This is a genomic window from Pseudomonas sp. COW5, assembly GCF_026240005.1.
GTDB classification, from domain to species: domain Bacteria; phylum Pseudomonadota; class Gammaproteobacteria; order Pseudomonadales; family Pseudomonadaceae; genus Aquipseudomonas; species Aquipseudomonas kribbensis.
Map to the genome: position 1 here is coordinate 1 of NZ_JAPHVP010000001.1, position 57,671 is coordinate 57,671.

General features: G+C 60.2%; 48 protein-coding genes and 2 pseudogenes. 31 read left to right on the plus strand and 19 right to left on the minus strand.

Going from position 1 to position 57,671, the window contains the following annotated elements; all coding sequences use genetic code 11:
- From OQ248_RS00005 to OQ248_RS00025, 5 genes and pseudogenes are all read left to right on the plus strand, one after another.
- Window positions 1-208 (plus strand): annotated as a pseudogene (locus OQ248_RS00005) (type VI secretion system tip protein VgrG); the annotation flags it as partial.
- The gene (locus OQ248_RS00010) at window positions 198-941 is read left to right on the plus strand and encodes a DUF4123 domain-containing protein (protein ID WP_265811690.1); all 744 of its coding nucleotides are present in this window, start codon (window positions 198-200) and stop codon (window positions 939-941) included. The pseudogene OQ248_RS00005 and the gene OQ248_RS00010, both read left to right, overlap by 11 nt.
- Window positions 938-5,734: an RHS repeat-associated core domain-containing protein gene (locus OQ248_RS00015; protein WP_265811691.1), complete on the plus strand. Its 4,797-nt coding sequence runs from the start codon at window positions 938-940 to the stop codon at window positions 5,732-5,734. The genes OQ248_RS00010 and OQ248_RS00015 overlap by 4 nt, the downstream gene beginning before the upstream one ends.
- On the plus strand, window positions 5,735-6,127 hold the full coding sequence (locus OQ248_RS00020; protein WP_265811692.1) for a hypothetical protein: 393 nt from the start codon (window positions 5,735-5,737) through the stop codon (window positions 6,125-6,127). It begins immediately after the preceding gene.
- Window positions 6,128-6,236: 109 nt separating this feature from the next.
- Window positions 6,237-7,484, plus strand: coding sequence for a hypothetical protein (locus OQ248_RS00025; protein ID WP_265811693.1), 1,248 nt, complete (start codon window positions 6,237-6,239; stop codon window positions 7,482-7,484).
- A gap of 45 nt (window positions 7,485-7,529) precedes the next feature.
- On the opposite strand, the gene OQ248_RS00030 is transcribed toward OQ248_RS00025, so the two are convergent.
- Both OQ248_RS00030 and OQ248_RS00035 read right to left on the minus strand, forming a co-directional pair.
- On the minus strand, window positions 7,530-8,504 hold the full coding sequence (locus tag OQ248_RS00030; protein ID WP_265811694.1) for a tetratricopeptide repeat protein: 975 nt from the start codon (window positions 8,502-8,504) through the stop codon (window positions 7,530-7,532).
- Window positions 8,505-8,559: 55 nt separating this feature from the next.
- Window positions 8,560-9,378 (minus strand): VanW family protein, encoded by an 819-nt coding sequence (locus OQ248_RS00035; protein ID WP_265815042.1) that lies wholly within the window; start codon window positions 9,376-9,378, stop codon window positions 8,560-8,562.
- A 243-nt stretch (window positions 9,379-9,621) separates the two neighbouring features.
- Between OQ248_RS00035 and OQ248_RS00040 the strand changes: the two genes are divergently transcribed.
- Window positions 9,622-10,443 (plus strand): glycosyltransferase, encoded by an 822-nt coding sequence (locus tag OQ248_RS00040; RefSeq protein ID WP_265811695.1) that lies wholly within the window; start codon window positions 9,622-9,624, stop codon window positions 10,441-10,443.
- 328 nt (window positions 10,444-10,771) lie between these two features.
- Here the strand turns inward: OQ248_RS00040 and OQ248_RS00045 are convergent, their stop codons facing one another.
- From OQ248_RS00045 to OQ248_RS00065, 5 genes are all read right to left on the minus strand, one after another.
- Complete coding sequence (locus OQ248_RS00045; RefSeq protein ID WP_119429866.1) at window positions 10,772-11,350, minus strand: hypothetical protein; 579 nt, start codon at window positions 11,348-11,350, stop codon at window positions 10,772-10,774.
- A 105-nt stretch (window positions 11,351-11,455) separates the two neighbouring features.
- Entirely contained in the window at window positions 11,456-12,523 is a 1,068-nt protein-coding gene (locus OQ248_RS00050; RefSeq protein WP_265811696.1) for a lipocalin-like domain-containing protein, read from the minus strand.
- Complete coding sequence (locus OQ248_RS00055; protein WP_265811697.1) at window positions 12,513-14,984, minus strand: ABC transporter permease; 2,472 nt, start codon at window positions 14,982-14,984, stop codon at window positions 12,513-12,515. Before OQ248_RS00055 ends, OQ248_RS00050 begins: the two co-directional genes overlap by 11 nt.
- On the minus strand, window positions 14,981-15,634 hold the full coding sequence (locus OQ248_RS00060) for an ABC transporter ATP-binding protein (protein ID WP_265811698.1): 654 nt from the start codon (window positions 15,632-15,634) through the stop codon (window positions 14,981-14,983). The genes OQ248_RS00055 and OQ248_RS00060 overlap by 4 nt, the downstream gene beginning before the upstream one ends.
- A 50-nt stretch (window positions 15,635-15,684) precedes the next feature.
- A complete protein-coding gene (locus tag OQ248_RS00065) occupies window positions 15,685-17,382 on the minus strand; it encodes a sulfatase-like hydrolase/transferase (protein ID WP_265811699.1) in 1,698 nt (565 codons plus the stop codon).
- Between the two features lie 391 nt (window positions 17,383-17,773).
- Here OQ248_RS00065 and OQ248_RS00070 point away from each other — a divergent pair, with 391 nt between their 5' ends.
- The 19 genes and pseudogenes from OQ248_RS00070 to OQ248_RS00160 all read left to right on the plus strand — a co-directional run.
- Window positions 17,774-19,126 (plus strand): UDP-glucose/GDP-mannose dehydrogenase family protein, encoded by a 1,353-nt coding sequence (locus OQ248_RS00070; protein WP_265811700.1) that lies wholly within the window; start codon window positions 17,774-17,776, stop codon window positions 19,124-19,126.
- Window positions 19,123-20,160 carry an NAD-dependent epimerase/dehydratase family protein gene (locus tag OQ248_RS00075; protein ID WP_265811701.1) on the plus strand — a complete coding sequence of 346 codons (1,038 nt, stop codon included), beginning with the start codon at window positions 19,123-19,125 and terminating at the stop codon, window positions 20,158-20,160. The genes OQ248_RS00070 and OQ248_RS00075 overlap by 4 nt, the downstream gene beginning before the upstream one ends.
- Before the next feature lie 18 nt (window positions 20,161-20,178).
- Window positions 20,179-20,925 (plus strand): sugar transferase, encoded by a 747-nt coding sequence (locus OQ248_RS00080; RefSeq protein WP_085712111.1) that lies wholly within the window; start codon window positions 20,179-20,181, stop codon window positions 20,923-20,925.
- A complete protein-coding gene (locus OQ248_RS00085) occupies window positions 20,925-21,572 on the plus strand; it encodes a CpsD/CapB family tyrosine-protein kinase (RefSeq protein ID WP_085712110.1) in 648 nt (215 codons plus the stop codon). The genes OQ248_RS00080 and OQ248_RS00085 overlap by 1 nt, the downstream gene beginning before the upstream one ends.
- A gap of 20 nt (window positions 21,573-21,592) precedes the next feature.
- A complete protein-coding gene (locus OQ248_RS00090) occupies window positions 21,593-22,624 on the plus strand; it encodes a polysaccharide biosynthesis/export family protein (protein ID WP_265811702.1) in 1,032 nt (343 codons plus the stop codon).
- A 17-nt stretch (window positions 22,625-22,641) separates the two neighbouring features.
- Window positions 22,642-24,234: a Wzz/FepE/Etk N-terminal domain-containing protein gene (locus OQ248_RS00095; RefSeq protein ID WP_265811703.1), complete on the plus strand. Its 1,593-nt coding sequence runs from the start codon at window positions 22,642-22,644 to the stop codon at window positions 24,232-24,234.
- Complete coding sequence (locus tag OQ248_RS00100) at window positions 24,231-25,325, plus strand: glycosyltransferase family 4 protein (RefSeq protein ID WP_265811704.1); 1,095 nt, start codon at window positions 24,231-24,233, stop codon at window positions 25,323-25,325. The genes OQ248_RS00095 and OQ248_RS00100 overlap by 4 nt, the downstream gene beginning before the upstream one ends.
- Entirely contained in the window at window positions 25,322-26,692 is a 1,371-nt protein-coding gene (locus OQ248_RS00105; RefSeq protein WP_265811705.1) for an O-antigen ligase family protein, read from the plus strand. Before OQ248_RS00100 ends, OQ248_RS00105 begins: the two co-directional genes overlap by 4 nt.
- Complete coding sequence (locus OQ248_RS00110; RefSeq protein ID WP_265811706.1) at window positions 26,689-27,657, plus strand: glycosyltransferase; 969 nt, start codon at window positions 26,689-26,691, stop codon at window positions 27,655-27,657. The genes OQ248_RS00105 and OQ248_RS00110 overlap by 4 nt, the downstream gene beginning before the upstream one ends.
- Window positions 27,650-28,786: a glycosyltransferase gene (locus OQ248_RS00115; RefSeq protein ID WP_085712104.1), complete on the plus strand. Its 1,137-nt coding sequence runs from the start codon at window positions 27,650-27,652 to the stop codon at window positions 28,784-28,786. The genes OQ248_RS00110 and OQ248_RS00115 overlap by 8 nt, the downstream gene beginning before the upstream one ends.
- A 13-nt stretch (window positions 28,787-28,799) precedes the next feature.
- Window positions 28,800-29,801, plus strand: coding sequence for a polysaccharide deacetylase family protein (locus OQ248_RS00120; protein WP_119429855.1), 1,002 nt, complete (start codon window positions 28,800-28,802; stop codon window positions 29,799-29,801).
- Entirely contained in the window at window positions 29,798-31,105 is a 1,308-nt protein-coding gene (locus OQ248_RS00125; RefSeq protein WP_265811707.1) for a lipopolysaccharide biosynthesis protein, read from the plus strand. The genes OQ248_RS00120 and OQ248_RS00125 overlap by 4 nt, the downstream gene beginning before the upstream one ends.
- Window positions 31,102-33,021, plus strand: coding sequence for a hypothetical protein (locus OQ248_RS00130; RefSeq protein ID WP_265811708.1), 1,920 nt, complete (start codon window positions 31,102-31,104; stop codon window positions 33,019-33,021). Before OQ248_RS00125 ends, OQ248_RS00130 begins: the two co-directional genes overlap by 4 nt.
- Before the next feature lie 71 nt (window positions 33,022-33,092).
- Entirely contained in the window at window positions 33,093-33,782 is a 690-nt protein-coding gene (locus tag OQ248_RS00135) for an N-acetyltransferase (RefSeq protein WP_265811709.1), read from the plus strand.
- A gap of 4 nt (window positions 33,783-33,786) precedes the next feature.
- Window positions 33,787-34,974 carry a GNAT family N-acetyltransferase gene (locus OQ248_RS00140; RefSeq protein WP_265811710.1) on the plus strand — a complete coding sequence of 396 codons (1,188 nt, stop codon included), beginning with the start codon at window positions 33,787-33,789 and terminating at the stop codon, window positions 34,972-34,974.
- Window positions 34,946-35,743, plus strand: coding sequence for a ChbG/HpnK family deacetylase (locus OQ248_RS00145; RefSeq protein WP_265811711.1), 798 nt, complete (start codon window positions 34,946-34,948; stop codon window positions 35,741-35,743). Before OQ248_RS00140 ends, OQ248_RS00145 begins: the two co-directional genes overlap by 29 nt.
- 94 nt (window positions 35,744-35,837) lie before the next feature.
- Window positions 35,838-37,616 (plus strand): hypothetical protein, encoded by a 1,779-nt coding sequence (locus OQ248_RS00150; protein WP_265811712.1) that lies wholly within the window; start codon window positions 35,838-35,840, stop codon window positions 37,614-37,616.
- Window positions 37,617-37,766: 150 nt separating this feature from the next.
- Window positions 37,767-38,459 (plus strand): N-acetyltransferase, encoded by a 693-nt coding sequence (locus OQ248_RS00155; RefSeq protein WP_085712097.1) that lies wholly within the window; start codon window positions 37,767-37,769, stop codon window positions 38,457-38,459.
- Between the two features lie 146 nt (window positions 38,460-38,605).
- Window positions 38,606-38,746 (plus strand): annotated as a pseudogene (locus OQ248_RS00160) (transcriptional regulator); the annotation flags it as partial.
- 55 nt (window positions 38,747-38,801) lie between these two features.
- Here OQ248_RS00160 and OQ248_RS00165 read toward each other — a convergent pair.
- Window positions 38,802-39,608, minus strand: coding sequence for a class I SAM-dependent methyltransferase (locus OQ248_RS00165; RefSeq protein WP_265811713.1), 807 nt, complete (start codon window positions 39,606-39,608; stop codon window positions 38,802-38,804).
- Window positions 39,609-39,745: 137 nt separating this feature from the next.
- Here OQ248_RS00165 and OQ248_RS00170 point away from each other — a divergent pair, with 137 nt between their 5' ends.
- Window positions 39,746-40,114 (plus strand): hypothetical protein, encoded by a 369-nt coding sequence (locus OQ248_RS00170; RefSeq protein WP_265811714.1) that lies wholly within the window; start codon window positions 39,746-39,748, stop codon window positions 40,112-40,114.
- On the opposite strand, the gene OQ248_RS00175 is transcribed toward OQ248_RS00170, so the two are convergent.
- The 7 genes from OQ248_RS00175 to OQ248_RS00205 form a co-directional block, all read right to left on the minus strand.
- A complete protein-coding gene (locus OQ248_RS00175; RefSeq protein WP_265811715.1) occupies window positions 40,105-41,535 on the minus strand; it encodes a sigma-54 dependent transcriptional regulator in 1,431 nt (476 codons plus the stop codon). The two genes, OQ248_RS00170 and OQ248_RS00175, sit on opposite strands and share 10 nt — an antisense overlap.
- Window positions 41,504-42,997: an ATP-binding protein gene (locus tag OQ248_RS00180; RefSeq protein ID WP_265811716.1), complete on the minus strand. Its 1,494-nt coding sequence runs from the start codon at window positions 42,995-42,997 to the stop codon at window positions 41,504-41,506. Before OQ248_RS00180 ends, OQ248_RS00175 begins: the two co-directional genes overlap by 32 nt.
- 105 nt (window positions 42,998-43,102) lie before the next feature.
- Window positions 43,103-44,173, minus strand: coding sequence for an SCO family protein (locus OQ248_RS00185; RefSeq protein WP_265811717.1), 1,071 nt, complete (start codon window positions 44,171-44,173; stop codon window positions 43,103-43,105).
- A gap of 17 nt (window positions 44,174-44,190) precedes the next feature.
- Window positions 44,191-46,998, minus strand: coding sequence for a multicopper oxidase domain-containing protein (locus tag OQ248_RS00190; protein WP_265811718.1), 2,808 nt, complete (start codon window positions 46,996-46,998; stop codon window positions 44,191-44,193).
- Window positions 46,999-47,154: 156 nt separating this feature from the next.
- Window positions 47,155-48,603 (minus strand): ATP-binding protein, encoded by a 1,449-nt coding sequence (locus OQ248_RS00195; protein WP_265811719.1) that lies wholly within the window; start codon window positions 48,601-48,603, stop codon window positions 47,155-47,157.
- A 154-nt stretch (window positions 48,604-48,757) separates the two neighbouring features.
- Window positions 48,758-49,033: a type II toxin-antitoxin system RelE/ParE family toxin gene (locus OQ248_RS00200; protein ID WP_265811720.1), complete on the minus strand. Its 276-nt coding sequence runs from the start codon at window positions 49,031-49,033 to the stop codon at window positions 48,758-48,760.
- Window positions 49,033-49,305 carry a ribbon-helix-helix domain-containing protein gene (locus OQ248_RS00205; RefSeq protein WP_119429841.1) on the minus strand — a complete coding sequence of 91 codons (273 nt, stop codon included), beginning with the start codon at window positions 49,303-49,305 and terminating at the stop codon, window positions 49,033-49,035. Before OQ248_RS00205 ends, OQ248_RS00200 begins: the two co-directional genes overlap by 1 nt.
- 400 nt (window positions 49,306-49,705) lie before the next feature.
- On the opposite strand from OQ248_RS00205, the gene OQ248_RS00210 reads away from it, so the two are divergent.
- The 4 genes from OQ248_RS00210 (at window position 49,706) to OQ248_RS00225 (ending at window position 55,365) form a co-directional block, all read left to right on the plus strand.
- Window positions 49,706-51,052, plus strand: a complete 1,347-nt coding sequence (locus OQ248_RS00210; protein ID WP_265811721.1) for a hypothetical protein — start codon at window positions 49,706-49,708, stop codon at window positions 51,050-51,052.
- A 35-nt stretch (window positions 51,053-51,087) separates the two neighbouring features.
- On the plus strand, window positions 51,088-53,322 hold the full coding sequence (locus OQ248_RS00215) for an Ig-like domain-containing protein (RefSeq protein ID WP_265811722.1): 2,235 nt from the start codon (window positions 51,088-51,090) through the stop codon (window positions 53,320-53,322).
- A gap of 103 nt (window positions 53,323-53,425) precedes the next feature.
- Window positions 53,426-53,887 (plus strand): curlin, encoded by a 462-nt coding sequence (locus tag OQ248_RS00220; RefSeq protein ID WP_265811723.1) that lies wholly within the window; start codon window positions 53,426-53,428, stop codon window positions 53,885-53,887.
- 26 nt (window positions 53,888-53,913) lie between these two features.
- A complete protein-coding gene (locus tag OQ248_RS00225; protein WP_265811724.1) occupies window positions 53,914-55,365 on the plus strand; it encodes a curlin in 1,452 nt (483 codons plus the stop codon).
- A gap of 67 nt (window positions 55,366-55,432) precedes the next feature.
- Here OQ248_RS00225 and OQ248_RS00230 read toward each other — a convergent pair whose 3' ends face one another.
- Window positions 55,433-56,155, minus strand: a complete 723-nt coding sequence (locus OQ248_RS00230) for a hypothetical protein (protein WP_265811725.1) — start codon at window positions 56,153-56,155, stop codon at window positions 55,433-55,435.
- Window positions 56,156-56,359: 204 nt separating this feature from the next.
- Between OQ248_RS00230 and OQ248_RS00235 the strand changes: the two genes are divergently transcribed.
- Entirely contained in the window at window positions 56,360-56,584 is a 225-nt protein-coding gene (locus tag OQ248_RS00235) for an antitoxin (protein ID WP_085607698.1), read from the plus strand.
- On the opposite strand, the gene OQ248_RS00240 is transcribed toward OQ248_RS00235, so the two are convergent.
- The 3 genes from OQ248_RS00240 to OQ248_RS00250 all read right to left on the minus strand — a co-directional run bounded on the left by OQ248_RS00240 (window position 56,577) and on the right by OQ248_RS00250 (window position 57,529).
- Window positions 56,577-56,795, minus strand: coding sequence for a hypothetical protein (locus tag OQ248_RS00240; protein WP_265811726.1), 219 nt, complete (start codon window positions 56,793-56,795; stop codon window positions 56,577-56,579). The two genes, OQ248_RS00235 and OQ248_RS00240, sit on opposite strands and share 8 nt — an antisense overlap.
- Before the next feature lie 94 nt (window positions 56,796-56,889).
- Window positions 56,890-57,081 (minus strand): antitoxin, encoded by a 192-nt coding sequence (locus OQ248_RS00245; protein ID WP_265811727.1) that lies wholly within the window; start codon window positions 57,079-57,081, stop codon window positions 56,890-56,892.
- A 67-nt stretch (window positions 57,082-57,148) separates the two neighbouring features.
- Window positions 57,149-57,529 (minus strand): hypothetical protein, encoded by a 381-nt coding sequence (locus OQ248_RS00250; protein WP_265811728.1) that lies wholly within the window; start codon window positions 57,527-57,529, stop codon window positions 57,149-57,151.
- Between the last annotated feature and the right edge of the window lie 142 nt (window positions 57,530-57,671).

Sequence of the window (57,671 nt, forward strand, 5' to 3'; positions counted from 1 at the left end):
CATGAGCGGGCCGGCGATCAACATCAACTCCGGCGGTGGGCCGGGGAGCGGAACGGGTGCGGCGCCGTTGATGCCGGGCGTGCTGAAACAGGCCGATGCCGATAAGGCGGGTGCTGTGCTGACGCCGGCGCAGATCAATACGCTCAAGCGTAATGCGCCGTTTTGTGAAGAGTGTGAAAAGTGTAAGGCAGGTGCCTGTGCCATCTAATCGACTGACACCCAAGGACTGGCTGGCACAACAGCCGTTGCAGAAAGACGAACGTCTGTACCTGATCGTCAGCGCCGCCAGCGATGCCGACGCGCTGAAGACCCTGTATCAGAGCGAACCGTCCGTCCAGGCCATTCCCGTCTGGGGCGGAACGCCCTACTCCACCTGGCAACCGGTGATGCCTTACGTCGCCGAACTCAAGGCCAACTCCGCCTTCTTGCCCTGGATCACCGAAACCGACGCCCTCGACTGGGGCTGGCTGGCGGTCTCCCGCTCCGAACCCAACGAAGTCTTCGAACACCTGCGCAGCCTGACCCAGGTGAAGATGCCGGACGGGACCGAGGTGTTTTTCCGGTTCTGGGATGGGCGGCATATCTATCCGATTCTTGAAGGGCTGGGTGAGACAGCCGGGGAGGTGCTGCCGGTGTTTGAGCGGTATCTGATCAATGGGCGGAGCCTGGAAGTCGGACCGAGGGTGGTGCCGAAGGTGAGGGATTGGCCGTGGTGGGAGGTGCCGAAAGATTTGCTGGACAGCTTGATGGCCGAAAACCCGTCGACCGTGATCGGCAACATGATGCAGTGGCTGCAGGAAGAACATGCCGACCTGTACTTCTCGTTCCCGGAATCGAACCTGCAAAAGAAAGTGGCGCGCTTCGTAAAACGCACGCCGCTCACGGAAGAAAATTTTACTGGCCTGCTGAAGGCCCATCTGGAAAGTGAGGTGGCTGTATGAGCATTTTGATGGGTGAGATTGTTGCCAATCTCAATGCAAAGCAGCCTGATGCTCAGGCCATCATCAGCGATTTCAAGAAGTGCCTGAAGGATTATCGCGAGCATGCCGAAGCCTGGTATGGCGGCATTCTGGATGCAGAGCAGCAGTTCAAGGTCGGTGACGAAGTCGGCACCGCAGACAAGGACAGTAAAAAGGCCAATACCCTTTATGCCAACTGCCCTGCCAACGGCAAACTGAAGCTGGTCCACAGTTTCGAATCTGCGCGTTTTGTCCCTATCGGCAATACGCCGGTGCGACTGGTGCCGGTGGAAGATGGAAAGCTCTACGGCAAGAACGAAGTCGGTCAAGCGATCAACGTCAAAATCGGACCCAGCGGAATTCTGGAGGTCACAGGCCTCAAACCGCACCAACAATACGAAATCACTTTCTTCCCCAACCCCACCAAAGCTCAGATCGACAGCCTGTTCAACTCCTATCAAGGCGTGATCGGGGATTTGAGCGGCTGGCTGCAAACCGAGTGGACCACCGACTTTCTTCCGCTCTGGCAAGCGCATACCAATGCATCCATGGGTGGAAGGGCATTGCAACAGCTGGAGTCGGCCTGGAAGGGATTCCTCAAGGCAATCATGGGGCTGTGGGGGGACATCAAGAGCCTCTACGACCTGGTTGCGCATCCTCGGGAAAACTACGAGAAGCTCAAAAAATTCTTCACCGAAGAACAGATAAAGAAGATCTATAACGCTTCGAAAGAAGCCATCCAAACAGCACTGCTGATCGCCAGTGACGAACCACTCATGTGGATCTACGTCGCGGCGATCGTCGCGTGGGTCAAGATGCTGCCTCCGCAGACCTGCACTGAGGTCTTGGCGGAGCTGACCACGGAAGTGCTGCTGAACATCCTGATCGGTATCGTCTTGACGGGCGGGATCGGTCTTGCCGTCCGTATCGGCACCAAAGGCCTGAATGCCGCAAGAAACAGCGGCAAGGTCATGAAGTTGATCGAAGACTTCACCTCGATGCTGATGAAAATCAGCAAAAAGAATGCGACAGGCCACGCCGATAGCGCAAAGCCCTTGATGCTCAACGGCAACTCGCCACTCAATCAGGCGCGGAAGGCAAGTATCGAAATCGCGCCTCCAAAACCCGCAGAAACCGCCACACCACCGAAGAAAAAGCCGCCCGTCTCGGGTGGGGCCGTGGAGACAGATGCTCAGGTTCATGCACGCGGCAAGAAAGAGAACAGCACCCGTGCCCAACAACAGGAGAAGGTCGACAACGCACCCGATCAATCGAAAAACCCGGCCGATAAACCCGCTCAGTGCGCCGATAAAACCTGCACCAACGGTGAACCAGTTTCGATGGTTACCGGCGAGGAATTGCTGACGCTCACTGACGGTGTATTGGGTGGTCTGCTGCCGATTGAATGGACGCGCCTCTACCGCAGCAGCGCGGTTGAAATCGATGGACGTCTCGGCCATGGCTGGAGCCATTCCCTGTCCCATCGTCTGCAAATCAACGATGAGGGCGTGCTGTGGACTGACAACGAAAACCGTCAGACCCGCTTCCCGATGCCGACCGAACAACGGCCGGCCATCACCAACAGTCTGGCTCAAGCAGCCATCTTTCTGGGCGAGGCACCGGGTGAACTGATCCTCACACAAGCAGGGGCAAAACCGCGCTTTTATCATTTCCGCGCAGACCGCCTGACGACGATCAGTGACGCGTACGGAAACCAGGTGCACATCAGTTATGACCTGGTCGGTCGAATCCAGCGCATCGATAACGGTGCAGGACGTTCATTTCTGCTGCGCTACGACGACCGCCATATCGTTGCCGTGGACCAGCAACAACAGCGTTCCGAGTATGACGAGCGCGGTGAGCGCCAGGACCCGTGGCTGACCATTCAGACCCTCGTCACCTATCGCTACAACGCTCGCAATCAATTGGTCTCGGCATCCAACGCTGCAGGCGAAACCGAGCATTACCGCTATAACGATCAGCACGTCATTCTTGAGCGGCAACTGGCCGGTGGCGCCATTTTCTTCTGGGAATGGGAACGTGAAGGCAAGCTCTCCCGCTGCGTGCGTCATTGGGCCAACTATTCCCAACTGGAAGCTCGCTACGAGTGGGACGACAAAGGCACGGTAACGGTCCACAACGCCGATGGTAGTGAACAGGTTTATGTGCACGACGAAAATGCACGCCTGATCAGCGAAACCGCTGCCGATGGTGCAGAAACGCAAAATGCCTATGACGATGACGGACGTCTGGTTGCTGTAAAAGATCCAATGGGGGCCATCACCGAGTATCAATACAGCGATGCCGGACGATTGATGGCTGTCATCCCGCCGGAAGAAGAACCGACCCACTACAATTATTTCGACGGCCAACTGATTGAAGTCAAACGTGGCAAGGCCCGTTGGCAATACGACCGCAATCAACAAGGCGACATCACCCAGCAAATCGACCCGCAGGGCAACGAAACCCACTACAACTACGACCGTCAGGGCCGCCTGCTGGAAATTCGTCACCCTGATGGCAGCCGCCATCAACTGGGCTGGAACAATCTCGGTCAATTGCTGGAGGAGCGCCTTCCGGACGGTGGTCAACGCAAGTATCGCTACGACGCACTCGGACGCCAGATCACCCGGCAGGACGAATTCGGCGCCATCACCCATTATCAATGGGATGCCGTCGACCGCCTGACCCAGGTCACCCTCCCCGGCGGCGCCACCCGGGCCTTCACCTACAACCCCTACGGCCGCGTCACCGCCGAACGCGACGAGCTCGGCCGCATTACCCGTTACGAATACGCCGACAACCTGCATCTGGTCAGCCGCCGCATCAACCCCGACGGCAGCCACTTACGCTATCGCTACGACAACGCGGGCCTGCTGCTCACTGAAATCGAAAACGAACGCGGCGAGCATTACAAACTCGACTACTACTCGAACGGCCTGATCCAGCAGGAAACCGGTTTCGACGGCCGCCGCACCGCGTACGAATACGACCTCAACGGGCAATTACTGAAGAAAACCGAATTTGGCGACGACGGCAGCGAACTGGTTACCGAGTATCAGCGTGACGCTGCCGGACGACTGCTGGTGAAAACCCTCGCCGATGGCGAAGAGATTCACTACAGCTACGACGCTCTGGGCCGTCTGGTGAATGTCGACGATGGTCACTGGCCGCTTGCCTACGAATATGACGTGCAGGATCGCCTGATCACCGAGCATCAGGGCTGGGGCACCACGCGCTACGAATACGACAGCGTCGGACAACTGAGTCACTGCCGCCTCCCCGACGGCAGCACACTCGACTACCGCCATTTGTCCGGCGGGCGCCTGAGCAGCATCGACCTCAACGGCTCACGCCTGACCAGCCACCAATTCAGCGCCGGTCGCGAACAGCAACGCCAGCAGGGCCTGTTGCTCAGCCAATATCAGTACGACGAACAAGGCCGCCTGCAAGCGCACAGCGTCAGCCAACGCGAGAAAAACCTGTTCCAGCGTCGCTACAACTACGACGCCAACGGTAACCTCGCCGGCATCGACGACAGCCGCAAGGGCAACCGCAGCTTCCACTACGACCCGCTGGACCGATTGACCAGCGTACGTGGCGCGACACCGGAAACCTTCGCCCACGACCCGGCCGGCAACCTGCTCGGCCAGAACAACGAAGGCACAGCCAACCTTGCCAACGTCAAAGGCAACCGCCTGATGATGCAAGGCGACCGCCATTACGATTACGACGCTTATGGCAACCTGATCCGCGAACGCCGTGGCACCGGACAGAAACTCGTCACCGAATACCGCTACGACTGCCAGCATCGCTTGATTGGCGCCAGCCTGCCAGGCGGCAGCACTGCATCCTACAAATACGACGCCTTTGGTCGCCGAATCGAGAAAACCGTCGACGGCCACACCACCGAGTTCTTGTGGCAAGGCGAACGCCTGATCGCCGAAAGCGGTGAAAACCGTTACCGCACCTACATCTACGAACCCGGCAGCTTCCGCCCGCTGGCCATGCTCGACGGCGAAGGCCCGCGCAAGGCAACGCCGTTTTACTACCAACTCGATCATCTGGGCACACCGCAGGAACTCACTGACTACAGTGGCGAGATCATGTGGTCCGCGAAGTACCGCGCCTACGGCAACCTCGCGGCGCTGGATGTCAGCGAAATCGATAATCCGTTGCGATTCCAGGGACAGTATTTCGATGCGGAGACGGGCCTACACTACAACCGGCATCGCTACTACAATCCGGGGACTGGACGTTTTCTGACTCCGGATCCGATCAAGCTTGCGGGTGGGTTGAATAACTACCAGTACGTGCCTAACCCTACGGGGTGGGTGGATCCGTTGGGATTAAGCAGTAATTGCCCAGACTCAGAGACAAAATCATCACCAAGCGGTAAACCAGATAGTGCTTCTAAAAGCAACGTTCACGGTGCGGAACCTACTACTCCACCCGCACCGGTATCACCTCCTGGTCAGGGTTACCATAATGAGGTCTATGGAAGCAAACCGGTTAAACCGCAGGATGCAGTTAAGCGATGGGAGGATTTCCTAGGTGAAGGCCCCTATACAAATACCCACCCAAGAACAGGATTGCCTGATAACGATAGGATTGTATCTGCCGATGGTAAGCGAAGTATTCGCTATGGTGCTCATGAAATGAATAGCAAACCAAACAAGCACCATTACCACGAAGAAACTTGGACTCTTGACGTAGTTAACAACGTCATGAACGTTGACAACACAGTAATTCGCGTCCCCCTAGGAACCAAATAGATGAAAATCACTATATTACGCATAATTAAAACTCTCACCGATAGTATATATATTGAATTTTCAAGCCCCTATGGAAAAGGCTTTTCAAACCTCAAAGTTCTGGAGGCAAATGAAAACCAGTCCTATGACATCGAAATGGACATTGGCGATGATTTCTCTTGGAATAAAAACATAATTATTTCAGAGGAAACCACCCCATCAATCCGCTCAAAACCCGATGCAACTTACATAACCGGGGAGCTAACCTCAATTACTGAAGACGGATGCGGCGTGCTAAAGCTTGGAAACTCCGTCATATTCTTATCATTAGAAGGCGACAATCAAAACTTAATGCTACCAACCTTTATAGAACTCTCAACCAACGACCTCAGCTTCTACCTAACCAACATATAAACCAAACCCAAAAGAGGACGGGACCAAAGATCAAAAGGACCAAAAGGGGACTGTCCCCTTTTCACTATTTAGCCCCCATGCCGCCTCCTATTAAAATTAAGTCACATTCATGAATAGTAAGGCCTTCGATGAATACAACTACTGGCTGGGACAAAGCGAAGATTCCAACTGGAATGAATACATTACAGAGCAGGTAGCCAAAGGAGTTCTGGGAAAGTTCAGCGCTGATGACTGGAGCCGGCTTGGACAAAAAACGGGGACAGACTTATTTTTCGTTACACCAATAACACTAAACATCAACCCGGGTTTAACCACCACAAAGGACTGTCTTTTGATAAATCTAACACGCCCCCTAATCCTATTTCTCGCACTGTTTTTTTCAGTTAACGCAACTGCCCTGTCTCTACGTTCAGAGAACCGTTCCGACGGTACAGTTGCTTTACTACTGACAAATGATCCCTCTTCGCCAAGCCTCCCGAAACTCAACGATGATCCGGCGATCCGTTCCGCATTAGTTGATTTCCTCGGTTATTCAACGGGCAGCTATACAAACGACAACACAATGATCGTGCAACAGGTTCTCGAATCACTGGATTCAGAACTTTCATCTTTTGACGAAGGAGTTCCTGCCGGAAAAACCATGATCACGGCGATGAACGACGGGAACAACGGCCTCGAGCGGGCTGCATTGCTGCTGGATGAAAAGGGTCAGCTGGTTGCGGTCGGACTGGTAAACGGACACTGCACAGTAAAATCCCGAGAAGAAGCGTTGACCTGCAATGATCTGCCGGACACGGTGTTGACTATTTTCCAGCCCAAAGGCTCGAAAAAAGATGATGCCGCTTCTCTTGTAACTTGGAGCAAACAGTTACCGCCCATGCTGGCCATCCGCGCCGAAAGTGATGACCCGGAAACACGGGCCAGTGCGCAGAAAATTGCGACTGTCGAATATGTTTCTACAGATCCGGAAAAAGGGGCGTGGACCACCTCGCAACTTCCCGCAGACTTCCCCAAACCCATGCTCTCGATGCTTCCTCAACGGGCTCACTTGATCGGAGCCGGAGCACATGGCGAATTCACGACACCCGGCATGGAAGGCACGCCCATGGAGGGTGACTGGGATGAGATGGCTGGCCGGCCTCAACATGAGTTCGAAGTGATCCTGCGTACCTATACCGACTACGCAAGCGTACTGGACTTCTACAAGCTGCAAGCCAAAGACGCCGAGATCAGCGGCAATGACAAAAAAGCACTGGTCGAAGGTTATATCGGTGGCGCGACCTACAAAGTGGAAATACGCAACAAGGAAAAAGAAGGCACCGTAATAACACTCTCAGCCTGGAAACAGGAAGTCTGATGACTAACAAGGGGCGCCCCCAGTCGCCCCTTGTCGCTTACCACTTCAAAGGCTGTTTAACGCCTCCTCTGCCCCTGGAGCCGAGCGTTCAACTGCCTTGAGCATCCAGAATTTCGCCTTGGTTTTGCTCTTGGTCAATCCACCTCTGCCCTGCGCGTACATATTCCCCAACGCCAATTGGGCTTTGCCATATCCGGCATCGGCCGCCTTGCGATAGAGACTGGCAGCCTCGCGTTCATTGCGCTTCGCTCCACGGCCCTGTTCGAACATCCGAGCCATTTCATACTGGGCGTATTCATTTCCCTGAGCCGCCGACTTGCCAAACCAATCGAAGGCACTGGCTTCATCCTTTTCGACACCACGTCCTTCAGCCAGGACTTCTGCAAAATCAAACTGCCCGGAAGCATTCCCCGTCTCGGCGAACTTACGGAACCATTTGGCTGCCGCTACGTCATCCTGTGGAACCCCATCCCCTTCTTGGTAGATCATCGCCAATAGCATGTAGGCATCGGGATAACCGCCCTCGGCGGACTGGTTGTAGTAGGCCATAGCCTTGTCCATATCCTTGAGATTTTTTATCGAGCGGCCACCACGATGATAAATCTGCGCCAGATGGAATTGCGCTTTCGCATTGCCCTGCTCCGCAGCTTTCAGACTCCAGTAAACCCCGGCGTCTTCACCTTCTACACTCCAGTCCGAACTCAGTTCGTGGGCGAGTTCGGCTTGTGCCTCGGCATTGCCCTGTTCTGCGGGTTTGCGAAACCACTCCTCAGGCATGCCGGGCGAGAATTGCTCTACCACCCCGCAAAGGTTCTGCTGAATGGCTTTGCCGAATTCCAGTTGTGCTTGCAGGTCACCCTTTACCGCGTCTTCGTGCAAGCGCTCCGAGTTAGGCGAACAGACCCCGCCCTTCATCGCGTCGTACAGCGCTCGCGGTTCCTGTGCCCATGTGTTGCCTGTGCTGAACAGAGTAAAAAGCGCCACACCGGCCGGGATGAAAGTCTTGAAACAGCGGTTCATTGAAACGTCCTTGTGAATCGATAAAATTGAAAAAAACAACAACCAGCCAATAGATTTACGTCATCTCAAAAACCCCTTCCTCAACTTCATACTTAACCACCACCCGATTCCCATACAACCTCTCCCTCTCCACCAACGCCCCCACCTGCCCCTTCTCCCGCACCTCCCGCCAAATCTCATTCTCCCGAAACACCCGCTCCCCCTGCCGCACAAACCGATGCCCCAACTCAAACACGTGATACCGATACGCCCGTTCCCGATCACACAACAACTCCCCCTCCAACTGCGTCTCCCCGACCTTCAACTTCAGCTGAAAGCACCGATCCGTCGGGTTGTGCAGCACCAGGTCGATGTAGTTGTAGAAGATCGCTGCGCCGGAGCCGAATGGCAGGACGCGGCCGTCGTCCGGGAAGGGGTCGAAGCTGTGGTTGGCGCGTTCGATGACGACCAGGGGTGAGTGAATGGCCATCCAGTGGATGAGGTTGCTGAGTTGGCAGATGCCGCCGCCGATGCCGGTGCGGGCCTGGCCGAAGGACAGTTCCATGCCTTCGACGTAGCCGCGTTTGCGGGTCGGGCGGCCGACGAGGCGGCAGAAGGAGAAATATTCGCCGGGGGCGATGGTGACGCCGTCGATGGCGGCGACGGCGAGTTTGAGGTTGATGACTTTGTTGTGTTGCAGCGCCAGGTCGGAGTCGCCGAGTTTGCGGATCAGTTTTGAGGTGTGTTTGAGGTAGCGATACGGCAAGCGCTCAGGCGTCGCGGCAGGCCGTGCGTAGCGTTTGCTCGAGCAGTGCCAGGCGATGTGGCGGAACAGTCTTTTTTGCCACACGCGCAGCCAGTAGAGGGCCGGGTGGTAGAGGGAAAGTGGTTTCATCCGTGGCGAACGGCGCGGGCCGTTGTCTTCCTTGATCTGAAAAGGGCGGCGCATCTTACCGTGGAATATCGCCGTGTGCGCTGCTCGCGCAGGCGTTGCAAGCCGTTACAAGTCGGCCGACGCCGAGCGTTTCGAAATTAAGCTTCAACTAAGGTTGCGTCCCTACCATCCGGGCCACAAAGCAGCGGGTGCGAGCGTTGTTCGCCGCACACAAAGCCATTCATTTCGATGTGAGCCCAGTCCATGAGAGAGTTTGATTTCCCCTCGGCACAACAGCCCGCGTTCAGTCTTGTATTGGTCAATTACAAAACCCCGGAAATAACCCGGATGTGCCTGGAGTTTCTTCAGGAATACGTCAAGGAACAGCAGATTCCGGTGTGGGTGGTGGACAACGATTCTGCCGACGAAAGCCTGGCTTACTTGCGCTCTCTGGACTGGATCAACTTGATCGAGCGCCCTTCCCCTTGCAAAGAAGCCGGGCATATTGCCCACGGCAAGGCACTCGATCTGGCACTTGAAAAGGTTGAAACCGATTACCTGTTTTTACTGCACACCGATACTTTCGTTTTCGACAGCACTGTCTTTTCAATGATGATGAAAGAGTGCATGCAATCTTTGGATACAGCAGCAGTCGGTTGTGTCGAACAGCTTGACCGGGGTGTTTTAAGAGACACCTGGCGCTTGTCTTCGCGTTATTTCAAACACTATTTCCGGCGGGCGAAACTGCAGTTGGGCCTGCGCTCCCGGGAACCCAAACCCTACCGGGAAACCCACCTGAAAAGCTTCTGCACCTTGTGGAATGCGCGATTGATCAAGGCCCATGGCCTGCATTTCTCGATGGACGACCGGGTCCCGGGATACACACTGCAGGATCGATTAAGCAGCCTTGGTTACGGCATAAGACTTCTTTCGCCGCGGACGATCTTCCGCTACCTGGATCACATCCAGGCCGGCACCGTGGCCGCCGCCGGTGGCTATGCCAAGAACCATCGCCGCACCACCATGTACCAGCAAACACTCAAGCGTATTCAGATGCAGCAAGGCATGCGGCCTGCCAAATCCTGAGAACAATAAAAAAGGGCGACTTCACAGTCGCCCTTTTTTTATCCGAATTCTTTAGTCCTCTCTCCGGAGGAGGTGTCCGCCCAGTGTAATGGCCTGGCAATCCATGCACCGGTAAAGAGCCCTGACACTGGGCGAACGGGAAGGATTTTAATGGAAGTTGGCGGATATGTCGTGCTAATTGAGGATGAAATTTATGTACTAAAACGTTAACGGATATTGATCACCGATATTTCCCGAGAAACTTTCAGAATTATCGGATCCGTTCATTTTATATGACTGTTCTCATACCACTACTTGTACAAGAACAGTCACGCTGTAGAGTTAATACTCAGCTTTCATGTTCACTGGTCACTTTTAATACATCGGTGTAAGTGACCACGACACTCTGCCCGATTTTCAGATCTTTGAGTTTGGCTTGGATTTCAGGCTTTTCGACATTGAGGGTTTTCGACTGGCCCGAAGGGTTTTCCAGGGTGACCTGGTTTTTCTTCAAATCAATTCTGGTGATTTTCAGTTGTACCTGGATCTGACGGAATGCTTCACCGCCAGGGTTGCTGCTGCCCACGGCATTGCGCAGCTCGCCGGTACGCTCGGTGGAGCCAGGCAGACCTTTATCCACGTCGGTGTCCAGGAAAGCCGCCACGGAACGGGTGACCTGAATGTCGACCTTGTCTCCAACCTTGAGGTTGGCGAGGTTTTTTGCCTTGTCGCTGAGCTGGACATGCACCTGGCGACCTTCTTCGCCTTCAAGGACAACCTGATGATTGGCCGGATCAACCGCCAGCACTTTGGTGGTGACCTGATCCTTCTCGACAGTCGCCGACAAAGGAATATCGGCCGCGAACGCCGTGGAGGCGGACAGGACAGTGGCGAGGGCAATGGCGTGCGACAGTGATTGAAGCTTCATAAGCGGTACGTTCCCTGTGATGGATGGCAGCACACGGCGCATTCGGCGCCGTGCGTGCCAAGGAGCATAGACGCTGATCCGCCGTCGCTCTTGGCACAGGGTGAATCAGTAGCCGGTCATCTCCAGATACCCGCGCCCGCCCTGACTGCCGCTCAACCGCACCGGCCCTTCCCAGTAGGGAATGCGCAGCCCCATCCAGGCGTCGGGATTGATTGCATCGAGGGTGATCTGCAGGTTCTTTTCCGCAATCCCGATCGACCAGCGCACCGGCATCGAACGGCCAGCGACCTTCGCGGCGTCCTGCGGCGTCAGTTTGATCTGCTCGGCGTGCAGCGTTTCAGTCTGGCCATCGGCGCCAATCCAGGTACCGGTGAGGTACGGCGCGCCCTCCTTCTGGCGCATGCGGTAGAGCATGACGTGCGCGCCGTTATCCAGATGCAGGGAGAACCAGTCCCATCCCGTCTGGTTGGCGGTCAGCGGCTGGCTGCTCCATTCGCGGTCGAGCCAGGCCGGGCCGTTGACGGTGTAGGTCTTGCCGTCGATTTGCAGGGTGCCGCTGGCCTGGAAAAACGGCTGGCTGTAGTAGTACGAGGCCTGGCCCTGTTCGGACTTCTGACTGAAACCGTGATCACCTTGCAGCACCAGCGGACGGCTGGAAGTCAGCCTCAACTGATAGCTGAAGTTTTTGTCCTTTGCGCTGAGCTGCATGTCGCCCAGCGGATCGCTCGCCTGACTGTTGAAACGCCAGTCATCGATCCACGCCTCGAACGGCACCGCACGCACCCCGGCCTGCCCGACGCCACCACGGGCGTAGCGTTCGGCGGCGTGATGGACATTGGCCGAGGTCACCGCCGCATGACCGAGCCAGATCGTTTGATTGGCCCAGCCCGGTTGTTCAGGCGATGCGTTCAGGGCGCTGCGAAACAACGTCCACTGCACGCCGAAATCATTGCCTTGGGCATCCTTGAGGTTGGCCGTGACATACCACCACTCGATACGAAAACCGTCATGAGCGCCATGATCCGCCGGAAAGCTGAACACCCGCCCCGGCACCACCGGCGTGAAGGCCTGCGCCTGAGCGCCCATCCCGGCGAAACCTTTCTGTTCCGGCGCCGGGTTGTCGCAGCCACCGAGCAACAGCGCCAGGCACACCACGGCGAAGTTAATCCTCATGGGCAAACGTCCTCAGCAGATCCGCCGGTTGCGTGCGATACAACGAATACAGCGGCCACGCCGAGGCCAACAGCGTCGCCAGCAGCGCCAGCCCGGTCAGTTGCAGCAACTGCAACGGAAACACCCGCAACGGCAGACGCCAGCCAAAGGCCTGCACGTTGATCACCGCATCCAGACACCACGCCAGCCCGATGCCCAACGGCAACGCCAACACCAGGGTCAGCACCGCCAGCAGCCAGGTCTGGCCAAGGTTGAGCAGCATCAATTGCCGCCGCGTCACACCCAAGGCCCACAGCGGCGCCAGTTGACCGAGGCGACTCTGGCTCTGGGTCAGCAGGCTGATGAACAGCGCCACACCGGCAACCGCCAGCGTCAGGCTGTTGAGCGCGGCCGTCGCGGCAAAGGTCCGCTCAAAAACCTGCACCGACCAGCCCTTGAGCCGCGCCTGATCGACGATGCGGCTGTCATCGAGCTGAAAGCGTGCCTGCAAGGCGCTGAGCAATGCCGGAATCTTTTCCGGCTCGATCCGCAGGTTGAAGCGATTCGGCGTCAACTGCGGCCAACTGCGCAGCAGATGATTGCTGTTGACCAGCACATGGCCCTTGGGATTGCCGTAATCGGCGTAGATCCCGACGATGCGCGGCGACCACGACAGGCCCGGCGTCGGAATCGTCAGGTGATCCCCCGGCCGAACCTTGAGCCGGCGCGCGAGTTGCTCGCTGAGCATCACCGCGTCGTCTGTGGCCAGCAAAGCCCACGGGTCGTTGCCCCGGGCTTCGAGCAGCGGCCAGTGCTGGCGATAGTGCGGATGGTCGATGATGCCGAACACCTCCGTCGGCCAGCCTTGCAGCGTGACCGAAACCTGCCAGTTGGGCAGGATCGCCGTGACGCTCGGCTGTTGCTTGAGCCAGCTGTACAGCTCGCGGGCCTGAGCCGGGTTGCTCGGATTCAGATAGAGCTCGGCAGTGAGCCGTTGTTCGAGCCAGTCGTTGAAGGTCTGACGGAAACCGGCGGTCATGCTGCCGGCGCCGATGTTGGCCGCCATCGCCAGCAACAGCGCCATCAACGCCAGACTCAGTGCCGGCAATTGCTGTCGGCAGTCGGCGAGAAACCACTGCCCCAGCACCGAACGACGGTGCCCGAGCAAACCGTTCAACAGCGCACTGAGCACCACCGGCAGTGCCAGTGCAGCGCCGAGCAACAACCCGGCCATCAATACAAATCCACTGGCCAGACTGTCGCCCAACACCAGCGCAATCAACGCAATCGCCGCAAATACTCCGGCCACCCAGCCCTGCCGGCGCAACCAACGTGCATGCTGTTCATGCCAGGCTTGCGGATTGGCCACCGCCAGCAACGGCAGCCGCGCCGCCCGCAGCAGACTGTTGGCCCCGGCCAGCAACGCGCCGAGCAGGCTCAGGCCGATGCCGCTAAACCACCACCAGGGACTCAGGCGCAACTGCCCCGCCACTTCCGCGCCGTACAACCCGCGCAGGCTGGCGGCGACATCCGGCAGCAGCACACTGGCCAGCCAGTAGCCGCTGACGACACCGAACAGTCCGCCGATGAGTGCCAGCGCACCGAGTTCGACGATCAGGCAAGCGATCAGCATTCGCGCACTGACACCGCAGGCGCGCAACGTGCGCAGCAGTCCGCGACGCTGTTCCAGTGCGAGGCCGATGGCGGCATGCACAATGAACAGGCCGACGACAAACGAGAGAAATCCAAGTGCATCGAGGTTGAGGTGAAAGCTTTCGGTCAGGCGCGCCAGATTGTTTTCTTCGCCGCTGCTCTTGAGCTGCAACTGGCCTTTGAACGCTGCCGGCACCTCGGCGTGAAAGTCCTTGGGCAACAGCAGGCGCGACAGTTGATCAGGTTGTTCGAGCACGCGTTGAGCGACACCGATGTCCACCAGCAGCACGCCGGGAGCCATGTCCTTTTGCGCCCGCAGCGGCGGCAACGTCTGACCGGTTTCGGTTTGTGGTGTCGCGCCCTCGGCCATGTTCAGCGCTTGCAAGGTGTCGGGGGAAATCCAGGTGCTGCCCGGCGGGCTGAAGAATTCGACGATGTGCTCGATCGGCATCGCCTGCCCCGCCACCGCGCTATCGGCCGGCAGCGACACCGGGTCGATGCCCATCAATTGCAGGCGTTGGGATTCATGGCCCCTGAGGATCAAACGCCCTTGCAACACCGGCGAAACCGGCCAGCCCTGACGGCGCAGATCGACAAACCATTGCTGGGAAAACGTCGCGCCATTCGGCGTGCTCAGGCTGGCCTGGGGTTCGCCGCCGATCATCTGGCTGGCGCGGGCGTAACTGTCCCGCGCCTGACTGTTGAGCGCCTCGACACCGGTCAACAGGCTGGTGGCCAGCCATAACCCGGTGAGCACGCTGAAGAACTGCACCGGATGCCGCCGCCAGTGGCTGAGCAAGGCAATCAGCGTTTGCCGGAAAACCCTCACGTCAAACGACCGCTGGACAACACCACCCGCTCCGCCAGTCGCGCGGCCACGCGCTGACTGTGGGTGACCATCAGCAAGGTGGTCGGCGTGTCGTCGAGCAATTCCAGCAACAGGCGCAGTACCTCGTCGCTGGTCGTCTCGTCGAGGCTGCCGGTGGGTTCGTCGGCCAGCAACAACTTGGGCCGCGAGGCCAGCGCCCGGCCGAGCGCGACGCGTTGCTGCTGGCCGCCGGAGAGTTGTTCGGGATAACGCTTGAGCAGATCGCCCAACCCCAGACGCTGCACCAGATGATTCTGCCAGCGCGGGTCATGACGCCCGGCCAATCGCGCCTGAAATGCCAGGTTATCTTCGATGCGCAGGCTGCCGATCAGGTTGTACTGCTGGAACACCAGACCGATTTCCGTGCGCCGCCAGTTGGCCAGTTGCGCTTCGCTCATTGCGTCGAGTCGATGTTCGCCGCTGCGGATGCTGCCGCTGTCGACTTTATCCAGCCCGGCGATCAGGTGCAGCAGCGTGCTTTTGCCGCTGCCCGACTCGCCCATCAGCGCCAGACTGCTGCCGGGTTCGAGCGTCAGGTCGATGCCTTGCAACACGGGCAACGGGCCTTGGGGGGTGAGGTAGCTTTTGAAGACGTTTTGAACCTGGAGCATGCCGCCATCCGATCGTTGCGTGTGGGGCAAGGATAGCGGATCGCGACGGGTTACTGCCCTGCTGCAACACTGGTCGGCGCCTCACCCGGCGTGACGATGCTGTTCAGGTCGATGTGCTTCCACTCGGGCCTGGCCCCCAACCGCGCATTGAAGCGGTAGTTGAAGGTGAAGTCGTCCGTCGTCGGCACGCTCAGCGGCTTGCCGTAGACCGACTCGATCCCCGCCAGGTCATAGCCCATCAACTGCAACAGGGTGGGGAAGATGTTGTAGTGACTGGAGCGATCCTTGTTCGCCGCCAGTTGGGCCGACCAGTCGAGTGTGTGCAACTGATCGCCCTGAATCACCACCAGCGGCACCAGTCCTTCTTCTTCCACCGGATCGCCGCCGCAGTGGGTGTTGAGTCCCGGGTTGCCGCGCTCGTGCAGGTCCTGGCCGTGATCCGAGGTGTAGATCAGCAGCGCGTTATTCAGATTGGCCTGGGCAAACACCCGCGAGAAAAACTCGCCGACATTCCACAGCACGGTGTTCTTGTAGGCGTTGCGGTACAGCACCCAGTCATCCGGCTGGCCGTTGAAACCGTCGCGCTTGCCGGTGTCGGCGATTTCGGTGAACTGGCCGCGCGGCAAGGTCGGGCGGTAGGCCATGAAGGCGTCCGGATATTTGTCATGCACCGGGAAATGTGCGCCGACCTTGTTGATCACCACCAGCTCGGGTTTGTCGTCGTTGAGCAGTTCGATCAGCCTGGCAGCGGCGGCCATGTCGCGGTCGCGGACGCTGGTCTGGTCGAATTGCACAAACTCGTCGATGTCCTTTTTCTCGGTGTCGGTCATCAGGTTCTGCAGGTTGCCGCCAGTGCGCTGGGCGTCGATGTAGACGGTGCGCAGGCCGGCCTTTTTCGCGTACTGCCAGATCGACGGCAGCGTGCTGTTGATGCGCATGTAATCGGCGCGGGTGCCGCCGTAACGCAGGGTGACATTGGTGTCGGCGCTGCAATTGGCGATGGACGCCGCATAGCCGTAATTGAAAATGTCGACACCCGGATGCGCCTGCTTGAGGTTGCTGTGCACGCCGAACGGCGCGTTGATGTCCAGGTAATTGCCGGAAATGCTTTCGTCGATGATCAGCACGATGTCGTGGCCCACCGCAGGCCCGTTACGCGCCAGGGTCACCGGCTCACGGGGGCCGACGGTGTTGTGCAGCGCCTCGTAGCCAAACAGGTTGAGGTAGGCCAAAGGCGTGTACATGATCGGCAGGCCCCGCGCCCCTTCCCCGGCTCGCACGAACAGCACGGCGCTGAGCAGCAGCACCCCCAGCACCGGCGCCGCGACTCGCAGCGCATTGTGAACCGGAATCGAATGACGCGGCCGCAGGCCGATGCCGATCAACAGCAAAAGTCCGTTGAGTAGCCCGTGGACGATCGCGTCCCGGTACTGGTAGGCCGCTTCCTGAATGAAGCCACCCGAATACACCAGCGAGACAAAACTGCTGTACGTCAGGTAGTCGGCAGTGACCCGGGTATAGACATCAAAGAACACCGCCGAAATAAACATCACCAATGCGAACAAGTGTCGAATGAAAGTCTGCCTTATATACGCCGTTAGTAGTAATGCGAAAGTCAGCGCCAAAAACATCGCGCCAAAAAGCAGTACTGCCGGACCGATACCCATGGCGTTTAAACGTTCAAGGTAATAATCGGAATAAAGCAATAGATAAATAACTAAAAGCAGTTCTTTCAAATATCGAAACATGGCGGTTCCGGGGCGCTGCCGACGGGGCACGGTCAATGAATTGTCGGTCAATTTCTGACACTAGCACCGCGCTATCAAAGCGCAAGAATTGTCGGACTTTTGCCAAAAGCGTCAAAAAAACATTGACTCATTACTGACACACCCAAGTCTCTACAGCCCTTGAATTTTGCGGCCTACGACCGTTTATCGTTTTCTTTGAATTGTGAAAAACATGTCAAGGACGGGACAAATCCAGATGCAGCAAGTACTTGATGGCTAATAGCCCCCAAAAACGGGGGTGTTATACACATGCAACATGTCATTTTGCTGACACGCTTTCCCCACCCTGCGCTATACCCCTTTTGACAGTTCCAATTCGATCTTCCTCCACCGTCTTACGAGGCACGCCAATATGGACGTGAGCGTATTTGGTACGGGCTATGTTGGCCTGATACAAGCTGCGGCACTTGCCGATGTCGGACATCGAGTACTGTGTGTCGATATAGATCCGAACAAAATTAAACAACTGCAACAGGCAGTTCCGCCTATCAGTGAACCGGGTCTGTCGGCAACTTTGGAAGAAAACATCAAGGCCGGGCGTTTGCTGTTCACCACCCAGGCCAGCGATGCCGTTGAACACGCCGAACTGATCTTCATCGCCGTGGGCACCCCGGCTGACGAAGACGGTTCCGCCGACCTCAGCCACGTGCTCAACGTGGCACGGCAGATCGCAAGCTTCATGGAGGCCGATCGCACCCTGATCATCAAGTCCACGGTGCCGGTCGGCACGGCGGATCAGGTACTGGACACGGCCAATAACGAACTGCACCGGCGCGGCAAAAGCGGCCTGAACGTGCGGATCGTGTCCAACCCCGAATTCCTCAAGGAGGGCAGCGCCCTCGCCGACTGCATGCGCCCGGACCGGATCATCGTCGGCACCCTGGACCCTGAGGCCCGGGAACAGTTAAGCGAACTCTACGCGCCGTTCTGCCGCAACCACGAAAAACTGATGTTCATGGACAACCGCAGCGCCGAGCTGACCAAGTACGCGGCCAACGCGATGCTCGCCACCCGCATCAGCTTCATGAACGAACTGGCCAACCTCACCGAATTGCTGGGCGCCGACATCGAAGCCGTGCGCAAGGGCATCGGCTCCGACCCGCGCATCGGCTATCACTTCATCTACCCCGGCTGCGGCTTCGGTGGCTCGTGCTTTCCCAAGGATCTGCGCGCCCTGCTGCACACCGCCGAACACAACGGCATGCCGCTGAAACTGCTGCGCAGTGTCACCGACGTCAACGATACGCAGCGGCACATCCTGTTCAGCAAACTGAAAGCGCAGTTCCCCCAAGGCCTGGCCGGCAAATCCATCGCCGTCTGGGGCCTGGCGTTCAAACCGAACACCGATGACATGCGCGAAGCCCCCAGCCGTTATCTGATGGATGCCCTGTGGGCCGAAGGCGCCAGCGTGCAGGCCTACGATCCGGAAGCCATGTCGGAATGCCGGCGTATCTACGGCTACCGCGATGACCTGCACCTGTGCGCCACCCGCGACGACACTCTGGAAGACGCCGACGCACTGGTGATCTGCACCGAGTGGAAGAACTTTCGCGTGGTGGATTTCGAACTGCTGGCCGACAAGCTGCGTTCGAAGGTGATCATCGACGGGCGCAATCTCTACAACCCGGAACAAGTGGCGGCCGCCGGCCTGCACTACAGCGGCATCGGTCTGCGGCATATCGCGCCTGACGGGTTGCGGTCATGAAAATCCTCGTCACCGGTGCGGCCGGGTTCATTGGCGCTCATTGCGTGTTGCGGCTGATGCGCGACGGGCATCAGGTCATCGGCCTGGACAATTTCAATGCCTATTACGACCCGCAGCTCAAGCATGACCGCGTGCGCTGGGTGCGCGGCCAGGTCGGCGATTTCCAGATCGCCAGAGTCGATCTGGCCGACGCCGCCGCGGTGGATGCGCTGTTTGTCCGCGAGTGCCCGCAAGTGGTGATCCACCTGGCGGCGCAGGCCGGGGTGCGTTATTCGCTGGAAAATCCACAGGCGTATCTGAACAGCAATCTCAGTGGTTTCCTGAACATTCTGGAGAGCTGCCGGCACCACCCGGTCGAGCATCTGATCTACGCCTCGTCGAGTTCAGTGTACGGCGCCAACCAGCACACGCCATACACGGTGCATGACGACGTCAACCATCCGTTGTCACTGTACGCCGCGACCAAAAAAGCCAATGAGCTGATGGCCCACAGCTACAGCTACCTGTTCGGCATTCCTTGCACCGGGCTGCGCTTTTTCACGGTGTACGGACCCTGGGGACGGCCGGACATGTCGCCGATCCAGTTCGCCCGGGCCATCACCGAAGGCATGCCGCTGAAGCTGTTCAACTACGGACTGCACCAGCGCGATTTCACTTATATCGACGACATCGTCGAGAGCATTGCCCGCCTCACGGTCCATCCGCCGCATACCCATCCGGAATGGGACCGCGAGCACCCCGACGCGGGCAGCAGCATGGCGCCGTGGTGCCTGTTCAACATCGGCGGCCACCATCCGGTGGAGCTGAAAACCTACCTGGCCCTGATGGAAAAACACCTCGGCCAGAAAGCCATTGTCGAGCTGCTGCCCCTGCAACCGGGCGACGTGCTCAACACCTGTGCCGACACCGACGATCTGGCCCAGGCCACCGGGTTCCAGCCCCGGATAGAGCTGGATGAAGGCCTCGGGCGTTTCATCGCCTGGTATCGCGATTACTACCCGACTGCCTGTCGCCCACGCGCCGTTCGCGGCTGAACACCAGCGGAGGACTCCATGACTGGACATGAGAAAGGTGTACCGATCCAACATCTGGTTCGTGACAAACGCATGGATCCGGAACATCGAATGCGCCTCGACGCGGCCATCCACCGCCAGGGGCAAGGCTGGGTGACCGGACGCGAGGGTGGCCGGCCATGGCAGCTGTCGCGCACCAACCGGGTGCTGGCCTGCTTCGGCGCGCTGGTGATTCTGGTGATGATTTCGCCGCTGCTGATCGGTCTGGCACTCGCCATCAAGTTCACCAGCAAAGGCCCGGTGATGTTCGTGCAGAAACGCACCGGCTATCGCGGCCGCAAGTTCGGCATGTACAAATTTCGCACGATGGTGGCCAACGCCGAAGAACTGAAAGAGTCGCTGCGCCACCTCAACAAGCACGGTGCCGACGCCATCGACTTCAAGATCGACCAGGATCCGCGCATCACCCGGATCGGCGGCTTCCTGCGGCGCACCAGCCTCGACGAACTGCCCAACCTGATCAATGTGGTGACCGGCGACATGCGCCTGGTCGGCCCTCGCCCGACCTCGTTCAACGCCTACCGCTACAAGGACAAGCACCTCGCCCGTCTGGCGATCTACCCCGGCATGACCGGCCTGTGGCAGATCTCCGGGCGCAGCAATATCGACTTCGACCAGCGCGTTGAGTTGGACCTCAGCTACATCGCCGAGCAGAGCCTGTTGCTTGATTTGAAGATCCTGTTGAAAACCCCTTTCAAAGTATTCAGCGGCCACGGAGCAAGCTAATGGACGGTTCAACCAACAAAAGCCTGAGCATTGCCAGCCCCAGCGAGTCGAACCTGACGTCGACCGTGCTGGACCTGGATCTGCGGATCCTGTTCCTGACCGCCGCCAACCCCGGCGCCGGCACCACCACCAGCGCCCTGGCCATGGCCAGTCAACTGGCACAGATGAGCAGCGGACTGGTGCTGTACGTCGATGCCAGTCAATCGGCGAACAACCTCACCCAGCAACTGAATCTGGGCAAGGAGCGCGGTCTGCGCGACCTGCTGTTCAACCCGGACAACCCGCCGCTGTTGCAGGACTGCGTGGTGCAGGTTTCGAGCCTGCCCTTCCATGTACTGCCCAACGGCCGGCCGATCCGCACCATGGACATGCTCACCGCCGAGCGCCTCAGCCCGCTGCTCGATCAGTTGGGCAGCCAGTACCGCTTCGTGGTGATCGACGGCGATGCCGTGTACTCCGCCGCCGACACCCTGGTGCTCAGCACCCAGGCCGACGGCGTGGTGTTCGTGGTCCGTGCCGAGGACACCCGCTGGGAAGTCGCCCAGGCCGCGGTGCAACGGCTGACCCAGGCCGGGGCGAAAGTGGTCGGCAGTGTGTTCAACCGACGCAAGTACTACATGCCCAAATGGCTGTACAAAAACCTGTAAGCAACGCGAGGGATGACGCAATGAACGCCAAGATACTGGTTCTGCTGATGCTGCCGCTTGCAGGTTGCTCCAGCAACTCCGAAACCCAGACCATGCCGGTGAATATTCTCACCGCCACCCCGGCCAACGCCCAGGCCACCGACATGCCGAAGATCGAGCAGACCCTGCGCCCGCAGGATGTGCTGGATGTGATCTTCCACATCAGCACCAGCGGCTCGGACGCTTACCGCGTGCAGTCGGGTGACCAGATCGGCCTGAACTTCACCGCTGCCAGCCAGCTCAACGGCAACCAACTGGTGTTGCCCGACGGCACCATCAATCTGCCGGGCGCCAACACTTCGGTGAAGATCGCCGGGCTGACCAGCGATGAGGCCCGGGATGAAATCCAGCGTGCCTATCAGCGCAAACAGTTGTTCCAGCCCAATCGCAATCAGCTGACCGTGCAGATCATCAGTCCGCTGACCAACGAACAGAACCTGAAAAGCGCCCTCAACCACCCGGCCACCGGCATGAGCCGCGAGATCACGGTCGGTAACGACGGCTATGCGAGCTTCCCGGAAATCGGTGCGGTGCCGCTGCAAGGCATGACCGTCAATCAACTGGAAACCTTCCTCAACAAACGCTACGCGCAACTGCCCGGCCGGATGAGCGTCGACGTCATGCTCAAGTCCACCGCCGGCAACGAGATCTACGTGCTGGGCGAAGTCGGTCAGCCGGGTTCCTACCCGATCCGCCGGCCGGTCTCGGTGCTCGAGGCGCTGACCCTGGCCCGTGGCACCAACATCAAGGCGCGGCTGGATTCGGTGGTGATCATGCGTCGCAACGGCAACCAGGTGCAGGCCGTGCATTACGACGTGGAAAAAGCCCTGTCCGGCGATGCCTCGCAGATCGCCTACCTGCAACCGGATGACATGCTCTACGTGCCGAAGACCAAACTGGCCAGCGCCGGCGAACTCGCCCGTCAACTGGCGGATGTAGTGCTGTTTCAAGGCGTGGGCGTGAGCTTCAGCTACCGCCTCGACAACAAAACCGACAGCAGTAACCACAACTGACTCTCAGGTGACCTGACATGAATCCAAAGGAAAACTACCTGCATGAGTTCTTCAGGATCTTCTTCGCCAACAAACGGCTGGTGAAGCGTGTCTTCCTGATCTTTGCAGTGATCGCGCTGGTGCTGCCGCTGGTGCTCAAACAGAGCTTCGATATCACCGCCCAGGTGATCGTGCAGTCGAAAAAACTCTCCCAGGGCGACGCCACCACGTCGCTGACCGTAGACAACGCCACCTTCATCCCGCCGTCACTGGCGGACATGGAAACCGAGAGCAACATCCTGCGTTCGCCGGCGCTGATTCGTCAGACCATCAGCGAACTGCGGGACAAGGGTGAATACACCCCGCCCCCCGGAATGTTCGCCAAACTGATCGGCGATCCGTTCCGGCGCTACATCACCTCGCCACTGCGCCAGTACCTGATCAACCCGCTGCGCAACGTGCTGGGGCTGGAAACCGATCCGGTGCGTGACACCGTGCTCGACGGGCTGACGCAACAGGCCATCGACAGCCTGAAGATCGAGACCCTGCCCGGCTCCAACGTGATCTCGATCGTCTACAGCTTCCCGGATCCGCATCAAGGCACGACTTTCGTTGCCGCCCTGCTGCAGAACTATCTGGTCAGCCGTCAGGCGCTGCAATCGATCGACCTGCCGCAGTCCTTCTACGAGACCAAGAAGCACCTGTATCAAGTGCGCCTCGATGGTCTGGAAGCCAATCGCCAGGCCTTGCTGGAACGTGTCGGCGCGGCGGATCCGAAGGAAGAAATCACCTTCCGCCTGAACGCGATCAACACTGAAGAGCAGGCGCTGAACCTGTATCAGGATCGCCTGCTGCAAAGCCAGCGCTGGCTGGAATACCTGAAAACCAGCCTGGCCGCCGCCAGCAACAACAAGCTCAATGACTACACCTTCCCCTACACCTTCACCACCACCGTCGACAACGTGGCGTTCGAAGACCGGGAGATCAAACAATTGGGCGAGCAACTGACCACCCAGGTCAGCCGCTACATGAATGATCTGGCAGTGTTCCAGCCCGGCAGCGAGCCGATGCTGCTGACCCGCGAACAGATCGCCCGCACCCGCCAGCAGTTCCTCAAAGTGGTGAGCAACCGCATTCAGGAACGCACCAACGATCTGGCGGTGGTGCAACAGGTGATCGATCAGAAGACGGCGCGCATCGCCGAGTTCAAGTCGCGCATCCATGACCTGCAGCAAACCCAAAGCAAACTGCGGCAGATGGACACCGAAATCGACGCCCTGCACGCCGCGTTCTCGACCTACGCCCAGCGCTTCGCCGAAAGCAGCACCACCCGCGCGCTGAACGACGACCTGTCGAACGCCCGGGTCCTGAGCCCGCCGTTCGAACCGACCGAAGCGGCGTTCCCCAAACCGTTGCTGATCATTCCGTTCGGTCTGTTCACCGGTCTGCTGCTGGCGATTGCCCTGGTCTACGTGCGTGAGTTCTTCGATCACCGCTTCAAACACCCGGCGCAAATCAGCCACGAGCTGGGCGTACCGGTGCTGCTGGTGATCAACGATCAGAGCACCCAACCGGGCAATCCGCACAAGAACTGGACCGTGCCAAGCTTCGTGCACTGGGTGCGCAATTGAACACGCCGTCCTCCCCGAATGCCGCGCTGCCGATCATTCATTTGCTCAGCAGCGGCGGTTTCTATGGGGCCGAGCGGATGTTGCTGGATCATTGTCTGGCGACACCGGGGCAGCATCAGGTGCTGTTTCTCGATGCGCCAGCGGAGCTGATCGAGCGCTTTCGCGAAGCCGGCGTCGATGCGCAAGGGTGCGCCGGGCTCGGTGCGCTGCTCGGGCATTTGCGCCAGCGCCGGGCGGAGCGTCCGTTGATCAACACCCACAATTTCAAAGGCCTGTTGTTCGGCTGGGTGGGCGCATCGCTGTTGCGTCTGCCGCTGGTGATCACGCAACACGGTTTCACCCCGCGCAGCCGCAAGCAGAAGTTCTACACCTGGCTCAGCCTGCAACTGTGCCGCACGGCCTCGGTGGACCGGGTGGTGTGTGTGGCCGAAAGCATCGCGGTGCTGCACCGCCAGGCCAGCGTGCAAGCGGAGAAGCTGCAAGTGATCCCCAACGGCCTGCCGGCAGCGGTCGCCCCGCAAACGCTGCAAGCCGAAAATCCGCGCTGGCTCGCCGGTTATGTCGGCCGGCTGAGCAGCGAAAAAGGCCCGGACCTGTTCCTCGACGCCCTGATCCCGCTGTGTCATCAGCACCCGCAGCTCGACGCGGTGATGCTTGGTGACGGCCCGGAACGCGAGGCGTTGCAGGCACGGATCGACGCCGCCGGGTTGCAGCAGCGCATTCGCCTGCCGGGTTATCAGAACGACATGCGCCACTGGTGGCAGCGACTCGACGCGCTGGTGATCAGTTCGCGCACCGAAGGCACACCGATGATTCTGCTGGAGGCCATGCAGACCGGGGTGCCGGTGGTGGCCTTTGCGGTCGGCGGGATTCCCGATGTGCTGGAACACCGGCACAACGGCCTGCTCGCCGCGCCGACCGACAGTACCGCCCTGGGCCGTCAGCTCGATACGCTGCTGAGCGACAGCGGGCTGGCGCGCAGGCTGAGGGACAACGCAAAACGCACACAACAGGACCGCTACGACCTCAAGGCCCTGGCCGAACGCTGGTCGCAGCTGTATATCCGTACGGCACGGGAGGCACGCGCATGATGTTCCCGCTCTCGATCGTCAGCTTGCTGGGTCTGGTCTGCATCGCCCTGCTGGCCAGCCCGTGGCCCTATCTTGCGCCGGGTGCGGTGCTTGGTCTGGTGGGGTTCGCCGTGCTGTACCGCAAGCCGACCTGGGGTCTGCTCGGCATTGCCGCGCTGGTGCCGTTCGAGGGCTTCTTCAAGGACAGCTCGCTGTCGGGCAGCAAGCTGATCGGCGCGTCGCTGGCCGTGATCCTGATGCTGCAACTGGCGATGCACCAGATTCCGGCGGAACGCCTGCGCAGCAATATCTGGCGTTACCTGATCTGGTTCATGGTTCTGTACTTTCTGAGCCTGCTCAACACCGATGACATGGGCATGTCCCTGGGTCACCTGCGTGAACTCAGCGTCGGTCTGATCCTGTTCGTCATCACCTTGCTGATCGGTCGCGAGTTGAACCTCGACCTGTTCGCCCGCCTGGTAACACTGGCCGTCAGCGCCACCTGTGCGATGGCGATGTTTTCGACCAAATTCCAGGATCAGGGCCGCGCTGCCGGCCTGCTCGAAGACCCGAACGCCTTCGCCATGCTGATCGCCTTCGCCGTGCCGCTGGGCCTGCTGCTGATCATTCGCAGCCCGAACCTGTTGCACCGGTTGTTCTGGGGCGGTTGCTGCCTGCTGCTGCTCGGCGGCATGACCAAGACCGAATCGCGCTCCGGGCTGGTGGTGCTGGCGTTGAGTCTGGTAATCGGTTGCTGGCACTACCGGGCGCAACTGACACGCATCCGTCCACGGCACCTGGGCTTCGCCATGCTTGGCCTGGCGATCGTGATTCCGCTGGCGATCTATGCGATGCCCGCCGGCTATCTGGCGCGTATCCAGTCGCTGAGCGTGCTCAGTGCCGGCGCCCGGGGCCACGATGACGAATCCCTGGGTCGCCGTGCGTCGTACATCGTGGTCGGCAGCCAGATGATCCGCGAGAACCCGTTGCTCGGCTCCGGCCCCGGCACCTTTCCCCTGCATTACGCCACCACCGGTTACGCCAAGGCGTTTTCCGCCAACCGCAAGATCGGTGACCTGTACCGGCGGGCGCACAACACTTACCTGGAAATCTTCAGCGAACTGGGGATTCCCGCCGGCCTGCTGTTCGTCGGCATGCTCGGACTGGGCCTGTACAACCTGATTCGCGCGCGCCGCGCCTGGATGCAGCGCCGCGACTGGGAACAGGCCGACATGATGACCCACCTGGGGGTGGGGTTCCTGTCGCTGACCCTGTTCCTGATGTTCCTCAGTGCACCGAACCAGAAGTACGTGTGGATCATGCTCGCGCTCACCAGCGTCCTGCGCCTGAAGGCCGAGCAAGCACCGTTGGTGGAGACCAGGGCATGAGCCGGATCAGTGTCGTCATCCCGATGTACAACGAGGGCCGCCACATCGGCCGCACCCTGCTGGCGGCGCAGAAAGCCGCCCATGCGGCCAATGTCGAGTGCGAACTGATCGTGGTCGATAACGGCTCCAGCGATGACGGCCCGCAGATCGCCCGCCAGTTCGGTGCAAAAGTGCTGGTGGTGCCGGGCGTGTTGATCGGCGCCCTGCGCAATCGCGGCACCGCCGTCGCCACCGGCGACTGGCTGGCGTTCATCGACGCCGACATCGAAATGCCCGAAGACTGGCTTACCGGGCTGTTCGCCCTCGAAGCCGAGGGCCACGCCGATGTGTTCGGACTGGATCTGCACACCCCCGCCTCTGCTCCGTGGTACGCCGTGGCCTGGCAACGCCGCACTCTGCGCCCGACCAGCCACACTGCCCATGCCGTGGACTGGTTGCCCAGCTCCAACCTGCTGATGCATCGGCGCTGGTTCGACAAGGTCGGCGGGTTCAACGAATCCCTGCGCACCGGCGAAGACAAGGAGTTCACCCTGCGCCAGAGCGAACAGGGCGCACGGCTGCTGTCGGTCAACGAATCCGTGGCCCTGCACTGGGGTTACGAAATGAACTGGCGCGAATGGATGGGCAAGGAAATGTGGCGCCAGGGCAGTCATCTGCAACTACTGCGCACTCACGGTTTCAGTTTGCGCCTGCTGCGTTTTCCACTGTTGTCGCTGGCGGCGTGGCTGCTGGATCTGCTGGCGATCTCCGCGCTGCTCAACGGTTTTCCCCACCACGCCGCGGTCATGGTGTTCATGACCACGATCCCGGCGCTGGTGCTCAGCATCCGTCAGAGTCGCCGCCAGCACGATATCAGCCTGACCCTGCAACTGTGGGGCCTGCATTGGGTACGCCTGCACCTGGCCGGCGCGGCGTTCATTCTCAGTCTGTGTCATTGGAACGCCAGGAGGCCTGCCCGTGGCTGAGTTCATATTCTGGATGTGCCTGTTGCTGCCGGTGTACGCCTACGTCGGCTACCCGCTGCTGCTGACGCTGCTGGCACCGTTGTTTCCGGCGTGGCGTCACAGCCCGGCGCCGCCGCTGAATATCAGTATCGTGATCGCCGCGCACAACGAGGCGCGGCATATCGAACACAAGCTGCGTTCGCTGCTGTCCCAGGACTATCAGCCGGCCACCCTGCAAATCATTCTGGCCAGCGACGGTTCCAGCGACGACACCGTGGCTTGCGCGCACAAGGTCGTCGATCCACGAATCACCGTGCTCGACCTGCCGCGCCAGGGCAAGGCCGCGACACTCAATGCCGGCGTGGCCCTGGCCACGGGCGACATTCTGGTGTTCACCGATGCCGACAACCAATGGTCGCGGGAAACCCTCGGCTACCTGCTCGCGCCCCTCAGCGATCCGCAGGTCGGCGCCTGTGCCGGGCACATGGTGATCCCGGTCACCGGTGGCGGTCTGAGTGTCGGCGACAGCCTCTATCGGCATTACGAAGGCTGGCTGCGCCGGGTCGAGAACCGCACCGGCTGCATGGTCTCGGCCGATGGCGCCCTGCTCGCCCTGCGCCGTGAATTGTTCGAAGACGTACCGGCGGAAGTCAACGACGACTTCTTCATCAGCACCTGCGCCCCGGTGAAATTCAAACGCATCGTTTACGTGCCTGAAGCGCAAGTGATCGACCACGGCGTCGATGAAGCCGACAAACAATTCCGCCGCCGTCAGCGTGTCACCGTCGGCGGCCTGCAAAGCCTGGCCCAGCGCAGTGAGCTGCTCAACCCGCTCAAGCACGGGCTGTATTCGATTGCATTGATCAGCCACAAATTGATCCGGCGCCTGGCGCCGATCCTGTTGCTGCCGCTGCTGCTGAGCAATTTCTGGCTGTGGGACGACCACGGTTTCTATCGCCTGAGCCTGATCGCGCAACTGATCGGCTACGCCATCGCGATTGCCGGTCTGCTGGATTCGCAACACCGCTTACCCAAACCGTTCCGCCTTGCGGCATTCCTGCTGGTGACATTGGCGGGTATGAGCATCGGCCTGTGGCAGTTCCTGCGCGGCCAGCGTTACGCCCAGTGGAACCCTGACCAAAACCGTTGAGAGGGCTCAAGCCATGGCGATCAAACAACTGATAAAACGCACCAGTGGCTGGCTCTATCTCAACTCGCCCGTGGGACGAAACCAGTTGCACGGCGCCGGGGTGATACTGATGTTGCACCGGGTGCTGTCCAATGACCGCGCCGCCGACCTGCCGCATCGCAACGAACTGTGCGTCGGCCCGAAAGCCTTCGAGCATTTGCTGGTGTGGCTGCGCAGGCACTTCGACTGCGTGCCGCTGATGGAAATCCTCCAGCCCAACGCCCTGCGCCGGGAGCGCCCGCAAGTGGCGCTGACCTTCGATGATGGCTGGCGCGACAACGCCGCCAACGCCTTCCCGCTGCTGCAAAAACATCAGGTGCCGGCGAGCATTTTCCTGTCCACGGATTTCATCGGCAGCCGCCAGCGCTTCTGGTGGGAAAGCATCGGTGAAACCCTGTGGGGCAGCCACGGTGAAAAACCGCGCATGCACCTGATCGACTGCCTGCAGGCGCTCCACCACCCTTTGCCGGTGCTGATGGACGACATCGATGTGGATCGTCGCAGCCTGACGTTGCTGCACTATCTGCAAAGCTTGAAGAACACCGACCCTTCGATCCTCGAACGCCTGACCAACGAATGCCCGCCAGAGTCACTGCCCCAGGCGCTGGACTGGCATCAGGTGCGGGCGATGGAGGCTTCGGGTCTGGTGCGTTTCGGTCCTCACGGTGCCAGCCACGCGATCCTCACCGGTCTTGACGATGTGCGCCTGAGCGAAGAAATCAGCCGCAGCCGCGACGCACTGAACAACGGCTGCAACCGGCCATTGCCGGTGTACTGCTACCCCAACGGCGACAACGACGCGCGAGTCCGCGAACAGATTGCCAATCACGACTATCCGTTCGCCCTCGGCACCGGCACCGGCATCTATCGCGGCGCCGGAGATCCGCTGAACCTGCCGCGCTTCGGCGTCAGTCAACGCACGGCGCGCAACCCCGAGTTGCTGTCGTGGCGGATCTTTCGCGGGGCGCGACCATGAGTCGAAGCAGTTACCTCAAGCACCTGGCGCTGAGCATGGGCACCAAACTGGCGATGATTGCCCTGCGCCTGCTGAGGAACGTATTGCTGGCGCGGATCCTCGGCCCCAGCGAGCGCGGCCTGTTCGCCCTGCTCAGCACCCTGCCCGATCTGATCAGCGCGGCCACCAGTGGCGGCCTGAATTCGGCGGTCGGTTATCAGGCGGCCAAGCAACGGCCGATGGGCTTGCTGCTGGCTCAAGTGCTGGTGTTCGGGTGCTTGCTGGCAGGTCTGTTGACCTTGCTGGTGGTGGCGCTGGTGCGCGAGTTCGGCAGTGAACTGGACGTGACCCTGCAACTCGGTCTGCTGGCGTGGCTGTTGCTGCTGGCGGTGCCGTTGACCGTACTCAAAAGCGGCTTGCTGACCTTGCACAATGCGTCCGGCGGCGTGGTCGCGTTCAACGCCTTGCGGTTGGTGGAATCCTTGGCGCCGCTGCTGCTGTTTCTCGCACTGTTCTGGATGTGGAAAGAAGCGGCCCTTGAAGCCGCACTGATCAGTTGGCTGGCCGGCATCAGTCTGGTAGTTCTGGTCGGCTGGTTGTGGCTCAAACGCGTGCAGCCGTTGCAACTGCAATGGGATCGCGCCAGCCAGAACGAACTGCTGCGCTTCAGTGCGCGCAGCCACCCCGACCTGCTGTTCCAGCAGGTGATTCTGCGTTCCGATTACCTGTTCATCGGCGCCTTGCTCGGCAGCACCGCCCTCGGGCATTACGCGATGGCCAGCGCCGCCGCCGAGTTGCTGCTGATCGTCCCGGAAGCGGTGACCACGCCGCTGATGAAACGCCTGCTGCAACAGGACGAAGGCATGGACAAGGTCACCCCGCTGGCCCTGCGCCTGACCGCCACGGTGATGCTCGGCGCCTGCCTGACCATGGCGGTGATCGGCGAATGGCTGATCGTCACCCTGTTCGGCGTCGCCTATCAACCGGCGTATCCGGCGCTGCTGGCGTTGCTTCCTGGCCTCTTGGGCCTGTGCTACGCGAGCATTCTGCGGCTGGACCTGCTGGGCAAGAATCGCCCCGGCAGCGTATCGCTGCTGATGGGCCTTGGCGCCCTGCTAAACCTGGCGCTGAACGTGGTGCTGATCCCGGCTTACGGGATTGTCGGCGCCGCAGCGGCATCGTCGATTGCCTATCTGGCGGTGACCGTGGCGATGCTGGTGTTGTATTGCCGGTTGAGCGGCGTGCCGTTCTGGCAAACCCTGATCATCCTGCCCGCCGACATCGCGCCAATGTGGCTGATGTTGCAGCGTCGGAAGGCAGCATGAAAAGCCTGGCCCTGCTGCTCGGTCTCGGCCTGTCGCTGGACGCCTTTGCGGCGTCGATGCGCTGGGGTGACATTCGCGACGGCAGCCTGTACCTGCAAGCGGATCGCCCCGACACTGTGACCGTGCGCTGGGCGCCGGCATGGCAGGCGGACGCCAACGAAGAGCACCTGTACCTGCTCGACGGCCAGGGCAAATTGCAGGGCGAGCGCTTCATCAAGGCCAGCGAAACCCGTGGCAGCCAGAGCTGGCCGTTGGCGCCGGGCGCGGCGAGTTATCAGCTGGAAATCCCCGGCTACAGCTTTCGTAATTACCGGGTCGAGCACGACGAAAACACCGTCGCACTGTTCGCCCCGGCCAAGGTGCATTTCAGCGCGGAAACCCGTGACGGCGATGAGCTGTATTTCAGGATTGCACCGGGTGAACACGCGGTGCTCGCCGGCAAGTTCCACGGTGGCGTCAGCGCCTTGCAAGCGCAGCGGGTCAGCGATGGACAACAGCTGTCATTGGCGCTGAAACCTTATCGCGCCTATTGGCAATTCGATCAGGTCGCGCTGCCGGTCAGTGATCGCGAACAAGTCTGGCGCCTGCGTCTGCAAGGCAGCGGCAAAGCGGCGTTCTGGCTCGACGGCACGGCCAATCTGTTCGCGCAAAACCCGCAGCAACTCAAACCGCTGCGCGAAGACGACGGCCAGACCCGCCTGACCCTGCACGACAAAGTCCTCGGCCGCACGCCGGATCTGGGCATCGCCCTGCCCTACGTGATGCCGCCGCCCGCCAGCCATGCCGCCCTCGATGCGCTGAAACCGACGGCCGCCAGTTACTACAGCTTCGTCGACGTGACGGCGAAGAAGCCGCATTTCGAAGATGCGTTTCGCCAGGTCTATCAGGACCGTTTCGGCATTCGTCAGGACATCACTTTGCTTGCCGGCAGCCAGCGTCAGGCCGATTTGCGCGCCGACGTGCAAAGCAACGGCGGCCTCGACGCCTGGCTCGCGAGCACCCGGCTGCTTGGCGGCAAAGGCACGCACTACATCGGCTTTGCCGACGAGCCCAATCTTAATTATTCGAGCTACGAGCAATACCGCTCGATCTTCACCAGCATGGCCCAACAGGTGCGCAGCGATCCGGCCAACGCCCGGGCCGGTGTGCGCATCGCGATGCCGGCCAGTTCGCGGCTGGTGAACGGCCCGTTCGCCGACAACGCCGCGAACAAACGCGGCATCGACTGGGCCCGGCGACTGCTGAGCGAATCCGCCGATCAGGTCGACGCACTGGCCTGGCATGAGTGGATGATCCGCGACCTGCTCGCCACTCGCGTGTACCGCGACAGCGTGCGCCGCGCCGCCGATCTGGTGGGCCTCGATGCCAAGGGCCAGCCTCGCAAGGCCTTGCTGCTGGATCAGACCAACCTCTCCAGCGGTTCAAGCCTGAGCCCCTACGATCAGGAAACCCATTACACCTCGCTGTGGTGGGCCTCGGTGGTGATCAACGCCTCCCAGGACGGCTTGCTGACGATGCTCAACTGGTTCCAGGCCGCCGATGAGCCGGAGTATCCGAAAGGCATGTTGCGCGTCTCGGCGGATGAACAACACTTCGAACTCAAACCCGTTGGCCTGGCCCAGCAGTTCATCCAGCAACACTGGCTGCACAAGGTGCTGTGGCTGGAAAACGATGCCTTCGAAGTCGATGTGCTGGCGATGGCCGGCGACGATCAGCGCGGCTTGCTGGGTGTGAACAAGGGCACGCGGTTGCAGCGTGTCGATCTGGCGGGCGCCAAGTGCCCGTTGAACAACGGCGCCCTGCGCTACTTCGGCGCCGACAACCGCAGCCGCGACGCGCCCTTCCGTTGCCAGGACGGGCGCGTGCGCTTCGAGCTGCCGGGGCAGACCCTGTTTTCCCTGAGCTGGCGCACTTGATGATCCGCCCGTTGATGTCCTGCCGCGCAGGCCACTTGCCGCGCGATGCCACATCATCAGGAGTACCGACCATGAACGTTGTGACAAAAATCAGCGAACACATCAAACAAAAAGGCCTGCGTGCGACGCTGGCCAAGGTGTGGAAACACTACGTCCTTTCCCATCAGGAACTGCTGTGGATGGAGCGCGACCTCGTCAGCCCGGTGCCGCCCCACAGCCTCAAACCGTATCCGCCGCTGCGGGTGGTGAAGATCACCCCGGACAACGCCAGCGCCTTCGCCCGCTACTTCGGTGACCGCGTCGGCACCATGGCGGAGCTGGCCAGTGAAGGTCACACCGGGCACATGCACCTCGACGATCACGGCGATGCAGTGGCCTTCATCTGGGGCAGCGCCCGGGACTATTTCGACCGTCACTATTACGGCTGCATGTTCCCGGTGAAACCCGGCGAGTTCTTCGAATTCGGCGGTGAGCTGACCCGTTCCTACTGGGGCACCGAACTGTCGGTGGATCTGCAACTGGAACTGTGGAAAGCCATGGCCGCCCAGGGTTGCGACAAGGTCGTGGACGTCTGCGAGTTCCACAACATCCCGGCGCTCAAGCTGCATCTGCGCATGGGTTACACCGAACAGGGCCGGATCATGAACGTATACACCCTGTTCGCCCGCTGGCGTTTCTATCGCGAAACCCGCTACAGCGGTTCGCGGCTGGATGCGTTGCGCAAACCTTCCCGTCCCTCCGTCACAGCAACGGCGACCTGAGCCTATGGCGCGATTCGAATGGCGCACCTCGTTGTGCGCCCCTGACTTTCCGGCAGCGGCTTACGAAGCGCTGCGCCTGCGGGTGACGGATCACACGCCGTTCAACAGCCTCGGCTGGCTGATCGCGGCAGAGCAGACACTCGACACGAACGAGCATCTGCACATTCTGCTGGGCTGGGAAGCGGACGAATTGCGCCTGTGCCTGCCGCTGGTGGCCGGTCGTGAATGCTTTGGCGGGATACCGTTTGCCGTGGTGCATCACCTGGGTTATCCGCTGGCGGATCGTCTGGCATTGCTGTCTGTGCTGGCGGCCGACGAGATGCGCCAGGCACTGCTGCTGATCCGCCAGCGCATCCCCCACGCCTTGCTGCAACTCAACGAACTGTCGGAGCCGGCGGGTGAAGAAAGTGTTCTCACGCAATGGATGGCCCGCAGCTCCAACGCCGAACGACGCCTGAGCTGTCGGGTGCCGGTGCACTTGATCAGCGATGCCGATCATCAGGAAGTCTCCGGCGATCCGCGCTACAAGCTGCGCCGCGCGCGCAAACGGATTGCCGCCTGTGGCGCGGTGGTGCGGCGAATCACGCCCGATGCCCTGACCATGGGCCCGCTGTTGCAAGCCATCCGCGAAGTCGAAGCGGTGAGCTGGAAAGGCGACGAAGGCGTCGGCATCTTCGCCACCGAACGCAGCCGCCGCTGCATCGAAAACGCTTTCACTGCCCTCGCCGCCCAGGGTCTGGTGCGCGTCGTCACCCTGGAGCTGGACGGCCGCTGCATCAGCTACCGGCTCGGCCTGCTCGAACAGGGCCGGCTCTACGATTACAACCTCGCCTTCCTGCCGCAATACGCCGACCTGGGCAGCGGCCGGGTGTTGCTGGAGGAATGGATACGCTGGGGGCTGGACGATCATTGGCGCTGGATCGACGCCTCGCGGGTCAGCCTGGAAAACTCCAGCCATCAACTGCACGAACGCATGACCGGGCAACTGGAGCACTGGCGCTGGAGTTTCTATTCCTGGCGGCCGAGCGGTGTTTTGCTGGGCCTGGTATTACGGCTCTGGCAGCGACTCAAGCCGAAGCTGCAGCAGTGGCGGGCACGGCAGGCAACGACAAAACCGACGGCCCTCGTAAAACCGGCAACCCACCCCACCACGGAGGGCGAACATGCCTCGCCAAGTCATAGTCAACGCTGACGATTTCGGCTTGAGCCCGAACGAAAACGCGGTGATCTTCAGCGCTTTCCAGGCCGGGGTCATCAGTTCCGCCACGGCCATGGCCAACATGCCGGCCTTCGAAGCGGCCTGCGCGATGGCCCGCCATCACATGCTGGAAGGTCGGGTCGGCCTGCACTTCAACCTGACGTACGGCCGGCCATTGAGTCAGGCGATTCTCGCCCGCCCCACCTTCTGCGACAGCCACGGGGTATTCGATCTGAGCCTGGCGCGGCACAGCCTGTGGCTGGGTCGTGAAGATCGTGAAGCGGTACTGGAGGAATTGCAGGCGCAGTGGCAGCGTTGTGTCGATCACGGCGTGCGCCCGAGCCACATCGATTCACATCAGCACGTGCACAACATCTGGCCGATCGGCGAGATCGTTGCGCGCTTCGCCGCACACCAGGGTGTACCGGTGCGATTGGCGCGCAATCTGGGACAGAACCTCAGTCTGCCGAAGCGCCTGTTCAAGGGTTTGCTCAATCGTCGTCTGCAAGGGCTGGCCGGTGCAACCGCGGACTATGTCTGCACCCCGGTGGACCTGCGCAACGAGCCTGCGCCGACCGACGGTGTGCTGGAAATCGTTGCCCATCCGAACCAGCTCGGTGCGGATTTCGGTGATGCGTATCTTGAGCCGGGGGAGTCTCTGACTGCGGTGCTGACTGAACGGTTACGAGGAGTGCCAAGGATCGATTATCGGGCCGTTAATCCGGCGGGAATGAACACACAGGATTCGATTGTCAGGCATTAGACTTTGCGTGATGGATAGTGGCACCCTAGCATCATTTTTTCAGCAACTGGCTCGAATGCCTGTTCTGTTCAATTAGCTCGGGAAAAATGTTGTCATGGAAGAAGCCTGCACGTGGGGAGCCAATTTTTTCCCCTTGGTCAAGGATGCACCGAAGTTTTTTGGCTTTTCTGATTTTCTCGCTGCATCGGCACTGTTGGTGCTTGCCTGGACAATCAGCGGTGCGCGATACCAATTCAGATTGGAGACGGCACCCTTCTCCATTTTCAAACTGTCATATTACTCCGTCGGCTTTGTGGGTCTGTTGACACTCCTGACCGACTTCTGGCGCGCCCAACAGCTGTGTGTACCCAAGGGTTGGCTTCTTACGCCAGAATCCTGGCAACTTGTGCTGGCAAGCCTGTACTTTCTGACTTTTATGGTTTGGTTGCTCTTTTCTTTCATCAGACCGTTGAAGTTTTGCCGTTTAAATGATGATCGTTATCTGGAACAGTTTAAGAAAATCATCATCCGAGGCAACACTTCGGAAATGGCGATCCTAGCAGAGGAATTGCTTCCTTCTGTCGACAACATAATGCGCTACGCATTAATCGAACTGCCGCCCAGCGACCCTATGCATGACAAGCCTTATCGGGTGGCCGACAATGCAAGAAAGTTGCTATTTCTGATTTCCGATCCGCGTTTTTGCAAGGCCTTGGTTGCAAATGCGCCAGATACTTGCATTGCTTTTTTCAATGCCGTGAACAAACTGCAAGCGTTTCCGACACGCATGAATATCCTGGCAAAAAACATCGTCAGCGGCGCCCTGCAAAATACAGAGTCTCAGCTGTATCACGAGCAAAGCGGCTATGAATCAGGATTCCACGGTATTGAAAAGCCATTCAGCAATGCGATTTTTTCCAACCATGAAATGGTTGAGTCGTTTCGGATCCTGTTCAAACTGGATCGACATAAACTGGAGTACTGGGACGCACGGCAATGGGAAGTGCTGGTCGGCGTCACAACGCAAACGCTCGAAGATTACGTAAATCGGGCGCTTGGCAATCAATTCAAATCATTTGATGACATGTCGGACAATATCGCGATGGCTACGGCCGATCTGTACTTGATCAATGAACAGGCAGATCCGCGAATAACAGCCGAACCGTTGAAAAAGGCCCGGATCGCCACACAGTTCATTGATGACATTCTGCATCTCTTTGATGAACATCCGCTCGCGAAGGATGCCGCTCAATATATTCAATCAGCTGGTCGTCCACCTGCCAATTCATACAATTTTGCGGGATTGACCACCTACTACGATCTGCTGGCGGACATGATTTACACCACTATCGTCCATGCCGCAAAAGTCCAGTCTCCAGTTTCTTTGTGCAACCAACTGCACCAGAAAATCATTTGGCGCTGTTTTTTCGATCGTGAACTCGACCACCCTGCTTCCTCCGTGATCAAACAGTGGGTCTGCACCAGGATAATCGATGAGATTAACCGTCACCTGCATCGCTCTACTTATGAACGCGCCTCCCTACTGGGTTTTTGCTGGAGCGTAATGGGCATCGCCAGAGATCAACGTGCGGCAGGCAACTGTCAGGCACTCAAAACTGCCGTGCTGGCCTGGACGCAGAAGCACTACCTTGAGCTTCACCGCAAATCCCCAAAAATGGCAGCAGCCAGTCTGTTTGAAGGAGTCATCTTCGATCAAGCACGTTCTCGCCTGATCAAGCCCTATCTTATGGGTGGTCTTTTTCACGAATCCGAGCGCGCGGAACTTAAATTATGGCTCCCGGGCCTGAGGTTGCAATTCATCCCAAGTGGTCAGCGACCCTATCAATATTGGTCGCTAAGAACAGTAACGGACTTGATCCAAGCCTCTGAATAAAGCGTAATTTTGACGCCTGAAAACCGTGTCAAATCATTTACACAAGTTGCAACAAATTCTATATAGAAGATTGCAATGTAATGGCCATCGCTCATCTATACCCAAGTGGAGCGTCACCCACTAGACCCGGGCTTCGGCCACGGAGGGCATATGAGCGTCATCGAAAAGCTGCGCGAACGCATCAAGCAAAAAGGCCTGGGCCGCACGTTTTCCACCTTGTGGAAACGCTATGTGTTCTTCCATTGGGAACTGCTGTGGATGGAGCGCGACCTGATCAGCCCGGTGCCGCCGCACAAGCTGCGCCCTTACGAAGGCCTGCGCAAAGTCGACATCACACCGCAGAATGCCGGCGCGTTCGGCAAGCATTTCGGTGACCGTGTACAGACCATGGCCGAACTCGCCAGCGAAGGCCACACCGGGCACATGTACCTGGACGCCGACGGCCACGCCGTGGCCTTCATCTGGGGCAGCACCCGGGATTATCACGACCGTCACTACTACGGCTGCAACTTCCCGGTCCAGCCCGGCGAGTTCTTCGAATTCGGCGGCGAAATGACCCGCGCCTACTTCGGCAGCAGCCTGTCGGTGGACGTACAAGTCACCCTCTGGCAAGCCATGGCCGCCCAGGGTTGCCACAAGGTGGTGGACGTCTGCGAAACACACAACATCCCGGCGCTGAAGCTGCACATTCGTATGGGTTATCACGAACAGGGTCGCGTCACCCACGTCTATGGATTGTTTGGAAAGTGGCGGTTCTTCCGCGAGACGCGCTATGAAGGTTCGAGACTGGAACCGCTGCGCAAACCGGGGCGGCCGGTGGTGACGGCGGCTGCGCAGGCTTGATCCGTTCATTGAATCTGCGGCGTTAATGGACGCTGCAGATTCTTCCTACTTTCGTATAAGAAACAGCGCCATTCAGTTTCGGCTCCCACTGACTGCTTTCAGCCGTGTGAATGAATACATTCAGGCAGAAACACAGGGGCCGACCGATGAATCAAAACACATCCGATTTTGATATGAAGGCATTGCTGATTGATTTGAATGCCATCCGTGAATACCTCTCTCAAGTACTGGCAGAGGGTGATGACGAAGAGTTACTTCGAGCAATCGGATACGTGACCGAAGCCCGTATCCGACTTGCCCCAAAAGAGAGAGCGGCCTTCAACCCACCCTTCTGTAGCTGCCTCAGTTTTTCACCCCCACCCACGTAAAACACATCGGCATCTGCGCCTCGCGGTTCAAATACTGGTCATACGCCTCTTCACGGTTCGAATGCGGGTATTCCTTGAAGTGCGCGATGTTCAGCCCGGCGTCGAGGGCGGCGGTGAAGATGGCGCCGAGGTTGTGCACGAACCAGTACGACGGTGCGACCTGTTGCTCGACCTTACCGACGTAGACGATCGGTTCCTGCTGCACGAACGGCTCTTGGCGAAAGTACGAGGTCGCCAGGCGAAACGGATCTTCGGCGTCGGGATCGACCATTTCCAGGAACGGGTGGGTTTCGTAGATCACCAATTGCCCGCCCGGTTTCAGGGTCGAGGCGACGTGGCGGAAGAACTCGCCGATGTCGGGCATCCAGTTGAGGACGCCGATGGTGATCAGCGCCACGTCGAAGCGATTGCGCAGTGTTTCGGGCAGGTGGTGAATATCGGCTTCGATGAATTCGGCCTGGTGCGGCGAACGGCTGTTGAGCACACGGGCCTGTTCAAGAAACGCCGCCGACTGATCGACCCCGACGACACTGCGCGCACCCAGCGCGAACAGCGAGAGGCTCTCGCGGCCGTTGTTGCAGCACAGTTGCACGACGTCTTTTCCATCGACGCCAACCTGCTCCAGCAACCCGCGCAAGGTTTCGTCGAGGCAGGAAAAACCGGTCAGGGTGACCTCGCTCAGCAAGGCCTGCCACTCGGGCGACTCCTGATGATGACGGGCCGAATCGTTCCACGCCTGACGATTGCTTTCGATGGCGTTCTTGTTGTTTGGCACTTCCATGGCGCACTCCACACGATGCTCTTGATTGAGCGGCCCGAGTCTAGTTGAGCGCGATGATCCAGGTTGTTGCGAACTTGTAAGCCAACGGGCGGCTATAGTTAATAGCCTTGGGGAAAACCGCTTCCACAGGTGCCGCCATGCAAACGTTCAACCGGCTGCTGTTATCCGCCTGTCTGCTCGCCGCCACACAGGCGCAAGCCCTCGACAGCAACTTCAATTACTACGGGGCCGACCAGCCCTTCGCCCACCCTGCTCCGCCTTCGCTGTATGCGCAGCCGCCGCGAGCGTTCGATGACGCGCCGCCACAGGATTTCATCGTCATCCCGGATCGCCACGTGTTCCATGACTCACAGTTGCCGACCGTGGCCGATGCGACGGTGCGGGTGTTTATCCGCACCTACGATGCCGAGCGCGGCATCTACGTCAATGACGAGGTGCTGGACCCGACGTGCCTGCTGGAATGTCTGAGCCCGCCGAACCCACGAACCAGTGCGGTCTACCACTGACGCTTGTCCGGTCGCGCCAGACCGAGCTTCTCGATGCGATAGCGCAGCATGTCGCGGCTCAGGCCCAGCAAGCGGGCGGACTTGGTGACGTTCCAGTCGGTCTTGTCGAGCATCTTGCGCACCATGTCGCGCTCGACTTCCGGCAGGTTCATCGACTCGGTGTTGCTCGCCGGACGCGGTTCGAAGTGCGGCACCTCGTGATGCTGATGCAGCGACGGTTCGTCCACCAGGCTCATGCACACGTTCAACTGGTGCGCGGCGATGGTGTCGTTCGGCGCCAGCAACACCGTCTGTTCGAGCATGTTGCGCAGTTCGCGCACGTTGCCCGGCCAGGTGTAATTGAGCAGCAACTCTTCGGCCTGCTGGCTGAAATGCAGGTTGGGTTTGCCGTAGCGTTTGCCGTGACTGGCTAAAAAATGCCGGGCCAGCAGCAGCGCGTCGTCGCCCCGGGCATACAGGCGCGGCACCTTGATCGAGATGATCCGCAGGCGAAAGAACAGGTCACGGCGGAACTTGCCCTGCTGGACCATTTGTTCGAGGTTGCAGTTGGTCGCGCTGATCACCCGCAGATTGACCTTGCGCTCCTTCACCGAGCCGACCCGGCGGATGGTGCGATCCTCCAGCAGCTTGAGCAGTTTGGCCTGCAGCACCAGGTCCATCTCGCCGATTTCATCGAGAAACAGCGTGCCGCCGTCCGCCGCTTCCACCAGCCCGACGCGGCGGTCCTTGGCATCGGTGAACGCACCTTTCTCATGACCGAACAGCTCCGATTCCACCAGGTTGGCGGGGATCGACGCGCAGTTGAACTCAATGAACGGACCTTTGCTGCGTACGCCATCGAAATGCAGCGCACGGGCCACCAGTTCCTTGCCAGTGCCTGTCTCACCTTCCACCAGCACCGGCGGCAGGTCACCACCGGTCATGCGCCGCTCGGCTTCGAGCAACTGGCCGATGGTGTTCTTCAGATGCAGCATCGGCTCTGATTCGCCGATCAGCGCCTGCACCCCGGACTTTTGCGCCTCGCGCTCCTGATAGAACGACAGCGTGCGCTCCATCCGTTCGGTGGCCAGGGCCTTGTCCAGCAGCAGTTTGAGCTCCGGCAGCGCGACCGGTTTGGTGACGTAATGAAAGGCGCCCTCCTTCATTGCGACCACCGCGTCTTCGACGTTGCCGTAACCGGTCATCATGATCACTTTCAGATCCGGCGCGCTGATGCGCAGCTTCTGGATCAGGTCGTGACCGCTCATGCCCGGCAGCGAGTTGTCGGTCAGCACGATGTCCGGCATAAAGCTTTCCAGTTGCCCCAGCGCGTCTTCGGCCGAATGGCAGACCGTCACCTCGAAGTCTTTGCGTTCCAGGTAGGTCTGAATATTCTCGGCCAACAGTTCGTCATCCTCGACCAGCAGAATGCTGTGTTCCATATTCCCCTCCCGATGCCACTTTAAAGTTGAGACTGACGCGGGTTCCTTCCTGCTCGCGGCTGGTCAGCACGACCGAGCCCTGAAAACGCTCCATGATTCTTTTGACCAGTGCCAGGCCAACCCCGAGGCCGCCCTGCTTGGTGGTGAAAAACGGTTTGAACACCAGTTGTTGCTGCTGCGCGTTCATGCCTTTGCCGGTGTCCCCCACCGTCATGCAGACCTGGCCGGCATGGGGTGCCTCAATCTCGACACTCAGCACGCCGCCCTTGGGCATGGCCTCCAGGGCGTTGGCGAACAGGCTATTGAGAATCTGCGTCAGCAACACCTTGTGGCTGACCACCGGCGGGCAGTCCTGCAGGTTGAGTCGTACCTCGACGCCGTTGCGCCGGATCAGCGCCTCGAACGCGCCGAGGGAATCTTCCACGGCGGCGCGCAGTTCCAGCGCCTCGCCGTCGTCACTCATCGGCCGCAGCGAAACCAGCAACTCCCGGACCCAGCGCGACATGCGGTCCACCTGACTGATGATGTCGCCAATATTGCGCTGGGCGCTCTGGCTGGCCACTTCCTGGGCCAGTTCGGCACTGGAGCGAATGGTCGCCAGCGGATTGCGCAGGCTATGGGCCACCGCCGAGGACATCTCCCCCAGGGCGACAAAGGTTTCGTTGCTGATCAGTTGTTGCTGCTGGCTGTGCAGCAGGGTCGAGGCGCGCCGCACGATCCAGAACAGGCCCAGGTAAATCGCCGCCCCGCCGAGAATCGTCGCCGCCCAGATCGAGGCAAATCCGCGGTCGATGCGATCCACCAGATCCGCCGGTTCCTTGTATATCTCGACCATGGCGATGACTTTGCTTTTGTCGGCGTTGAACATCGGGATGTAGTTCTCGATGAACAGGTATTTGGGTTCGCGGGAGAGTTTCTGCTCGGGTTTCTCGTCGTCGATCTTGTGATAGCTGGAGGACACCGGCACTTTCATTTCGAACGACTCGTCCAGCTCGTCATCGTCCTCGAACTTGACACCGATAAGTTCCGGGTTGGTCGACCAGATCACCGAGCGATCCAGGGCATAGACCGTTGCCAGCAGCACATCCGGCAAGTGTTCGACGTGATCGAGAAACTCGGCCCGGGCCGCGCCATGGGCCAGCGGATCGACGTCGGGAAAGTTTTCGTCCTGACGCGGGTCAAGCATTTCACCCATGGTGCGCAGCGGTGTGATGCCGGCATGGCGCATTTCCGCATCGCCGATGGCCTGGACGAATTGCGCGGTGAGCAGCGCATCGCGCTCGACGCTTTCAGTGACCACGAAGCGCGTGGAGATATAACCCAGCCCCAGCGCCACGGCGGCAATGATGAAAAAACTCGCCAGCGAGAACCAGCGCAGCAGATTGAACTGCGCGCCCCAACCCTTGATGGCGGCCGCCGCAACGTTCGGCGCCGGTGTTTGTTGTTCTTCCAGTCGTTGCATGGGGGTGCCCTGGCGTTTTTTTGTATCGAACCGGTTACAGCCACCTCTCGAATGAGTGTAGGTGGCTATCACCGCAATACAGGACTCAAAGTCGCTATTTGGTCGTTAGCGCATACGACTCACCGTTTCGCTGCTAGCGGCCGCACGGGTTGGCGTCAACGCCCCGTCAGCCAAGGGCTGCGTGGTCGGGTGCTGACGCTCGGTTTCATCGCGCAGAAAGTCGATGATCGACTGCGCCGACTGTTCGTCGAGGCGCAGATTGGGCATCGGAATCCGCTCGTATTGTTCGAACAGTTGCAGCGCAATCGGGTCTTTTTCTGCCAGTACCCGATCCGGCTCGCGGATCCAGCGGTTGAGCCAGGCCGGGTCACGCTGGCGGGTCACGCCGATCAGGTCCGGGCCGATGTTGCGCATGCCGATGCCTTCACCGTCCTGCGGGCCGAGGCTGTGGCAGGAGGCGCACCGAGTGCGGAACAGTTCTTCACCGTTGCTCGGCGGGCGAATTTCCGGCGCATTGGCGTAGCTTTCTTCGATACTCGGCTGCTTCCAGTTCTGCAGGGTGTTGGCCAGTTGATCGGCGAGGATCCACGGGTTCTCGAACGGCGAGGCCTTCATCCAGCGTCCGGTGCTCTGGTTGCCGACGATCAGGCTCAGGTTGTGGTCCTTGGTGCGGCCGTTGTCGACGCCCTCGATGAACAGCCCGAGTTTCTTGCGCAGGTCGGTGACATCTTCGAATTCGCCGGTGAGGAATTTCCAGCCGGGGCCGACCTTGAAGCGTTGTGAATAGGCCTTGAGGACCTCGGGTGTGTCGCTCAGCGGATCGATGCTGATCGAGTAGAAAAAGATGTCCTGTCCGACCCGATCACCCAGCAGTTTCTGCACCTGACGCAGGCGTGCGGTTTCCAGTGGGCAGGAGTCACTGCACGAGGTGAAGATGAAGTTAATCACCACCACCTTGTCTTTGATCAGGTCATCGAAAAAGCGCACCTGCTTGCCGTCCTGATCGGTCAGCAAAGTGTTGGGGAAATAGTCGCCACCCCAGGGGGTGGCGGATTCGCTGGCGCCTTCGGGCAGCGCTTGATGGGCGATGAGCACCTGACTGCCGAGCAGGCAGGTGACCAGCACCAGAATCAAGTGCATGCCCAGGGCGCGGGAGCGCGGCGTTGGCCGGGTCATGTCGGCTCCCTCCCTGCTCATTTCTTCACGGTCACTTGCGGGCCGAAGCCATCGCCAGCGCGGAAGGTTGGCAGCGCGGCGGAGTTGACGTAGCGCACGCCATCCCAGCTCGGCAGCGGTGTCGGCATCAACTGCAGTTGCCCGGGTTTCTCGAGGTCCCAACGCAGCAGCATCGAGTTGTCCTCATGCTGGGTGTTGTGACAGTGCTCCATGTAGGTCCCGGCGAACTCGCGGAAGTTGATCGCCATTTCCACGCTGTCCAGCCCGTCGGCTTCGGAGCCGATGCGATAGACATCCTTGCGTGCCCATTTTTCCCATTCAGGCGGGGCCTTGCCGCCACGGCTGAGGATGATCCCTTCCTCGAAGTGCACGTGCACCGGATGGCTCCAGCCCTTGCCGCCGAGCTTGATGTTCCACACCTCCAGGGTGCCGAACCCGGCAGTGCCGGCATCGGTCGGGCCGCTGGCCAATTTCGTTGACGCATTCAACCGGCGTGGGTCCATGTGGAAGCCGAAGCCGCCATCGGTCTTGACCGTCCACGGTGCTTCATCGGTGCCGTCGCTGCGGCCGAATGTGAAGGTCCGGTGACGGGCGTTGGCCAGCAGCGCCTTGTCGGCGGCGTTGTCGCGGTGGATCTTCAGCGGGATCATCACCATGCCTTCAGCCTTGCCCGGTTTGGCCGGTTCGTAGGCTGCCGGGTCCATGGCCAGGTCCTGGCCGGTAAAAGGCTTGACGTTGAGCTGCAAGACCTTGCCTACCGCCGGATCGCCCTTGTCCCATTGCGGGCCTTTGCTGGTCTGTTTGATCACCGCCAGGTACTTCTCGGAGAGCACGTCGGACAGCGAGATCGTCTCTTTCGGGCCTTTGCCGTCGTCCTGGGCCTGAAGGTTGACGAAGAACAGTTTGTCGCCCGGTTTGATGCCGTTTTTCGAGAAGTTGACGATGATGTCGAACCGCTCGGCGATGCCTTGGGTCGGCAGAATCGCGTTGTGGTTCTGTTTGTCGCCGTCGGCATCCAGGTCCATCGAGCCGTCGAACGGCACGCTGTGCTCCATGATGTTGCCGTCGTTGGCGATCATGTGGAACGGCACGCGGCTGTAGGAAACACCGGAGTTCTTCGGCCCCTGGAATTCACCGCTGGTGCCTTTGATTTCCCGCACCAGCGCGAGTTTGAAGTAGCGCGAGACCGAACCGTTGAGGATGCGGAAACGGTAGCTGCGGGCGCGCACGTCGAGGGTCGGTTTCCACTGCCAGTTGACCAGCACCTGATCGCCGATGAAGCCATCGGTGTTGAACGGGTTGAACCACAACTGACCTTCCTGATCCCAGGCCTTGTCGGCGAACACCAGGTTGACGTCGTAGTCGCGGTTGCCCCACGGCAAAGCGCTGCCGCTGGGGAAACGCAGGTTGACCCCGTCGTTTACCGATTCGTTGCCGCGATCCAGGGCGCTGTAGTAGTTCATCATCGCGGCGTTGCCCTTGTAGACGTTCTGCGCGGTGAAATCGAGCATGTGGTCGTGGAACCAGTGGGTGCTCATGGTTTCGCGCCAGTCGCCACGGATCTTGATGGTGCCGTGGTCGCAGGTCTTCTTCGCAGGCTGCAGGTCGTTGACCCACAGGGTTTCCCCTGGCGCACACGGGAACGCCGCACGCGGATCCTCAGCCTTGGTGTTGATGCTGTCGTAACCGGCGAGCTGGATCGGCCAGCGATAGTCGTAGTACTGGCCGGGGAAGAAAAACGCGTTGGCATAGCCGTCGCTTTCCGCCGGCGCGTGGCCGTTGTGCTCGTGGGTGGTGATGGTGTGCAGACCGAAACCACGGTTCGCCGACGGATCGATCGGCAAGCCGTTGTAGTGACGCATCATCACCGGTTGGCCGTAGCGCACCATCAACAGTTTCGGCGGCAGCGTGCCGTCGAAGGTCCACACCGAGTTGTGGTTCTGCACCGGCATCGCCGGGTGGAAACGCGCATCGACGCCCTTGGCCGTGCCATCCGTCGCCGGCACGCCGGCAACGTTGTGGTACAGACCGCCAGGACCGAACTCGCCGACGGCATAACCGTGCATCTGCCGACTGTCACGCAGGCCGCCGTTCAGACGCGCACCGGTCTGCACGGTCTTGTAGGCGACTTGCGGGTAGAACTCGTTCCAGCGCTGGTGGGCCCAGCCTTTTCCCGGTGGCCGCCCTTCGGCGGACGAACCGATGTGGCGGTTGAGGAACAGCTCGATCTGCGACTGCCACGGGTTGCGGTCGACGACGTTGGAGAACTGGCTCGGGAACGGCGTCAGCCCCGGTTGCCGCAGGAACGCGTCCAGCGCGGTGCCCGGTGGCGCACTGCGGGCGACACTGTTCGGATCCTGGGCCGGCGCCGGGCCGATCGCGGCTGGCGGAAAGCCCAGCGGCGCGGCCGGGGTGGTCGGGTCGAGTTTTTCCGGGCCGAACTCTTCGAACAGGACGATTTGCTGGGTAAACGGCTGAGCGCCAAACAGCGGGCTCGGCTTGCCGTTGGTGGGGTAGTTGAAACTGGTCTGCACGGTCGGCGGCAGGATGTTTTCCGAACGCGTGGTGTTGCGCGTGCCTTTCACCCCGTCGGGCAGATCGAAGGAATCTTCGTTGGCCTCGGGCATGGTCAGGATGGCGTTGAGGGCCGCCGGTTCATCGGCCGGCTCGTCGTAATATGCGGACGGGTCGGAGGCTTCCGGCTGGTTTTCGTCGTCGATCGGGCTCGCTCGGACCCCGGCCATGTTGCCCAGGGCCAACATCAGAAAGACGCTCAAAGGCGTCAGCAGAAACAGCTTTTTGGGGTCACGCGTTGTTCTGTCCATCACCAGCCGCCTCATCTAAGGAAGGGGTGATGGTGTTTTGCAATTAGCTCGCCAACGTATTAATCCCCGTTGAAACAAGCCGTTACAGACGCTGTTGAATTCCCCACTCCCCGGTGACCGGGGCCTGACACCCGCTCCTGGGGAAAGTTCACCCCATTACTGGATGAGCTGAAACGCCAGACGAACGGTGGTGCCCTCGCCTTCGCGGCTGTCCAGGGTCACGCCGCCGCCAAAGCGCTCCATGATCCGTTTGACCAGCACCAGCCCTACGCCGAGGCCGCCCTGCTTGGTGGTGAAGAACGGCCGGAACGCCATGCTGCGCTGTTCTTCGTTCATGCCTTTGCCGGTGTCACTGAGCATGACGCTGACGCCGCCGTTGTTTGTGGGTTCGAGCGTAATGGTCAACGTACCGCCCTTGTCCATGGCTTCCAGTGCGTTGGCCAGCAGGCTGTTGAGGATCTGCGTCAGTTGTACCGGCTGGCTCAGCACCATCGGCGTCTGCTGCGGATGAAACACCACGTGCACGCCCGCTTTGGCGATCTGTTGTTCGAACGCCACCAGACTTTCATGCAGCGCCGCCACCAGGTTCACCGGCTCTGGCTCGTCATTCAGCGGTCGCAGCGACTGCAACAGTTCGCGCACCCATTTCGACATGCGATCGACCTGGCCGATGATGTCCTTGATGTTCTTCTGCGCCGGCCCCGCGTCGAATTCCAGGGCCAGTTCGGCGCTGGAACGGATAGTCGCCAACGGGTTGCGCAGGCTGTGCGCCACCGCCGAGGACATCTCACCCAATGCGACAAAGGTTTCATTGGCAATCAGTTGCTTCTGCTGCACCGCCAACAGAATCGCCGCCCGCCGCACGATCCAGTACAACCCCAGATAAATCAGCCCGCCGCCCAGCGCCGTGGCCAGCCATATCAGGGTCAACCCCCGTTCCATGCGGGCGATCAGGTCCTTGGGTTCCTTGTAGATCTCGACCATCGCGGTGACGTTCTTGCCGTCGGCGTCGAACAACGGAATGTAGTTCTCGATGAAGATGTAATCCGGCGGTACCACGAACTTCTGTTCTTCACGACCCTTGTCGACGTTGTGATAACTGGCTGATACCGGAATTTTCTCGTTGAACGCGCGATCAAGGTCTTCGTCGGCATGGATACGAGTGTTGACCAGTGCGGGGTTGGTCGACCAGATCACCAGGCGATCCGGCGCGTAAACGTTGGCGAGGATCACGTCCGGCAGATGCTCGATGTGATCGAGAAATTCGCCCCGGGCGCTGGCCCGGGCCGCCGGGTCGACGTCGGGAAAGTCCCGGTCCTGGCGCGGGTCCAGCAAGTCGCCCATGGTGCGGATATTGGGAATCGAAACGTGGCGCACCTCAGCCGAAGCGATGGCCTGAATGAACTGCGCCGTCAGCAAGGCATCGCGCTGCACACTTTCTTCGATCACGAAACGCGTCGACACCGTGCCGAGCGCCACAGCCACCGTGCCGATCACCGCCATGCTGATCAACGAAAACCAGCGCAGCAGATTGAACGGCTGCTTGCGCGAGCCCAGCCGCAGACTGCTCTCCTCGACCGGTAGCGTTTTTGACTGCATGTTCATGGCGGCGACTTCCCGATACGTCCCTATAGGGTTATAGCCCACGGTTGGGTGATTGCCCGGATGCGGGGGGTGAACGGCCCCGGTGTCGCCGCTCAACGGAGTCGGGAGTGTGCTGAATGGATCAACTACTTACGACGCTACGGAGCGAACGATGCTATCGATCCTCCCGGCTGTGCCACAGGCGCAATAAGTAGATGCTCGATCCTACTATTTCGTACCGCATCTCGTAGTGCCCAACCAGAATCCTGCGCACATCGCGCGGCTCGAACTCTTCCAGGCGTTCACCCAGGCGAGGATTGCCCATCAGCATCATTGGCGCAGCGGTGAGTTGTTGAATCGTTCGCGCGGCGGCCGGTTGATTCACCGCCGATAAAAATTCGTAAAGCCTTGTGAGATCGGAAAGACCTTTGCTGGTCCACTTCAACTCCATCAGCGGGGTACCGCAAGAGGCGTATCGGTACTCAAACTGTCGGCCCATGCCTGTACGGCCTGATGATCAATGACCCGGCCAGCGTCAACATCGGCAAGCGCCTCAAGCGTCAGCCGGCTGCGTTCCTCTTCTTGATCAATCCAGGCGCTGAGGGCTTGTTTCACAATCCAGTTGCGCGAACGCTCCAGACGCTCAGCCATCAGATCAACCTTTTCAGCCAGTTGCACAGGGACATGTGCAGTCACAGATCGGGTTTTCATTGTTGTAGCCATATGAAGTTGACTCCTGAAAGGTGAAGGCACCGGTTGCTCACGAGGCGGCAACTTATGCTCAGGCTAGCCTCGATGATTGCTTTTGCGCGATCACGATACAAATTGAATCAAAGTTAATCACAGTTACTAAGCACCTGCCACGGCACCCGACGGAATACGGAGGCCACCGCAGGAAAAAACTCCTTGTGATGAGTCATACAGTGAGCGGCTCCCCCACAGTCCCCAATGCTGGGGACTGTCGCCCGATGCCCGCACTGCAAAAAATCTCCACCCTCACTCGCCAACCCTTGCGCCACGGGCCTTTGCCAGCTGTTGCCCGGTCGTTGGTATGGAAGTTGTAAAGCCCCTCTGCAACTGACCCACCCCCAAGGGGCAGGCACTTCGATAGAGGGATTAACTCATGCACCCTTTACTGTCCAAAACCGCGACCGTCCTGGTCGTGAGCGCCCTGGCCCAGGGCATTGCCCAGGCCGCTCTGTTCGCCGTCGATCCCGGCCCCTATGCCCCGGCGACCGGCGGATTTGCCAGTTGGTATCAGGACACTCACGGTCGCACGCTGGACCTGTGCCTGTCCAAAGCGCTCAGCTCGCGCGTACCGAGCACGCCCGGCGCCCCTTCGTACATGTGCTCGCTGATCCCCGCGCCGGGGGTATTCGATGACACCCAACCGATCGTCTTCCCGACCAACTTTCCCGACGAAGCGTTCTGGTTCACCGCCGACGGCACCGTTGTCGATGCGGCCCGGGGCATCAACCTGTCCTATGGCTCGGCCGTCGAAGCGGCATTCAGTGGCGGCGATCCGGTAGAAGGCGACCAGATCAGCTTCGCCCGCATCCGCATCCGGGTCGATGTGCCCACCGCCGGTACCTACGTGATCACTCACCCCTACGGCGTCGAAGTGTTCAACGTGGACACCCCCGGTCGTCGCGCGATCAACATGACCCGCGACATCGGCATCGGCAGCCCGAAAACCTACGACGGCGCGCTCAAGGGTGACGTCGGGCCGTTCCTGCGCAGCGTCAACGGGCCCTACACCGAGACCAATCCGGTGAGCGGCGGCGCCGAACAGTTCGTCGGCGACCCCAACCTCGAAGAAGCCGTGACCGGCAGCCCGTTCAACACCAACTTCCTGCGCATCGAAGGCCCCGGCGGGATCGATCTGCGCACCACGGTGTTTGCGGTCTCCGGCAAGTTGTCGACGGTGGTTCGACCCACGCCGCTGATCACCGAGCGCAGCACCTACTCGCGCAAACCCGGCGACAGCGCCCCGGTGGCCCAGCAGGACGTGTTCGTCAAAGCCCCGCCCGCCCCGGCCACCGTCGCGGTCACCAGCAGCACGCCGGTGCTCAACCTCAAAGAGGCCGACAGCACCGGCAGCTGGTACGCGCAATCGCAGGTCAACCCGACCTTGCCGACCACGCTGCAAGTGACCGCCGACAACCACCTGGCCATCGCCACCAGTTCGCCGACCACCCTGCCCATGGCCCTGACCGACCTGGTGGTGATCCAGCGCGCCGAGTACAGCCTGAGTTCCGGGCAACTGACCGTGGTGGCCTCGACCAGTGACGAAACCTCGCCACCGGTGCTCACCGCCACCTCCGGCACCGGCGCCGCCATTGGAGCCCTTGGCGGTGATGGCGCAGTGAAAACCCTGGCCACCGGGATCTCGCCGATTCCACCGGCCAGGGTCCGGGTGACGTCGTCCAACGGCGGCAGCGATACCGAAGAAGTGGTCATCGTGCAATGAACGCTCACATGCCCAGATCCGCATCAGGAGGCATCATGAACAAGTGGCCACGCTTCGCGCTCAACGCGCTCGGGCTGACAATCTCGCTGACCGGCAGTGCGTTCGCGCAACTGGCCGCCGTCGATCCCGGCCCCTACACCTTCGCCACCGGGAAATTCCCGATGTGGTATCAGGACAACAACCTGCTGTCGATGGAGCTCTGCCAGTCCCGCGCCGCCAGCTCGCGAGTGCCGGCCGCCACACCGCCGGCGTACATGTGCACCCTGCTGCCGGAACCGGGGATTTTCGACGATACGCTGCCGATGGTTTTCCCCGACAACTGGCCGCCGGAAGCCTTCTGGTTCCTGGCGGAAACCAATATTCCTAACAACGGGGCCGGTTACGGCATGGACGCTTATGTTGCCGGGGTCGAAGCGGCATTTGCCTCGGGTAATCCGGTGGACGGTGATCAGCAGAGCTTCGCGCGGATCCGCATCCGGGTGAACGTGCCCGTGGCCGGCACCTACACCATCACCCACCCGTATGGTGTGGAAACGGTCACCGTCACCACGCCAGGCCGGCGGGCGATCAACATCACCAAGGACGTCGGCATCGGAGCCCCGGGCAATTTCAGCGGCGCGCTCAACGGCGCCATCGGGCCGTTCCTGCGCAGCATCAACGGGCCTTACACCGAAGTGAACCCGGACACCGGCAACGTCGAAACCTTCGTCGGTGACCCGAATCTCACCGAAGCGGTGACCGGCAGCCCGTTCAATACCAACTTCGTGCGGATCGACGGTCCCTCGGGCGCCGGCTCGATTCAGACCGCCCTGTTCACTGTCGCCGGCAAAGTCCTCGACAACCGTCAACAGACCCAGGTCGCTCTTGATCGCGCCACCTATCGCCGGACCTCTGCCGGGGTGCGCACCGAAGTGTTCGCCAAGGCTGACAGCAGCTCCACCCTGTGCTTCCGCGAAACCCTCGCGCTGCTGCCCGGCCCACCGAAGACGCCGTGCCAGACCAGTCTGTTGGGTGACAACAACGGCTTGTTCTTCGGCCAGCGTCTGGGCAACGGGACCCTGCCATCGGTGATCGTCGTGACCGCCACCAACCCGGCCGGGACAACGCGCCCGACCTCGGTCTCGGCGAAGCTCACCGATGTGGTAAAAATCCAGACCGCCCGCTACAGCTGGGCCAATCACAGCCTGCTGATCGAAGCCACGTCGACCGATGAAGTCGCCGTGCCGGACATGGTCGCCCAAGGCTACGGTCGCCTGTCGAAGACCGGCACCCTGCAAAAAATCACCGTCGCCGACCTGACCCAGCCGCCGGCTACGGTCACAGTGAAATCCGCCGCCGGTGGCAGCGACACCGAGCCAGTGGTAGTTGTCGGCAACGCACCGGACACTGGAGAAAACCAGGCGCCGCTATCCGTCGCCGATACCGGCAGCACCAGTTTCGGCGTGCCGATCACCCTCAACGTCCTGACCAACGACAACGACCCGGACGGCAACGTGCCGCTGACCATCACCGCGCTGACTCAACCGCCGGCCGGCCAGGGCACCGTCGCCCTGAACGGCACTACGTCGGTGGTCTACACCCCGCCAGCCGTGGTCAACGCACCGCTGACCACAACCTTCACCTACAAGGCCCAGGACAGCAAAGGCCTGGCCTCGGTGAACCCGGCCACGGTGACCATCAGCGTCGCGCCGAACCGGCCACCGACCGCCGTCGCCGACAGCGTCGCCACATTGGGTGTCGCGATCCCGATCAACGTGCTGGCCAACGACACCGATCCGGAAGGCAACGTGCCGCTGGGCGTCGCCAGCCTGACCCAACCGCCGGCAGGACGCGGCACGGTCAGCACGGACGGTACGGTGATCACCTACACCCCACCGGCCACCGTGACCACGGCTTTCACCACGACCTTCACCTACATCGCCCGGGACAGCTTCGGCGCCCAGTCGACGCCGGCCACGGTCACCGTGCAAGTGTCGCCACGACCAGCGGCGGAAACCTTCACGATCACCACCTCGACCGTGCAGGCCCGCTCCGGCAACCGCTTCAACTGGGACTTCGCCGGCACCTCCTCGGTGACCACCGGCAACACCATCACCGTGCAGGTCACCACCCCGACCGGGCTGGTCACCCTCGGCACGACGACGGTACCGGTCACCGGACGCTGGCGGCTGACGCTGAACAACACGACGGTGGTGCCATCGGCCAATCCGACCGCCACCATCCGTTCGTCCCAGGGCACCGTGCGCACCATCTCGGTGACCACCCTCTGAGCCTACGCCCCACCCGCCCCACACCGCTTGGCGCGGAGTGGGTGGGGCCGGTCTCAGCCACGATTTCAGGTTTGCGCAACACGACACACCATAGGACAACGCCATGAACACGCCGACCGCCGCCCTGCTTTGCCTGCTCGCCCTGTGCGGCAGTGCGGGCGTGCGCGCCGACGACCTGATGGACAACGACGACCTGGCGCCCTCCGCCGACCTCGGCGAACTGCCGTCCCCGGTGGGCCAGCAAGCCCTGATCGATCAGAACGGCCAGGCCAACCTCGCCCTGCTCTCACAGAACGGTCAGTCGCTGCTCGGGCGGATTGTGCAGTCGGGCAGCAATCAGGAGGCGTACATCCTTCAGCAAGGCAGCGACCTGATGGCCTTGATCACGCAAAACGGCTCCGGCAACGCCGCTTCCATCACGCAAACCGGCAGCCACAACCGCGCGCAGATTTCGCAAAACGGCAACAACAACGACGCCAGCATCGAGCAGGCCGGCACGGGGCTGCAAAGCGCCGTGACCCAGTCGGGCAACGGCATGAGCGTTTCGGTCAAGCAATATCGCTAAGCACTGCAATCATCGGAGAGTTCATCATGTTCAAACTGACGCCCCTCACCGCCGCCATCCTGGTCATGATCAGTGCCCAGGCCATGGCCGACGACAGCCTGTCCACCCAGAGCCAGGTCGGTACTGCCAACATCGCCAATGTGAAGCAGACCCAGGCCCCGTTCAGCAGCGCCACCCAGACCCAACTGGGCCAGGGCAACGACGCCGCGGCCGTGCAAGACCATGCCAGCAGCGTCATCACCCAGGACGCGGTCGGCGACTACAACGCCGCCTATGCCGAACAACTTTACGAAGACAACGGCACCATCACCCAGCAACAGACCGGCGCCTTCAACACCACCCACGCCAGCCAGTCGCTGGGCTTCGGCGCCCCCAACACGGCCCTGCAACAACAGCAAGGCACCGGCAACTTCTCGTTCGTCTACCAGGACTCGCAGAACGGCAGCGAAGGCAAGACCTTCCAGTTCGGCGACAGCAACGAAGCCAACATCGAGCAACTGTACGAAGGCAGCGGCAACAGCTCGGTGATCACCCAATACGGCACCGCCAACTACGGCACCGCCGAACAGGTCACCCACAACGGCGGGCAGATCGGCATCAACCAGGCCGGCGAAAACAACTACGCCTACGGCGACCAGCGCAACGGCACCGGCGGCAACATCACCATCAACCAGTTCGGCAACCTCAACGGCACCGAAATCTGGCAAGACTCGCAACTGGCCAGCCAGGCCACCGTCAACCAGTACGGCGACAGCAACGAAACCGTGGTCGACCAGAGCTACGGCGAAAACAACACCGCCGCCGTCACCCAGGTCGGCAACACCAACGCCATCTATGCGGACCAGTTCGAATCGGTCAACTCGACCCTGGCGCTGTATCAAGTCGGCAACGGCAACGTGCACTACACCTACCAGAGCGGCGACGGCCACACGCTCAACGCCACCTCCGTGGGCAACGACAACAAAGTCTACGCCAGCAACTGGAAAGGCCCGCAACACGGCGGCCAGTTCGGCAGCAACCAACGCGCCACCGTCAATCAGGCCGGCAACGGCAACATCGCCAGCTTCACCCAGGACGGCGTCGGCCACATCATGACCACTCACCAGACCGGGACCGACAACAAGACCACGGTCAGCCAGGCCGATTCCTACAACGAGCTGTACTTCGACCAGAACGGCAGCGACAACATCCTGATCTCCGACCAACGCGGCACCACCAACCTGGTTCAAGGCTCGTCGAACGGCTCGGGCAACAGCGCCGAATTCGATCAATCCGGCACCGGCAACCAGGCCTACACCGCGCAGTTGTATGGCAGCGACAACATGATCACCGTGAAACAGGCTGACACCATGAACGTGGCGTACGTGACCCAGGGCGGCACCGGGAACATTGCCAATGTGGATCAGAGCGGGATGACGCAGACTGCGACCATTCAACAGTTTGGGTCGGCTAACCAGGCGACGGTATTGCAGCAGTAAGTGTCGGGTAAAAAAAACCGCGATCCCCGGGTGAGGGATCGCGGCTTTTTTATGTCAGCAGGACGATTCAGCCTTCGCTGCTCTTCACGACAGAAAACATCATGCCTGTGTGATCACCCGTCCTCGCCGAGTATTTGAGGTCGCCTACCCGACGCTCGACTGAATCTTCAGAATTGAACTTCACAATGGATTCATGGAATACCTCCATCACCATCTTTTTGTTCTCCTCCACCGGAATGTCAGGATTGAGTGCCTCGGTGGTCGCCAACAGAACAGTCAACATACGAAGCTGCTCCGCCTCCTCCTCGTTTGGAGAGATATTGATGATGATCACGTCGACGTTGCCGTCATCCTTGTCAAGGGTTCCCATCATCGTCAGGTCCTGGCTGAAAATGTAATTGAACACCCCCGTAGCGCCGGTTGTGTCGACTTCAAAGTCGGCGGCTTTGTATTCTTTTTTGTATCGACCGATAGCGGCGTTGAACGCGTCATGAAACTCGTCGACGCTCAATCCCATGGAAGTCGCAGAAGGTGAAGCGTCGCGGTTGGCGCTGGCGGAGACGCCCTCCGACCCGCCAAAGCCTGCGGCCTGCTGAACCTTGGTGGAGGTATAGGTGAGAAGAGCGAAAGACGCTCCACTCATGACCAACCCTGCCAGGAACAGGCTGAACCGGCTGGGGATCCGACCGGTTTTTCTGTCCCTGAAAAGCTTCGGCGCTATCACACCAACCACCCCAATCAAGGCGAACGTCACGGTAAACAACAGCGCCAGCGCGAACAGTATGAGCACTTATTCATTCCTTTTGATTTGCACACTGAAAGTGATGGCATTCTAACGTCACCCATGGGTAAAAGCCCATGGTCGGGTCCTACAGAAAAATGGAACGTTTTCAGAAGCTTCGGGAATTTTCTGACGAGTTGTGGCGGTTGGCCGTCGGAAGTGCAGGCTCTAGGATTTACCGGGACAACTTGATCCCCATGGAGCTAGGCCTACATGCAATTCATCCAGACAGCGACGACAGCGATACCTTTCGACCCACTGTGCCCGGTGGTTTCGGATCTTGATCCCGAGGAGCAGGCTGCGAGTTATGACCGTTGGTTTCGGGCCGAAGTACAGGCTTCTCTCGATGATCCGCGTCCGAGCATTCCGCATGACCAAGTGATGGCCGAGATATATGCCTTGATGGAATCGATGCGCAAAAGGGCTGATGCTAATTGAGATGAAATATACGACTTATAGCGGCTCGAGCCTTCTTGCCGTCTGCCTCGTACAGCCCCTGTAACAAAGCCTGATCGGTTAACCGATGGAGGCGAAAATGGTTGTAGAAGGCTTGCCCCAATCGCTGGTTATCAAAAGAGCCCATTTCCCACAGACCCAAGAATTCTGCATAGGTAGCGCTGTCGATTACCAGTGGTGGTGAAAGGTCCATGCGCTCCTCAAAAATAGTTAGTCGTCAGGAAGCAGTAGAGTAGCCAAAATCGGCATTGCGCTTTTCTACTTTTCACATTGCCAACGCAAAGCACTCACTCCGCCTCATGCTTTCTTCGTTTGTCCTCCATCAGGGCCGACATTTCAGCCATCACCTGCGCATTCGGAATGCTGGGTCGTGGGTCATCGATTGAAGCCTGTACTTTGGCAATCAACCAACGGTCGTAGCTGGCGGCCTGCTCTTCGCTTTCGAAGTCTGAAACGATTGTGGAGATCAGGGGATCCATGGTGGCTCCAATTTGAAAATGAAAAACGCGGCCCTGTTCTTGGGTCGCGTTTTTTATTGGGGATGGATCAGTCCTTCAGCTCGACGTGATCCAAGGCCTGATTCACGGCCAGCTCACTCAACATGAGGATCTGCGCGATACCCAGCGCGGTCTTGCGGTGGGAGGGGTCGAGGGTGGCGGCGAAGTTGTTGAGCATCTCGCTGGCCGAGCCCAGGGATTCGCTGGCGTTGGCGAGCAGGGATTCGGTGTTGTAGGCCGGGTTGGCGAGGTACATCGGGGCGGGTTCGTTGACGCTGCCCATGATGTGGGCGCCGGGGCAGAGGTAATGGTCCAGGGCGCGTTCGGCGGCTTCGTGGAGTTTTCTGGAGTTGATGGAGGTGTATGGGGAGGTTGGGTCGGTTTCGGGGTTGGCTGGGTTTTCGGGTGGGTTGGGTGTTGGTTTTTTCATGGTGAATCTCCGATCCTGAAATGAAGCTGGCCCATTCGGTTTCCGAACGAATGGGTGGCAGCTGTACGCAGGCTGGAAACCCGGGGAACGGAGAACCCGGTTGACCCGAAGGTCTCCCGCGCACAGCCGCCATAACGGAGTG

Excerpts from the sequence above, each read along its gene's own strand:
- OQ248_RS00020 (WP_265811692.1), top strand. The coding sequence starts at position 5,735 with ATGAAAATCACTATATTACGCATAATTAAAACTCTCACCGATAGTATA.
- OQ248_RS00075 (WP_265811701.1), top strand. The coding sequence starts at position 19,123 with ATGAAAATCCTCGTCACCGGTGCGGCCGGGTTCATTGGCGCTCATTGC.
- OQ248_RS00125 (WP_265811707.1), top strand. The coding sequence starts at position 29,798 with ATGAGTCGAAGCAGTTACCTCAAGCACCTGGCGCTGAGCATGGGCACC.
- OQ248_RS00050 (WP_265811696.1), bottom strand. The coding sequence starts at position 12,523 with ATGAGGATTAACTTCGCCGTGGTGTGCCTGGCGCTGTTGCTCGGTGGC.
- OQ248_RS00235 (WP_085607698.1), top strand. The coding sequence starts at position 56,360 with ATGCAATTCATCCAGACAGCGACGACAGCGATACCTTTCGACCCACTG.
- OQ248_RS00070 (WP_265811700.1), top strand. The coding sequence starts at position 17,774 with ATGGACGTGAGCGTATTTGGTACGGGCTATGTTGGCCTGATACAAGCT.
- OQ248_RS00130 (WP_265811708.1), top strand. The coding sequence starts at position 31,102 with ATGAAAAGCCTGGCCCTGCTGCTCGGTCTCGGCCTGTCGCTGGACGCC.
- OQ248_RS00135 (WP_265811709.1), top strand. The coding sequence starts at position 33,093 with ATGAACGTTGTGACAAAAATCAGCGAACACATCAAACAAAAAGGCCTG.
- OQ248_RS00140 (WP_265811710.1), top strand. The coding sequence starts at position 33,787 with ATGGCGCGATTCGAATGGCGCACCTCGTTGTGCGCCCCTGACTTTCCG.
- OQ248_RS00155 (WP_085712097.1), top strand. The coding sequence starts at position 37,767 with ATGAGCGTCATCGAAAAGCTGCGCGAACGCATCAAGCAAAAAGGCCTG.
- OQ248_RS00245 (WP_265811727.1), bottom strand. The coding sequence starts at position 57,081 with ATGGATCCCCTGATCTCCACAATCGTTTCAGACTTCGAAAGCGAAGAG.
- OQ248_RS00205 (WP_119429841.1), bottom strand. The coding sequence starts at position 49,305 with ATGGCTACAACAATGAAAACCCGATCTGTGACTGCACATGTCCCTGTG.
- OQ248_RS00080 (WP_085712111.1), top strand. The coding sequence starts at position 20,179 with ATGACTGGACATGAGAAAGGTGTACCGATCCAACATCTGGTTCGTGAC.
- OQ248_RS00185 (WP_265811717.1), bottom strand. The coding sequence starts at position 44,173 with ATGACCCGGCCAACGCCGCGCTCCCGCGCCCTGGGCATGCACTTGATT.
- OQ248_RS00150 (WP_265811712.1), top strand. The coding sequence starts at position 35,838 with ATGGAAGAAGCCTGCACGTGGGGAGCCAATTTTTTCCCCTTGGTCAAG.
- OQ248_RS00015 (WP_265811691.1), top strand. The coding sequence starts at position 938 with ATGAGCATTTTGATGGGTGAGATTGTTGCCAATCTCAATGCAAAGCAG.
- OQ248_RS00195 (WP_265811719.1), bottom strand. The coding sequence starts at position 48,603 with ATGAACATGCAGTCAAAAACGCTACCGGTCGAGGAGAGCAGTCTGCGG.
- OQ248_RS00030 (WP_265811694.1), bottom strand. The coding sequence starts at position 8,504 with ATGAACCGCTGTTTCAAGACTTTCATCCCGGCCGGTGTGGCGCTTTTT.
- OQ248_RS00065 (WP_265811699.1), bottom strand. The coding sequence starts at position 17,382 with ATGTTTCGATATTTGAAAGAACTGCTTTTAGTTATTTATCTATTGCTT.
- OQ248_RS00105 (WP_265811705.1), top strand. The coding sequence starts at position 25,322 with ATGATGTTCCCGCTCTCGATCGTCAGCTTGCTGGGTCTGGTCTGCATC.
- OQ248_RS00040 (WP_265811695.1), top strand. The coding sequence starts at position 9,622 with ATGAGAGAGTTTGATTTCCCCTCGGCACAACAGCCCGCGTTCAGTCTT.
- OQ248_RS00190 (WP_265811718.1), bottom strand. The coding sequence starts at position 46,998 with ATGGACAGAACAACGCGTGACCCCAAAAAGCTGTTTCTGCTGACGCCT.
- OQ248_RS00225 (WP_265811724.1), top strand. The coding sequence starts at position 53,914 with ATGTTCAAACTGACGCCCCTCACCGCCGCCATCCTGGTCATGATCAGT.
- OQ248_RS00240 (WP_265811726.1), bottom strand. The coding sequence starts at position 56,795 with ATGGACCTTTCACCACCACTGGTAATCGACAGCGCTACCTATGCAGAA.
- OQ248_RS00090 (WP_265811702.1), top strand. The coding sequence starts at position 21,593 with ATGAACGCCAAGATACTGGTTCTGCTGATGCTGCCGCTTGCAGGTTGC.
- OQ248_RS00110 (WP_265811706.1), top strand. The coding sequence starts at position 26,689 with ATGAGCCGGATCAGTGTCGTCATCCCGATGTACAACGAGGGCCGCCAC.
- OQ248_RS00180 (WP_265811716.1), bottom strand. The coding sequence starts at position 42,997 with ATGCAACGACTGGAAGAACAACAAACACCGGCGCCGAACGTTGCGGCG.
- OQ248_RS00035 (WP_265815042.1), bottom strand. The coding sequence starts at position 9,378 with ATGAAACCACTTTCCCTCTACCACCCGGCCCTCTACTGGCTGCGCGTG.
- OQ248_RS00165 (WP_265811713.1), bottom strand. The coding sequence starts at position 39,608 with ATGGAAGTGCCAAACAACAAGAACGCCATCGAAAGCAATCGTCAGGCG.
- OQ248_RS00120 (WP_119429855.1), top strand. The coding sequence starts at position 28,800 with ATGGCGATCAAACAACTGATAAAACGCACCAGTGGCTGGCTCTATCTC.
- OQ248_RS00025 (WP_265811693.1), top strand. The coding sequence starts at position 6,237 with ATGAATAGTAAGGCCTTCGATGAATACAACTACTGGCTGGGACAAAGC.
- OQ248_RS00095 (WP_265811703.1), top strand. The coding sequence starts at position 22,642 with ATGAATCCAAAGGAAAACTACCTGCATGAGTTCTTCAGGATCTTCTTC.
- OQ248_RS00085 (WP_085712110.1), top strand. The coding sequence starts at position 20,925 with ATGGACGGTTCAACCAACAAAAGCCTGAGCATTGCCAGCCCCAGCGAG.
- OQ248_RS00200 (WP_265811720.1), bottom strand. The coding sequence starts at position 49,033 with ATGGAGTTGAAGTGGACCAGCAAAGGTCTTTCCGATCTCACAAGGCTT.
- OQ248_RS00170 (WP_265811714.1), top strand. The coding sequence starts at position 39,746 with ATGCAAACGTTCAACCGGCTGCTGTTATCCGCCTGTCTGCTCGCCGCC.
- OQ248_RS00060 (WP_265811698.1), bottom strand. The coding sequence starts at position 15,634 with ATGCTCCAGGTTCAAAACGTCTTCAAAAGCTACCTCACCCCCCAAGGC.
- OQ248_RS00045 (WP_119429866.1), bottom strand. The coding sequence starts at position 11,350 with ATGAAGCTTCAATCACTGTCGCACGCCATTGCCCTCGCCACTGTCCTG.
- OQ248_RS00145 (WP_265811711.1), top strand. The coding sequence starts at position 34,946 with ATGCCTCGCCAAGTCATAGTCAACGCTGACGATTTCGGCTTGAGCCCG.
- OQ248_RS00250 (WP_265811728.1), bottom strand. The coding sequence starts at position 57,529 with ATGAAAAAACCAACACCCAACCCACCCGAAAACCCAGCCAACCCCGAA.
- OQ248_RS00215 (WP_265811722.1), top strand. The coding sequence starts at position 51,088 with ATGAACAAGTGGCCACGCTTCGCGCTCAACGCGCTCGGGCTGACAATC.
- OQ248_RS00210 (WP_265811721.1), top strand. The coding sequence starts at position 49,706 with ATGCACCCTTTACTGTCCAAAACCGCGACCGTCCTGGTCGTGAGCGCC.
- OQ248_RS00220 (WP_265811723.1), top strand. The coding sequence starts at position 53,426 with ATGAACACGCCGACCGCCGCCCTGCTTTGCCTGCTCGCCCTGTGCGGC.
- OQ248_RS00175 (WP_265811715.1), bottom strand. The coding sequence starts at position 41,535 with ATGGAACACAGCATTCTGCTGGTCGAGGATGACGAACTGTTGGCCGAG.